Here is a 57,158-nt window from a genome sequence, read left to right on the forward strand (position 1 = left end):
GGTGCACAAGGTGCAGGACCCGCGAACGCCTGTGCTGATCGGCATTGCGCGGGAAGAAGGGCTGGAAGGCCCGCATCTGAAGCTCTTCCAAGCCATCGGGCGGGTGCACGAGCAAGTACTCGGTCGGCGGCTTCCCTTGAACGGTGCCGGGGTTTGTGGGGCAGCGCTGGCCGACCTGGGGCTGCCGGTGGAGCTGTTGCGCGGGTTCGCGCTGCTCGCTCGCGCGGCCGGTTTGCTCGGGCAGCTCGCCGAGGAGCGACGGCGTCCGATCGGCATGGACGCCTACCTGACGATCGATCGCAACGCCGAGTACGTCGAGCCCTAAGGAGCACCAGATGGCCACAGTCGCCGCGGTGATCGCCTCCACCCACCATCCGTTCTACTACCGCGCGAGCACCGCGACCGGCGCCGACCGGCCGCCGTTCGCGGACGAGTGGGTGGCGAAGATCGAGGCGTTCCGGGAGACCCTGACCAAGGCCCGCCCGGACATCCTGGTGATGGTCGGCAGCGACCACTTCCACCAGTTGTGGCTGGACAACATGCCCCAGTTCCTGGTCGGCAAAGCGCCGTACTTCGACGCCAACTGGTACAACGAGGAACGCGAGTTCGGCCTGCCGCGGATGCGCCTCGCCGGTGACGAGCAGCTCGCCTCGCATATCCTCCGCAACGGCCTGGACGCCGGCTTCGACCTTGCCTTCAGTAACGAACTGCGGATCGACCACAGCATCACCTGCCCGATCATCACCCTCCGGCCGGACGCGGACCTGCCGATCGTGCCGATCTACACGAACATCTTCGCCCCGCCGCTGCCGCGCCCCGGGCGGTTCGTCGAGCTCGGCCGGACGATCCGGCGACTGGTCGAGTCGTGGCCGATCGACAAACGGGTCGCGATCATCGGGACCGGCCATCTGTCCCTGGAGCTGGGCGGACCGCGGCAGTTCGGTGAGCACGGGCCGGACCCGGAGTTCGACCGCAAGGCCGTCGAGTGGATCGCGGGTGGGGACCTGGAGGGCTGCCTGTCCGAGGTGACCCTGGACAGCCTGCACCTGCCCGGGAACGCGACGCACGGGTTCATGGACTTCCTGCTGATGATGGGCGTCGCCGGAGCCGGCGCGAAGGCGGATCATGTCGACTCGCTGGACCTGTTCCACACCATGGAGGCGTACTTCACCTGGTACCCGAACGGGGTGCCGTCGTGAACGAGCGAAGCGAGTTCAGCAACAAGCAGAGCAGCATCTGCTCATCCGCGCCCGGAGCGAAGCGAGGACGCGGATGAGCAAGTACTTGCTGAACAAGTTCCTGTACACGGTCGATCGCGACCCGGAGCTCGTCGAGCGGTACCGGTCGGACGCGGCCGGGACGGTGGAGTGGTGGGAGCAGGAGCTGGCCAACCAGGTGCTGAACTGCGTGGTCGCGGAGCAGTCCACCTGGCTCGCGTTCACGGACGCGGAGCGGAAGGCGCTCCGCGAACACGACCACGTCGCGCTGTTCGAACTCGGGGCGCATCCGTTTCTCACGCTGACGCTGTTCATCGCGATGTTCGAGCGCGACCACGGCCCACTCGAATACCAAAAGGCCTACGGCCAAGCTCTGCAGCACCACTCGTTACCCTACCCGGACATCGCCACCTAAGGAGGCCGAGTGCGAGCCGCAGTACTGCACACCCACGGTGAACCGCCGGTGCACGCGGATCATCCGGATCCGGTGGCCGGTGAGGGGCGCTCGATCGTCCGGGTGACGGCCGCGCCGATCGTGCCGCTGGACCTGCTGTGTGCCTCCGGTACGTCGTACTTCGGTGCGCCCGCGCTGCCGTATGTGCCCGGTGTGCAAGGTGTCGGCGTGGTCGAGGTGTCCGTGACGGTCGCGCCCGGAACCAGGGTGTTCTTCGCGACGTCCGCCGGGATGGCTCCGGGCGACGGCAGCCTCGCCGAACGGGTCGCCGTACCGGATGGAGAGCTGGTTGTTCTCGAGGCGGGCGTGGCGGATACGTCGGTGGCGGCTATCGGGCTGTCCGGGGTAGCCGGGTGGATGGCGTTGACCTGGCGGGCGCGGTTGCAGCCGGGGGAGCGGGTGCTGGTGCTCGGCGGGGGTGGTGCGGTCGGGCAGGTGGCGATCGGGGCGGCGCGGGTGCTCGGGGCGTCGAGCGTGGTGGCCGCCGTACGGTCGGATGCTTCGCGGGAGCGTGCGGTGGCGGCCGGGGCCGACGAGGTGGTTGCCTTGAGCCCTGATATGGAGGAGTTGACGGCGCGGCTGGGTGGGCCGTACGACGTGGTGATCGACCCGGTGTTCGGCGTCGCCGCGACGGCTGCGGCGCGGGTGCTGGCGGATGGCGGTCGGCTGGTCAACCTCGGCGGGGCGTCGGGTGACGAGGCGGTGTTCTCGTCGTCCGTACTGCGGAGCAAGTCGGCGGGCGTGCTCGGCTACACGAACAACGCCCTGACCGCGGACCAGCGTCGCGACGCACTCACCGCCGTGCTGCAGCATGCCGCGGCCGGCGCGATCCGGGTCGCCCACGAGACGGTCGCACTCGCGGACGTCGCCTCGGCCTGGGAACGTCAGGCGACCGGCAGGACCTCCGGTCGCCTGGTGCTCACCTTCGGCTGAGTTACAGGAGGTCGCTGATCAGGCCGTAGGTTCGGGCTTCTTCGGCGGAGAGGACGCGGCCTGCGGTGAGGTCCTCGGCGACCTCGTCGGAGGTGCGGCCGGTTGCCTGGGTGATGAGATCGCGGAGGCGGGCGACCTCGCGTTCGTGCTGGGCGTCGAGGGCGGCGAGTTCGTCGGCGGTGCCGTTCGCGGTGAACGGCGGGACCGAGAACACGAACATCGTGTGCTTGTGGGCCCGGCGTTGCGCGGCGGCGGCGAGTACCGCGATCGCGGGGCCGCGAACGGTGCCGCGGGCAACGACGTGGACCGGGGCGCCGATCAGGTCGATCGCCGCGGCGACCGAGAGCGCGGCGTCCAGGCCGGAGTCCGCCGACGACAGGTGGATCGTGATCGGGTCGTTGCCACCGGCATCCAGTAGCAGCAGCTCCGCCGCGACGTGATTCGCCAGCCCGTCGTCGAGCCGCCCACCGACCAGGATCACCCGCTCCGCCAGTAACCGATCGGCCAGCTCCCGCTCCAACGAGACCGAGGTGGACTCGTACCAGCCGGGCAGGATCGGTCGTGGCGCCGGCTCCGGACTGGACGGCACCCCAGGCGCCCCCGGCCGCGGAACCTCCGGCCACGGCCGCCCGGGGTACGGCGGGGTGGTCGCCCGGGGCGCTCGGCCTAGGACCGACTGTGGGTGGTGTGCGGTGTGCATGGTCTTCTCTCCTTCGACATGCTCCAGCTTGGGGGAGCCGGGCCCGTGGAAGAAGGGTGTTCCGCTGTCAGCAGACGGAGAGCGCGGGAGATGGCGTCGAGGACCAGCGGGCGGTCGGCGCCGCGCGCGACGGGACGGACGTGATCCCGGGCAGCGACAGCACCCGGCGGGCGTTGAGCGTGCTTTTGTCGACGGTCTGGTTCCCGGCGACGGTCGTCACAGCGCGCAGTGAGACGGCGGGATCGGCGACCGCGAGCAGGATCGCCAGCGCGTCGTCGTGGCCGGGATCGCAGTCGAGGATCAAGGGCGTGACCATGCGTCAGGTACTTGTTGCTGGGTCGCGGCGGCCCGAGGTCCTATGTTGGCTTCATGAGCGAGAAGGAATCGCCGGCCGGAGCAGGCGCTGACCAGGCGTCCAAGCCGAACGGTGCGGACCAGAGCGGCGACCGGAAGGACGACAGGTCGCCGCGGCCGCCGCACAAGCCGTGGCGGACCGAGGGACTGCCGGTCGGGCACGGGGACGACGAGAAGCCGCGCCGGCCGCGCTGGTGGAAGTGGACGGCGTGGATCGTCGGCGGGTACCTGGTGCTGTTCCTGCTCACCACGATGCAGGACCAGTTGGCCGGCGGCGAGCAGACCATCGCGTACACGGACTTCGCCGCGCAGGTGCAGAAGCAGAACGTCGCCGAGGTCTTCGCTCAGGGCGATACGATCCAGGGACGGCTGAAGCAGGCCGCGGACGTCCCGGGCAAGAGCGGGTCGACGTACACGAAGTTCACCACCGAGCGGCCGACGTTCGCGAACGACAACCTGTACGGCGAGCTGCAGAAGGGCGGCGCCACGGTCCGGGCGACGCCGGTGGTCGCGCAGCGCGGTGTGCTGTGGAACCTGCTGATCTCGCTCGGCCCGTTCATCCTGATCGCGGCGTTCTACTTCTGGCTGTTCCGGCGGAGCCGGGCCGGCGGCGGTCTGGGTGGCGGTCTGGGCGGCCTGCTCGGCGGCGGCGGGCAGCAGAAGAAGCCGGTCGACCCGAGTACGGTGCGGGTCACGTTCGCCGACGTCGCAGGGATCGACGAGGTCGAGGCCGAGATCGAGGAGGTCGTCGACTACCTGAAGGATCCCGAGAAGTACCGGCGGCTGGGCGCGCGGGCACCGAAGGGCGTGCTGCTCGCGGGTGCGCCCGGTACCGGCAAGACGCTGCTCGCGCGGGCGACCGCGGGTGAGGCCGGCGTACCGTTCTTCTCCGCGAGCGCGTCGGAGTTCATCGAGATGATCGTGGGGGTCGGCGCCAGCCGGGTGCGGGAGCTGTTCGGCGAGGCGCGGAAGGTGGCGCCGGCGATCATCTTCATCGACGAGATCGACACCATCGGCCGGGCCCGGGGCGGCGCCCGCTCGGTCGGCGGGCACGACGAGGGCGAGCAGACGCTGAACCAGATCCTCACCGAGATGGACGGCTTCTCCGGGACCGAGGGTGTCGTGGTGCTGGCCGCCACGAACCGTGCCGACGTACTCGATCCGGCGCTGCTCCGGCCCGGGCGGTTCGACCGGACGATCACGGTGCACGCGCCGGACCAGCCGGGGCGGGAGGCGATCCTCAAGGTGCACGCTCGCGGCAAGCCGCTGGCGCCGGACGCGGACCTGGGCGCGCTGTCTCGGTCCACGCCGGGGATGACCGGCGCGGACCTGGCGAACCTGCTGAACGAGGCGGCGCTCGCGGCGGCCCGGCAGGGCGAGTCGCAGATCACCATGCGGGACCTGACCGACGCGCTGGAGAAGGTCCAGCTCGGTACGGCGCGGAATGTGGTGATGCCGGAGGACGAGCGCCGGCGGACGGCGTACCACGAAGGCGGTCACGCGTTGCTCGGGATGATCCAGAAGGGCGCCGACCCGGTGCGGAAGGTGTCGATCATCCCGCGCGGCCGGGCGCTCGGCGTGACGCTGTCGACGCCGGAGTCGGACCGGTACGGGTACGACGTGGACTACCTGCGCGGCCGGATCATCGGCGCGCTCGGCGGGATGGCCGCCGAGCAGGAGGTGCTCGGGGTCGTCACGACCGGCGCGGAGAGCGACCTGGAGACCGCGACCCGGATCGCCCGCTCGATGGTCGGCCGCTGGGGCATGTCCGAGGCGATCGGCCCGGTGTCGGTGCTGCCCGCCGAAGGCGACGCCCGGATGGCGGGAGTCTCGGACGCGCTGCTGAACACCGTCGACGAGGAGGTACGGCGGCTGATCGAGCAGTGCTACGCCGACGCCCGCCGGCTGCTCCGGGAGCACCGCCCGAAGCTGGACTCGATCGCCGACCAGCTCCTCGAACACGAAACCCTGGACGAGGCCGACGCCTACGCGGCGGCAGGCATCCCACGCCGTACCCGCCCCGAACCACCCGCCCTGCCGCAAGCTGCCGCGACGGCACCCTCGGAGCCACAGCCCGCTCCACGAAACGGCTCTTAGCCCTTTGTCCAAACGGTTGGGCACCTATCCGGTAGTCACCGTTTGCTGTAGGTCGTTGTAGCCGGTGGTCGGCTGCCAGGTCCCGTTGTTCGCAAATCGCAGCGCGTACACCGCGTTGTAGGTCTCGGCGGAACCTGGCAGTCGGCTCTGCGACTGCAGCTTCGGATCAGCGACATTGAGCAACACCCGGTACTTGCCTGGTGCCGGGGGAGCCTTCACCGTCCAGTTCAGGGAGGTCACGGCGCCCGCGCTCCAGCGTCGAGGATCGGCAGGTACGTCGACCTTGTACGTGTGCTTGCTGTTCTGGAAGATGAGCTGCACCTGGCGCGGGTTGTACGGTGCGGCCCACCCGTCGTTCCGGAGTTTCAGGTCGACCTTCACGGTCCCGTGCTGGGATGACACGGTGGACTGCGTCAGCGCGAACCGGTACCCGAGCTTCTGCTTCGCGATCTCGATGTTCGATCCCCAGCTGGCGAGCACGTCCGGGTGGTACTCGATGTTCAGGAACGAGAAGTGCAGCCGGGCCATCTCGGCGGCCGCCGACGGCCACTCCGAGCGCGGCGCGTCCAGCCCACAGGTCTCGCCGCCCTCCGGCACGTAATTGGTGTCCTGGGCAACGAAATCCTTGTCCAGCTCGATCGGGTCGCTCAGGTACGTGCCGAAGTCGTCGGGGCTCGCCAGGAAGCAGTCGTTGTGCTGCCCGATCCGCGCCACCGCCGACCCGTCGTACGCCTGCTTCGCGGTGAGACCACCCGCGGTCCCGGTCGGTACGCCGTACATCCGTTGCTTCATGTACGGCGTTCGCACCTGGACCATCCGGTCCTTCGGCAGGGCCCGGAGCAGCGCGTCGATCACGGCTTTCCGGTCGGCCCAGTTCTGGTCCGAGACCTGGCTCGGGTCCGCCGGGTTCGAGAAGTAGTCGGTGTAGTACCCCTCGCCCCAGAGCCCGACGAAGCCGGACTGGACGACCGCGATCAGGTCCGAGTTCGCCCGCAGGATCGGCGTGAGCTGCTTGATCTGCTTGACGACGCGGGACACCGGAGCGTCGCCGTACGGCGTGGGCGGCGGCCAGCCGTCGCCGGGCAGCGCGTAGGCGAAGCGGACGATCAGCTTGACGCCGGCGGCGCGTGCGGTGTCGAAGTCGGCCTGCATCAGGTCGAGGTAGTGCTTGTCGATCACGTCCTGCTTGGCGAACTTCTCCAGGTAGAACAACCGCAGGATCTGGGTGATGTGCTCCTGCGTGCGGAAGTTCCGCAGCTTCGTCACGTCGAGTGGGACGTAGCCGGAGTTGTCGGCGTAGTAGTGCGTCTCGGCGTGGTGGTAGAAGCCGCGCTCCTGGTTGGCGATCACCTCGTCGTTCGTCGTGTAGCTGACGGTCGTGCCGTTCGGTGCGTCATGTGCCATGGCTGCTTGGGCCGGTAGCAGCAGACCGGTGACTGCGAGGGCTGTGCCGAGCCGTCTCATGAGGATCTCCTAGCTGACAGGCGTGGCGATGGGATAATCATGGAGTCCAGGGAAATTATGTCAAGGTCTGAGGCCGTCGGTGATGGCCGTCTCCACCTCGTCCAGCGCCATCCGGACCGCCCCGAGCGCCACTCCTTCGTCGGCGAACGCCGAGACCCGGATCTCCGGCGTACGCAGACACCACCGCTCCAACTCCCGCCGCAACGGCTCCACCATCACGTCGGCCGACCGCGAGAAACCGCCCCCGATCACCACCAACTGCGGATCCAGCGTGAGTACCAGCGCCGACGCGCCGACCGCCAAATCCTTCACGTACTCCTCCACGGCCCGCTGCGCCCCCTGATCACCCGCTCGAGCAGCCACAAACACCCGCTCGAACCCATCCGGCCCTGTTGTCGGGTGCTTGCTCAACCAGTCGTGGAGGTGGGTGGGAGCTTGTTGCCAGCCCGCTGCCGGGAGGGCGCCGATCTCCCCGGACCAGTTGGCGAATCCCCGGTGGAGCTTGCCGTCGATGATCAGCCCGGCCCCGGTGCGCAGACCCGCCAGCAGGAACACGACATCCTTCGCATACCGGGCGACCCCTCGCCACGTCTCCGCAAGCGCCGCCAGCTTGCAGTCGTTCTCCACCCGCACCGCCCCCGGCACCAGGCGCCGCACCTGCCTCCCCAGATCCACCCCACTCCACTCCGGCAACGAGTCCGACAACATCACCTTCCCGGTCCCGTCCACCAGCCCGGTAGTAGCAACCCCAGTCGCCCAGATCGACGCACCACCACCCTCGCCGCCGGCGGCGGTGAGTGCCTTGGTTATGCATCGGTCGACGGCTGCCAGGCGTTCGCGGCGGCCGGCTTCGGCGGGGACTTCTACTCGGGCCTGGTGGAGGACTTCGCCATCGAGGTCGGTGACGAGGGCGAGGATCTTGTGGCCGCCGACGTCGACTCCCAGCAGCCGGCCGGCGCCGGAGTTGAAGCGGTAGCGGCGGGCGGGGCGGCCTACGGTGCCTGGGGTAGGTGCTACCTCGGCCAGCCAGCCGCGCCCCAGCAGGTCGCGGGCCACGTCCTCGGTGGAAGCGCGCGACAACCCTGTGCGTTTCGACAACTCGGTGAGCGTCAGCGGCTGAGTCCCGCGCGACTCCCGCAGTACGGCGACCGCGTTCAGCTGCCGCAGCCGTGAGAGATCCCCGCCCGCCGGCTCTTCGGGCATCGCGGTGCTCCTCCCACGTATTCCAGGACTCCTGGATAACTATAAGCACTCGGACTGCGCGCGGGTCTCAGCGTGTGAACGCCCCGGGAAGAACTCTGTTGCGGACTCCTGACAACGTTGTACCGTGATCAGCCGACGGTCGATCCGAAACGTTTCCGCAGGTTTCCACTGAGGAGGACCAGCGTGTCCAATCCACTGAAGATCGCGACGCTCAGCTTCTGGCACGTGCATGCCGGCGACTACTCGAGACAGGCCCAGGCGCACCCGGGGACGGACCTGGTGGCCGTCTGGGACGACGACGCCGATCGGGGCCGCGAAGGCGCCGAGCGGTTCGGTGCCGAGTACACCGGTGATCTCGACGCCCTGCTCGCGCGCGACGATCTCGACGGCGTGGTGATCACGACGCCGACCGACGTACACCGCGACATCATGGTGAAGGCGGCCCAGGCCGGCAAGCACATCTTCACCGAGAAGGTCCTGGCGCCGACGGTCGCCGAGGCCGAGGAGATCGTCGCCGCCACCGATGCGGCCGGCGTGAAGCTGGTCGTCTCGCTGCCGCGGCTGTACCACGGCTACACGACGGCGATCCGCGAAGTACTCGACAAGGGCACCCTCGGCACGCTGACGTACGGCCGGGTCCGCCTCTCGCACGACGGTGCGATCGGCCGCGACGGCAAGGAGGGCTGGCTGCCGCAACGGTTCTTCGAGCCGAAGGCCGCGATCGGCGGCGCGCTGACCGACCTCGGCTGCCATCCGGTGTACCTGACCCAGCTGTTCCTCGGCGCGCAGCCGGAAACCGTGAGCGCGACGTACCGCTCGGTGGCCGGTCGTGGGCTGGAGGACAACGCTGTCGTGGTGGCCGGGTACGGCGACCAGCGGATCGGCGTGATCGAGGCGGGGTTCGCGAGCAACAACCCGTTCACGATCGAGCTGTTCGGGACCGAGGGGACGCTGACGTACACGGACGCGGGCAACGTGCTGCTGGTGAACGGGGAGCAGGTCGACGTACCTGAGCACTCGCCGGACGCGTTCGCGCAGTGGGTCGACCACATCAACGACGGCACGCGTGCGGACGACAACATCGCGCGGGCGGTCGAGCTGACGCGACTGGTGGTCGCGGCGAACTCTGCGGCCGAGTCCAACCAAGTCATTTCCTACAGCTGAGAGGAAGTAGCCGATGATCAAGGTTGGATTGATCGGTGCCGGTGGGATCGCGTCGGCGCACATCAAGGGCTACCGGGCGCATGCCGAGAAGATCGGCGTGACCGCGGTTGCGGACGCTGTCGAGGAGACTGCGAAGAAGCGGGGCGAGGAGCTCGGCGCCGCGGTGTACACGGACTACCAGGAGATGCTCGCCAACGAGGAGCTGGACGCGGTCGACATCTGCCTGCCGCACCACCTCCACCGGGACGCGATCGTCGCGGCCGCCGAAGCCGGCAAGCACATCCTCTGCGAGAAGCCGCTGTGCCTGTCCGCCGAGGAGGCGGCCGACGTCCGCAAGGCGGTGACCGAGCACGGCGTGACGCTGATGTGCGCGCACAACCAGCTGTTCATGCCGGCCGTCGCGAAGGCGCGCGAGCTGTTGCAGGGCGGCACGATCGGCACCGTGTACGAAGTACGGACGACCGATAGCTTCTACAACGACTTCGACCCGAGCTCGATGGGCTGGCGGGCGAGCAGTAAGACGAGTGGCGGTGGCGAGCTCATCGACACCGGGTACCACCCCACCTATCTGATGCTGCACCTGGCCGGCGGCATGCCGGTCGAGGCGACCGCGATGCTCTCCACGCACAGGTTGAAGTTCATGGAGGGAGAGGACTCCGCGCAGGTGCTGATCCGGTTCGACAACGGCGTCGTCGGCCAGCTCGTGACCAGCTGGGCGTACCAGCCGGCCGAGTCCACCGAGCGCTTCTCCGCCGTCGGCGAACTCGGCTCCCTGACCAGCGACGGTACGACGCTCTCGTACCAGCTCCGCTCCGGCGAGACGGAGACGTTCGAGTTCGAACCGATCGACACGTTCGTCGCGGAGATCGGCCACTTCGCCGAGTCGCTGGCCGCCAAACAGCGCCCGCTGCACACCGAGGAGGAAGGCATCGCCGTCCTCGGCATCCTCCTGGCCGCGTACGAAGGCTCGAAGTCGAAGACCATCGCCCCGGTCCTGAAGGTCTAGACCTCCTTGAAGTAAAAGCCTTCCGCAAGGTCGGCGAGCAGGTTCGGGTGGGTGGGCTGCCAGTTGAGCAGCTCACTCGTCCGGGCCGCCGACGTCGGGTTGTCCATGACGGCGAACCGGCTCAGGAAGCCGACGTACTCCGCCGCTTCGTCGGGCGTGACCGAACGAGCGGGCACGCCGAGTCCCCGGCCGATGGCCTCGGCGATCGTGCGGAACTCGATGCCTTCGTCCTGTACGGCGTGCAGCCGGCTGCCGGCGGGCGCGGACTCCAGAGCGAGGCGGTACGCCCGCGCCGCGTCGAGCGTATGTACGGCGGGCCAGCGGTTCCGGCCGTCGCCGACGTACGCCGCGAAGCCGTTGCGGCGGGCGAACGAGATCAGCGACGGGGCGAACCCGTGCAGGTCGAGGCGGCTGTGCGTGATGGCCGGCAGGCGCAGGACGGACGTACGGACGCCCTTGCCGGCCAGGTCGACGACGTAGTTTTCGGCGTCGATGCGATAGCCGCCGTTCGGGTCGTGGTCGGACTCGGTCGCGACCCGGCCCTGGACGCTCTGCGCGAGCATGCCGGTGCCCGACGTACTGACGAGCGGCTTGTCGGTGCCGGCCAGGACGTCGCCGATCGCCTGCAGCGCGGCGAGATCGGACTCCGCCGCACCGGCCAGGTCCCCGGCCGCCATCGCGTCATGGCGGAACGCGAGGTGTACGACGCCGTCGGCAGCGGCGGCCGCCGCCCGCAGCCGGTCGAGGTCGTGCAGGTCGCCGCGAACGGCCTCGGCGCCCCAGTCGGTGAGCCGCTTCGCCGACTCGTCCGAGCGGGCCAGGCCGAGCACCTGATGACCGTTGTGCAGAAGCTCCGGCACCAGCGCCGACCCGACGTGACCGGATGCTCCGGTGATGAATACGCGCATGAAACGACCCTCTCCAGTGATGTCCTAGTGATGTCATTGACTGACATCGCCGATGCTACACCCTGATGTCACTCGATGACATCGGTTAGGATCGAATCCATGGGACGGTGGGAGCCGGACGCGGCCGGGCGGCTGCGAGAGGCCGCGATGGCGCTGTACGCCGAGCGCGGGTACGACGGCACGACCGTCGCCGAGATCGCCGACCGGGCCGGGGTCACCGCGCGGACGTTCTTCCGGCACTTCGCGGACAAACGCGAAGTACTGTTCGCCGGCTCCGAGCTGCTGCAGGAGCACATGGTCGCCGCGCTCGCGGCCGCGCCTTCGGACGCTACGCCGATGACGGCGATGACGACCGCGGTGCTCGCGTCGGCCGACTTCTTCGACGACATCCGCCGGGAGTACTCCCGCCGCCGGGCCGCGGTGATCACCTCGACGCCGGAGCTGCGGGAGCGCGAGCTGATCAAGATGGCGACGCTCACCACCGCGCTCACCGAGGGCCTGCTCGCCCGCGGCGTCCCCCCGGACATCGCCGCCCTGGCGGCCGAGACCGGCGTCGCGGTCTTCCGCGTCGCGTTCGAGCGCTGGATCAACGCCCCGGACGACGTACCGATCATCGACGTCCTCCAGACAACCCTGAAGAACCTCGCCGGGCTCACCTGACCGTGCTCGAGAGGCTGCTCACGACGGACGCGATCAGCTACTCGGACGGGAACGGCGCGCGGCAGGTGTCGAAGTTCCCGGTCTGCATCGTGACCGTCTCGCCCGACGGGATCAACGAGGTGATGTGGCAGCTGAACGGCGAGAAGCTCACCGCGGTCGCTTGAGTGGGAGGATCAGTGTGTTCAAGCGGAGCGAACATGCCGTTGTGCACCGGTTCGCGACGGCGTGCCGGGCCGGCAGCGCCGGCGCGGTGCGGAGCCTGCTGACCCAGAACGTGGTCGCGGTCAGCGACGGCGGCGGGCGGGTGATCACGGCGGGGCGGATCCACGGTCCTGGCGACGTCGCGCGATGCGTGACCGAGCTGGTCGGGCCGGGGGCCGACCTGGCCGTCGAGGCGGTGAACGGGCAGCCGGGCGTCGTACTGCGGGACGCCGGGCGGGTCGTCGCCGTGGTCAGCCTGCAGGTCGCGGGCGCGAAGGTGGCGGCGGTCTGGATCGTGCTGAACCCGGACAAGCTGCGGCACTGGGAATGAACCCCACCCGGTCTGGTGTTGACGTGTCAACCTAGACTTGTGGGGACTGGACAGGAGCGTGCAGACATGACCGAGGTCGCCTTCGGGCTCGACACCTTCGGGGATATTCCGGTGGACGACAGCGGCGCGCCGGTGAGCGCCGCGGCGGCGATCCGGCAGGTGGTGGACGAGGCGGTGCTGGCCGACGAGATCGGCGTGGACGCGATCGCGCTCGGGGAGCACCACCGGCCGGAGTTCTCGATCTCGACACCGGAGACGGTGCTCGCCGGGATCGCCACCAGGACGTCGAACATCAAGCTCGGGTCGGGCGTGACCGTGCTGAGCTCGGACGACCCGGTGCGGGTGTTCCAGCGGTTCTCGACCGTGGACGCGTTGTCGAACGGGCGTGCCGAGGTGATCCTGGGGCGCGGGTCGTTCACCGAGTCGTTCCCGTTGTTCGGGTACGACCTGGAGGACTACGACAAGCTGTTCGAGGAGAAGCTGCAGCTGTTCGTGCGGTTGCTCGACGAGAAGCCGGTGACCTGGGAAGGCACGGTGCGGGCGGCGCTGGACAACGTGGACGTCTACCCGAAGACCGAGTCCGGCCGGCTGACCACCTGGGTCGGCGTCGGTGGCTCGCCGCAGTCCGTGGTGCGGACGGCGTTCTACGGGTTGCCGTTGATGCTCGCGATCATCGGCGGTTCGCCGGAGCGGTTCGCGCCGTACGTCGACCTGTACAAGCGGGCCGCGGAGCAGTTCGGGACCGTGGCGCATCCGGTCGGGATGCATTCGCCGGGGTTCGTCGCGGACACCGACGAGGAGGCGAAGGAGATCTACTTCGCGCCGTACAAGGTGATGCGGGACCGGATCGGGGCGTTGCGCGGCTGGCCGCCGTTGAAGCGCGAGGAGTTCGAGTCCGAGGTGCTGCACGGGTCGATGTACGTCGGCTCGCCGGAGACGGTGGCGCGCCGGATCGCCGGGGCCGTGCCGGCGATCGGCGCCGAGCGGTTCGACCTGATCTACTCGGGCGGACCGCTGCCGACCAGCGCCCGGCTGAAGACGGTCGAGCTGTACGGGACGAAGGTGGTCCCGCTGGTGCGCGAGATCCTGGCGGAGTCGAAGTGATCGGGACGCGCGATGGTGCGGGCCGGGTGACGACGGTCGGGATCCTGGGCGCGGGCAAGGTGGGGACGGTGCTGGCGCGGCTCGCGGTCGCGGCCGGGTACCGGGTGCTGATCGCCGGATCGGGTGAGGTCTCGAAGATCGCGTTGATCGTGGAGGTCGTGACGCCGGGCGCGGTCGCGGTGACGGCCGAGGAAGCAGCGGCCGAGGCGGATGTGGTGATCCTGGCGCTGCCGCTGGGGAAGTACCGCACGATTCCGGTGCCCGAGCTGCGCGGCAAACTTGTCGTCGACGCGATGAACTACTGGTGGGAGGTCGACGGCATCCGCGACGACCTGACCGACCCGCGGACGTCCTCGTCGGAGATCGTGCAGGAGTTCCTGCCCGACTCCCGTGTCGTGAAGGCGTTCAACCACATGGGCTACCACGACCTCGACGAAGGCCCCCGACCCGCCGGCGCCGCCGACCGCAAGGCCATCGCGATCGCCGGCGCGACCGAGGACGCCGCCCAGGTGGCCAACCTCGTCGACGCCCTCGGCTTCGACCCGGTCCCGGTCGGCCCCCTCCCCGAAGGCAAACGCCTGGAGCCCGGCACCGAACCGTTCGGCGCCAACGTTGACGCCGAAACGCTGCAAGGTCTGCTGACCGAGGCCCGCGCTGCCTCGGCGTAGGACGCGTACCGAAGAACGGGTAGTCGTGGATGAATCGGCGGCTGGGCGAGCCGGCCCGCCGCTCACGGCATGCCGGTGGGGCCGACCACTACCCGTTCTTCGGTACCGGTCGCGTGTGCGGCGGCCGCCCGCTCGGCGCCGGCGCCGGCGGCGATGACGCAGGCAATGCCGACGGCTTGAAACAGGCTGGGGGACTGGCCGAGGAGTAGCCAGCCGATCAGCAGAGCCAACGCGGGCTCGAGGCTCATCAGCGTGCCGAAGACGCCCGCGTCCAGGCGACGAAGCGCCAGGTATTCCAGGCTGAAAGGAATCACCGGAAGCAGCAGCGCCAGACCGAACCCGATGATCACCAGCTGCCAGGTCAGGACCGGGATCGTGGCCGGACCGGCGACGACGGTCGCCACCACGGCCGCGACCGGGAGCGAGACGCCCATGCCCTGGAGACCGGTGACGTTGCTGCCGACGTGCTGGGTGAGGACGATGTACGCCGCCCAGCACACCGCCGCGCCGAGCGCGAACAGGACGCCGACGCCGTCGACCGCACCGTGCCAAGGCTGAGTCAGAATCAGTACGCCCGCGAACGCCAGCGCCGGCCAGATCAGCCGCCCGCGACTCCGCAGTACGGCGACCGTCAGCGGGCCCAGGAACTCCAGAGCGCTCGCCGTGCCGAGCGGGAGCCGCGCCACGGCGGCCATGAACAGCAAGGTCACGCCGCCGGTCGCGACACCGAGGCCGACTGCGGCCAGGAACGCGTTCCGATCGAACGCACTCGGCCGCGGGCGGAACAGCACCAGCACGATCACGCCGGCACAGGCCAACCGGAGCCAGGCGGCACCCTCCGGACCGACCCGGTCGAACAGCCCGACCGAGACGGCCAGCCCGAGCTGGACCATCGTCATCGACAGCACCGCGAACGCGATACCGGTCTTCCGTGTGCGCATGCCGTCCAGTGAAGCCCGGCGACGACGTTCGCGTCCACGTGAGAATCCTGCACAGATCGTTCATGATCAATGAATGGACGTACGTCGCCTGGAACTCCTGCTCGCGCTCTCCCGGCTGGGCTCGATGCACGCGGTGTCGGAGGTCCTCGGCGTGACGACGTCCACCGTCTCCCAGCAGATCGCGGCGCTGGCCAAGGACGTCGGTACGCCGCTGCTCGAGCCCGACGGCCGCCGCGTCCGGCTCACTCCGGCGGGGCGTCGGCTGGCCGGGCACGCGGTCGACATCCTGGCCGCGCACGAGGCCGCCCGCGCCGACCTCGACCCGTCCGCGGAGCCCTCCGGTACGGTCCGGATCGCCGCCTTCCACACCGCGATCCGGGACACCCTGCTGCCCGTCGTACCGCGCCTGCCGCCGGCGGTACGCCTGGAGATCCAGGAGCAGGAACCGCCCGACGCACTGTCGATGCTCGAACGCGACCAGGTCGACCTCGCCCTGACCTACGACTACAACCTCGCGCCCGCAAGACTCGGCCCGGCGCTCGAGGCGACGGTGCTCTGGGAGTCCGCCTGGAGCCTGGCCGTCCCGTCCCGATCCCGTCGTACGCCGGGTACCGCCGCGGAGGTGCTGGCCGCGTTCGCCGACAGCGACTGGATCGTGAACTCCCGGCACACCGCCGACGAGCAGGTCGTCCGTACGATCGCCGCACTGGCCGGCTTCGAACCCCGCATCACGCAGCGCGCCGACAGCCTGCAACTTGTCCAGGAGATGATCGGCGCGGGCCTCGGTGTCGCGCTTCTGCCCGCCTCGTACCCGAAGGCCACCGGAATCTCGCTCCGTCGCCTGCGGAACCCCCAGCCCCGCCTGCGAGCCCAGGCAGTCACCCGCCGGGACCGTGTCACCTGGCCGCCGTTGTCCCTTGTTGCCGGACTTCTCGACTAGCGTTTGGTGCAGCCGACGGACGGAGAGCTCAGGTGCGCAAGATCCTGGTGGTGGGCGGCGGGTACGCCGGGTTCTACACGGCGTGGCGGCTGGAGAAGAAGTTGCGCCGCGGCGAGGCCGAGGTGGTCATCGTGGACCCGCGGCCGTACATGACGTACCAGCCGTTCCTGCCCGAGGTGGTGGCCGGCTCGGTCGAGGCGCGTCATGCGGCGGTGTCACTGCGGCGGAACCTGCGCCACACGAAGGTCGTGGCCGGGACGGTCACCGGCATCTCGCACGCGGACAGGACCGTGACGATCCGGCCCGCGCTGGGCGATGACTACCCGATGACGTACGACGTGATCGCGGTGACCGCGGGCGCGGTGACGCGGACCTTCGACGTACCGGGGGTCGCCGAGCGTGCCATCGGGATGAAGCACGTCGAGGAGGCCGTGGCGATCCGGGACCGGTTGTTCACCGCGTTCGACGAGGCGGCCGGGCTGGAGCCGGGGACGCGGCGGCGGAAGCTGCTGACGATCACCTTCGTGGGCGGCGGATTCTCCGGGGTCGAGGGGATGGCCGAGCTGCTCTCGCTGGCGCGGGCACTGCTGAAGAAGTACCCGGAGCTGTCCGAGAGCGATCTGGCGTTCCACCTGGTCGAGGCCTCCGGGCGGATCCTGCCCGAGGTGAGCGACAAGCCGGGCGAGTGGGTCGTGAGGCTGTTCGAGAAGCGCGGCGCGGTGGTGCACCTGAACACCACGATGACGTCGGCCGACAACGGGCACGTCGTGCTGTCCGACGGTTCCGAGTTCGACTCGGAGCTGATCGTCTGGACGGCCGGCAACGCCGCGACCCGGCTGCTGCGCAACCACACGGACCTGCCGCACACCGAGCGCGGGCTGGTGCAGGTGCGCGCGGATCTGCGGATCGGTACGGCGGACGAGGCGATCCCGGACGCGTGGGCGGCCGGCGACGACGCGGCCGTGCCGGACCTCGCGTCGGGTTCCGGGTACACCGTGCCGAACGCGCAGAACGCCGTACGGCAGGGGAAGGTGCTGGCCAAGAACCTGCTGCGCTCCCTGCGCGGGCGGGAGCCGAAGAACTACGTGCACCACAGCCTCGGCGCGATCGCGACCCTCGGCCTCGGGACCGGGATCTTCCAGTACCGGCGGCTCGTCATCAAGGGCTTGCCCGCCTGGCTGATGCACCGCGGGTACCACGTCCTCGCGGTGCCGACCTGGGACCGCAAGGCCCGGGTGCTGGCGATCTGGCTGGCGTCGTTCTGCTACGGCCGCGACATCGTTTCCCTGGCCTCGGTCCAGAGCCCACGCGACGCGTTCCAGACCGAGGCCGGCACCTCGAGCCGGGTCGATCAGGTCAGCTGATCCGGGTGAGCCGGCCGTCGGCGGAGACGCGGACGGTGGTCTTGTGGGTGCCGACGGTGAGGTCGACGAAGAACATGCCGGCGGTGGTGCGGGTTGTGTAGGTGACTGTTTCGGTGGGGGCGGTGGGGACGATCGCGGAGAGGATCGTCGCCTCGTTGCCGGTGCGGTCGAACTTGACGACCGGGGCCGACTCGCGGTGGAAGATGTCGGGGTAGTACCAGCCCTGGACCGGGTCCTGCTGGCCCTCGACGACCGTGATCCCGTCCTTGGCGGGTTGTTGCTGGTACGGGATCTGGAGCAGGTAGGTCTTGGCGCCCGGGGCGGTGGCGACGGCCGTGGTGGGGGACTGGACGGTCACCTTCTGGCCGGGTGCGAGATGCCAGAGGGTTTCGTAGCGCTGGTTGTCCGTCGCCTGGCCGCGGTCGAGGGTGATGATCAGGTCTGGGTCCTTCAGCACCAGTACGTCGCGCTTTCGGGTCATGCCCGGGGCCGGTGAGTCGGCGAGCGAGTACGACTCCCAGGTCGGCGTGATCGAGGCGCGGACCAGTTGTGTGTCGACCGACGCGGTGTCCGCCGACGGGATCGTCATCACGTTGTGCGCGGCCTGGCTCTTCGACCAGGCCTGCCACTTGTCGAGCTGGTAGCCGGAGTGGCCCGGATCGATCAGTACATCGCGGCCGTGGGACGAGTACGTGATCGACATGTGGTCGTCGTGACCGTGCAGCGTGCGCGCCGCGCCGTACCGGATGCTGTACGTCGACTCCTGCGCGAACGGGCGCGTCTCGCCCCAGCCGGTCCGCCCGAACACGTACCCGGCGTCGTACGCCGCGACGCGCTTCGCCGGTCGTGTCCCGTGCTTCCCGAGCGAGGCGACGTAGTCCAGCGCCGTACCGGCCGCGCCCGTCGGTTTCTGCTTCACGGCGTCCCCGACCTGCTGGAGTTCGCCGGTGGACTTGGTCGCCAGGGCCAGCCATTCGGACAGTGCGGCGCGGCGCTGATCGATGACCGTGCCGGGATCGGAGCCGCAGCGTTGCAGCGCGGTCGTGGCGCGGCCCCAGAGCAGGTAGTTGAACATCGCGTACCCGACGGACTGCTCGTTCGTCGAGCCCTGCGGGTCGATCGCGGTGGTGATCGCCTGCGTCAGCCGGTCGACCGCGAGCTGCTTCAGCTCCGGCCGCTTGAGCGTGCAGCCGACGCCGAACAGCGCGACGCTCTCGTCGGTGCCGTGGTTGGACTGACCGCTCCAGTTCACGATCATGAACTGCGCATGGTCGACGAGCGACTTGTCCAGCCACGCGTACTGCGTCGGCAGTTTGCTGACGTGCAGCCCGCTGAGGACGGCCTGGCGCGCGCACAGCAGGACGTTGGTGCGGTGCATCGTCGCCTCCCAGGCGCCGACGTCGCCCTTCCAGCTGTACGGGTTGTCCTGGACCCAGTCGTGGATGATCGCCATCACATGGGTGAGCGCCGTACGGTCGCCGCTCCCGCCGGCCGCGATGCCCTTGCCGAGCCAGCGCAGCGAGTGCAACCACATGTACCAGCTGGGTTTCTTGTACGGGTCGGCGCGCCAGTTGATGTTGCCGGTGCCGTTGCCGACCTTGTACGGCGGGTCGTCGCCCCACTGGAACGTGTCGTTCAGCAGCATCGGGAGTGGGACGTTGGAGTCGATGCCGCTGTAGCCCGGGCACTCGTAGGTGCCCGTGTTCGCGACCGGGGTGGACGGCGGGGGAGAGGCCGGGGTGTCGACGCCCGGGAGCGGCTCGTCGGTGGAGTCCGGGAGGGTTGGGGTCGGCTGCGGGGGCTTGGGCGGAGTGCTGGGCGTGGGCGAGCCGCCGGCCGATGCCGTCGTACTGCGGTCGCGGACGCCCGGCATCAGCACGAACACGGCGCCGGCGAACGCGACGCCACAGACCAGCACGCAGGCAAGCGTCAGCGCGACGGTTCTCCCCACCCGCCTCGTCCGCTGCGCCACTCGCCTCCCTCTCCCACCCGAAAGCTACCTGATGGCCGGGCGAACGAGTACCGGCCTACGGCGACCGAGCGCGGTCACGCCCAACCCGGCGAGACTCGCCCCGGCCGCCACGATCGCGCACGTCACGAACCCGCTACCGAGATCGTGCGCCGTACCGAGCAGCGGCCCGAACGTCGCCACCCCGATCGCCCCGCCGATCTGCCGCGACGTGTTGAACGCCGCCGACGCCGCACCGTGCAAGGCCGGCTCGACCGCGGCGATCGACTGTGCCGTCATCGTCGGCACCAGCAGCCCCGAGCTGAACCCGATCGGCACCAGCGCCAGCACCATCGGCCACACCATCGACGAGGTACTCGCCCAGGCGAGCGCCAGCATCGCGACGGTGATCACCGCCTGCCCGATCGCGAGGACCGCGGGACGCCCGAGCCGCCGGGCGAGCGGCGCTGAGCCGATGTTCGCGATCGAGATCAGCCCGGTCAACGGCAGGAACAGCAACCCGGTGACCAACGCGCTGAGGTGCCGCCCTTGCTGGAGCAGCAGACTCATCGAGAAAAGCACGCCGTAGAAGGCGAAATTGAGCAGCAACCCCTGGATCGCGGCGGCCGCGAACCCGCGATCGGCGTACAGCCGCGGCGGCAGCAACGGCACCCGGACCGATCGCTCGACCACGACGAACCCCACCAGCCCGGCGACCGCCAGCACTGCCGCGACCAGGATCGCCGGATCGAGCCACCCCCGCGCCGGCGCCTCGATCAACGTGAACACCAGCCCACCGATGAACACCGTCGCCGTCCCCATCCCGGCCCAATCGAGCCGCCGAGATCGCCTGACGACGGCCGGCATCGTCCGCCAGGCCCAGATCGCCGCCGGGATGCCGATCGCCACGTTGACCGCGAACACCGCCCGCCAGTTCGCGAGCGCGACCAGGCCGCCGCCGAGCAGCGGACCGGCCGCCATCCCGGCGCCGCCCGCCGCGGCCCACCAGCTGACCAGCCGGTGCCGTGTGTGTTCGTCGGTCGCGGACGCCGTCGCGAGGACGAGCGCGCTCGGTAGCAACAGGGCCGATCCGGCGCCCTGCACGAGCCGCGCGAGATTCAGCATCAGCATCGAGCCGGCCACCGCGCAGACCGCCGACGACAGCGTGAAGACCAGCAGTCCGGTGAGGAACGCACGCTTCGCGCCGAGGGTGTCGGCGATCGCGCCGGCACCGAGCATCAGCGCGGCGAACGACAGCGTGTACGCGTTCAGCGACCACTCCAGCTCGGCGCGGGACGCGTTCAGGTGGGTGGCGAGTTCGGCGAGTGTGACGTTCACGATCGTGCTGTCGACGAAGACCATGAACGAGGCGATCAGCGCGAGCGCGACCACCGACCGGCGAGGTTGGGGCATGGCACCGAGCCTACGACATTGTTTGATGTACGTCGAACAATATCCCATCGGGTGGACCGTTGACCTCCGCCTGTGCGCTGGCTACGGTGTTCGAACCGTATCTCGGAAATCGATTTCTCCCGCCTCCGCCCGTCAAGGAGAACCCGAATGACCGCATCTGACGCCCCGGCCGGCTGTGCGAACCGGTCCTGTGCCGGCGACTGTCCCCGCGCCCAGCTGAGCCGCCGTACGTTCATCGCCCTCGGCGCCACCGCGGTCGGCGCGCTCGCCGTACCGGCGCAGGCCCTGGCGGCTCCGCCGAAGCCCGATCCGAAGGTGTTGTTCGACCGCGGTACGCCGACGTCGTACACAGGTGCCGCCCTGCAGCGGATCGGGATGCCGGTCGGCGGCGGAACGACCGGCCAGGTGTACCTGTCCGGTGACGGGCGGCTGTGGGCGTGGGACGTCTTCAACCCGACGTCGTTCCCGCTCGGCGGCGCGGACTTCTCCGGGCACCACTACGCGTTCCCGTTGTCCGCCGACGATCCGGGGGCGTCGCAGTTCGGCCAGGGGTTCGCGCTGCGGACGACGACCCGCGGCCGGACGACGAGCCGCACGGTGGACGCGGCCGGGTTCAAGGACGTCCGCTTCACCGGGTCGTACCCGATCGGCCGGGTCGCGTACGCCGACGCGGAGAGCCCGGTGAGCGTGCAGCTGGAGGCGTTCTCGCCGTTCGTCCCGCTGGCCACGCTGGACTCCACGCTGCCGACGACCATCATGTCGTTCACCTTGCGGAACACGTCCTCGGCGGCGGTTCGGGCGACTCTGCTCGGGTACGCCGAGAACCCGGTGTGCATCGACAGCCGGATGCGTCAGCCGACGACGCTGCAAGCGCGGGCGTTCAAGGGCGGCGTGCAGTTCGGCGCTGTCGACGATCTGGGCGCGGAGCAGGGCGACATCCTGTTCGAGGATTGGGAGAAGGACACGTTCGACGGCTGGACCGTGAGCGGCGACGCCTTCGGCGCGGGCCCGGTGCGGCCGCTCGACGTACCGGACCTGATGAAGCGGTTCGGCGATCTGAACGTGTCGGACACCCGGTTCGTCACGTCGTACGACTTCCGCGGCGGCAAGTACGACGGTGCGGTCGGCACGCTGACCAGCCGCGACTTCACGATCGAGCGCCGGTACGTCGCTGTCAGCCTGAGTGGTGGCCGGCACCCCGGGGAGACGTGCGTGAACGTGGTCGTCGACGGTCAGGTGGTGGCGACCGCGACCGGTGACGAGAGCGAGCCGCTGGTCGCGCAGATGCTGGACGTCGGGGCGTACGCCGGCCGGACTGCACACATTGAGATTGTTGACAATCACACGGGCGCCTGGGGTCACCTCAGCTGCGACGCGATCGTGTTCACGGACCGCCCGGACATCCTCTTCGAGACCTGGGACAAGCCGACGTACGACGGGTGGACGGTCGCCGGCGACGCCTTCGGTGCCGGCCCGGTGACCGCGGCCGAGACGCCTGACGGCTTCCGCCGCGCGTTCGGCGTCCGCACCGAGCTGAACGTGAGCGGGCGGTTCGTCACGTCGTACAACTTCCGCGGGACCGGCGATCCCGACCACTTCACGGGTTCACTGACCAGCCGCGAGTTCACGGTCGAGCGCCGGTTCGTGACCGCGTGGGTCGGCGGCGGCAGTCATCGGGGGGAGACCTGCCTGAACGTCGTGGTCGACGGCACGGTGGTGGCGTCCGCGACCGGGACCGACATCGAGCCGCTGACCGCGGTGTCGATGGACGTCGGGAAGTACGCCGGTAGGAATGCACACATTCAGATTGTCGACAACAACCCCGGCGGCTGGGGCCACGTGAACGTGGACCGGATCCTGTTCAGCGACCGCCCGATCCGCCGGCAGTCGGTGCCGGAGCGACCGGACGGCGGCACCTTCGCGTTGGCCGCGCTGACGCCGGGTGCTGTGGTCCGCCCGTCGATCGTCGACTGGTCGACGACCGACGCGCTGTTCGACTCGGCTGCCGGTCCCGCGGACTCGGACGGCCCGCAGGCCGGGACCGTCGCTGTCACGGTGACGCTGCCGCCGGGCGCTTCGCGGACCGTCCAGTTCGCGTACGGCTGGTTCTTCCCGAACCCGCAACGCGACTTGTTCGCCGAACTCGTTGGCGCATCGACCTTCCGCCGGCACTACGCCACCCGGTTCGGCTCGGCCCGCGACGTCGTCGAGTACGTCGGTCGCGAGGCCGCGCGGCTCGAGCGCGACACGAAGCTGTGGGTGCAGACCTGGTACGACGACTCGTCGCTGCCGCACTGGTTCCTGGAGCGGACACTGGCGACGGCGTCCACGATCGCGACCAGCACCTGTTACCGCTGGGACGACGGCCGCTTCTACGCGTGGGAGGGCACGTACTGCTGCGCGGGCACCTGCGAACACGTCTGGAACTACGCGCAGGCGATCGGCCGGCTGTTCCCCGATCTCGAACGCGACACCCGCGAACGCGTCGACCTCGGCATCGCGTTCCGGCCGACCGGCGAGATCGGCAACCGTGGTGAGTCCGGCGACGCGTCGAGCTCGTTCGCGGACGGCCAGACCGGCACGATCCTGCGCATCTATCGCGAACACCAGATGAGCAAGGACCTGTCGTTCCTGCAGCGCGTCTGGCCGCGGGTCCGGACCGCGGTCGAGTTCCTCGTCACGCACCGGGACGGCCCGGACGAGGACGGCATCTTCCGCGGCAGCCAGTGGAACACCCTCGACACCGAGTGGTTCGGCGAGGTGCCGTGGATCAGCGGCCTGTACGTCGCCGCGCTCCGGGCCGCCGCCGCGATGGCGACCGACGTCGGCGACACGGCCAACGCGACGCGCTACCGGACGATCGCCGATCGCGGGTCGGCGTACCTCGCCGGGCACCTGTGGAACGACCAGTACGGGTACTACGTGCAGAAGGTCGACCTCGCCCACCCGACGGCGGAGAACAGCAACCGCGGGCTGTTCGTCGACCAGATGTACGGCCAGACGTACGCATCGCAACTCGGCCTGCCGCGCGTGTTCCCGGAGGACCAGGCCCGGACCGCTCTGTCGAAGCTGTACGGGTCGAACTTCCGCGCCGCGCCCGGTACGTACCACCCGCCGGGGATCGGCGCCGGCCGGGTCTACACGACCGGCGACGAGAGCGGCGTACTGATGGCGACCTGGCCGCACGGCGGCTCGGACGAGACCCGCGGGCTGATGTACTTCAACGAGGTGTGGACCGGGCAGGAGTACCAGTTCGCCGCGCACCTGTTCGCCGAGGGTATGGCCGACGAGGGCCTGGCGGTCACGCGCGCCATGTACGACCGGTACTCCGCCACGAAACGCAACCCCTACAACGAGATCGAGGCCAGCGACCACTACGCCCGCGCGATGATGGGGTACGGCGTCTACCTCGCCGCCTGCGGTTACGAGTACCACGGTCCCCGCGGCCACCTCGGGTTCGCCCCACGCATCCACCCGGAGAACTTCCGTAGCGCCTTCACCACCGCCGAGGGCTGGGGCCTCTACACCCAACGCCGCACACAGAAGTCCCTCACCGCCACCATCGACGTCCGCTACGGCCGACTGAACGTCACCACCCTGTCCTTCGAGACCACCGCCCCGGCGCGCCAGGTCGAGGTCCACGCCGGTTCCCAGCGCCTCCGCGCGACCGTAGTTGCTAACGGCAACCGGTCCGTCGTGACGCTGGTCAAGCCGCAGCTGATCACCCCGGGATGCCACCTGGGCGTGGTCCTTGGTTGACCCCCACCCGCCGCCGGTACAGGGGAGTCGGCGGCGGGCAGGGGCCGGTCAGCTGCCGATGTCCGGCTCGGCGACGTGGCAGGCGGCTTGGTGGTTCTCGCCCAGGGTGCGAAGGACCGGGGTGACCGAGTGGCACTTGTCGATGGCGAGCGGGCAGCGCCAGCGGAAGCGGCAGCCCGGCGTGGGGTCGATGACCTTCGGCGGTTCGCCGGTGTCGCTTTCGAGGCCTGCGGCGAGCGGGGCCCGGGGGTCGGGGACCGCGCCCAGCAACAGGTCGGTGTACGGGTGCTTGGGGTTCTGCAGCACCGACTCCGCGGGACCGGACTCGACGATATGGCCGGCGTACATGATCATCAGCCGGTCGGCGACGTACCGGGCGCTGGCGATGTCGTGGGTGATGTAGAGGAACGAGACGCCTTGCGACTCACGCAGCTCGGCCATCAGGTTCAGCAGCCCGATCCGGATCGAGACGTCGAGCATCGACACCGGCTCGTCGGCGAGGATCAGTTTCGGCTTGTGCGCCAGCGCCTGGGCGAACCCGATCCGTTGCCGCTGGCCACCACTCAGCTCGTACGGGAACCGGTTCATGATGTCGCCGGCCGGTGTCAGCCCGACCGCCTCGATCACCCGCTCCGCCTCGGCGTACCGCTGCTGCCGGTCGAGCTCCGGCCGGTGCAGCTTCAGCGACCGCAGTACGCCGTGCGACACCCGGAAGGCAGGGTTCAGCGAGCTGAACGGGTCCTGGAACACCATCGGTACGTCGCCCCGGTAGGACAACTGGTCCTTCCGGGAGCGGAACGTCGACATCGCGCGGCCCTGGTACAAGACGTCCCCGCTGGTCGGCTTGTACACGCCCGCGAGCAGCCGCGCGATCGTACTCTTCCCGCTGCCGCTCTCCCCGGCGAGCGCGACGATCTCCTGCCGCCCGATCGAGAAGCTCACCTCGTCGACCGCGTGCAACAACTGCGGCGAGAACCCGCGCCCGACCCGGAAGTGCCGGGTCAGCTCCTTTGCCTCGAGCAACGGCGTCATGACACCTCCCGCTCGGACTGGACGGCCGGCGCGTGCAGCAGGCAGCGAGCCTGTACGGCGCCCACCTGGTACAGCTCGGGCTCGATCTTAGGGCAGTCCTCGAACGCCTTCGGGCAGCGCGGCTGGAACCGGCACCCACTGGGCGGGTTGGCCAGGTCCGGCGGCGCGCCCGGGATCCCGGTCAACGGTACCTTCGGCCCGCGGATCGACGGGAACGCGTCCAGCAGCCCTGCGCTGTAAGGATGTTCCGGATGGTCGAACACCGCGCGGGTGTCGCCGAACTCGACGACCTGCCCGGCGTACATCACCACCAGCTTGTCCGAGAAGTGACTCACCAGCGACATGTCGTGGGTGACGAAGATGACCGCGAACCCGAGCTTCTTCTGCAGCTCCTTGATCTGCACCATCAGCGACCGTTGCGCGACCACGTCCAGCGCGGACGTCGGCTCGTCCATGATGATCAGGTCCGGGGTGAACAGCAGCGCCATCGCGATCATCGCCCGCTGCCGCATCCCGCCGCTCAGCTGGTGCGGGTAGCTCTTCAGGTGGATCGGGTCGATGCCGACCAGCCGTAGCACCTCGGCCGGCCGGTCGTCGGCGACCGGCTCGTCGTGCGCCATGATCGTGTCCCGGAACTGCGCGCCGATGCTCAGCACCGGGTTCAGCGCGTTCATCGCGCTCTGCATCACCACCGAGAAGTCCCGCCAGCGCATCGCGGCCAGCTGCTTCTCGTGCATCGTGACCAGGTTCTGCCCGTTGAACCGCACGCTGCCGCCGGTGATCGCGGCCGGCGACGACAGCAGGTGCGCGATCGCGAACAGCAGCGTCGACTTGCCGCAGCCGGACTCGCCGACCACCCCGACGAACTCGCCGGCGTGCACGTCGAGGTCCACGTGGTCGACCGCGACCACCGGACGTGACCCGGTGTCGTACTCGACGGTGAGGTCGCGGACCTCAAGAAGCTGATCTGGCACGTCGCCTCCGAACCGGCCGCAGCGCGGGGTTGCTGATCTCGTCGAACGCGTAGTTGAGCAGGGCGAACGAGACCCCGAGCAGCGCGACCGCCAGACCCGGCGAGAGCGCCCACGCGGGCAGTCCGTTCACCAGGGCGCCCTGGTTCTGCGCCCAGTAGAGCATCGTGCCCCAGCTCAGCGAGTTGGGGTCGCCGAGCCCGAGGAACTGCAGGCCTGCGGCGGTCAGCACGGAGTACAGCGCCGCGCCGAGGAAGTTCGCGACGATCAGCGAGATCATCGTCGGCAGTACCTCGACCACGATGATGTACGACCGGCGCTCACCGCGGACCCGCGCCGATTCCAGGAAGTCCCGGTTCCGCAGCGACAGCGCCTGCGCCCGCAGTTGGCGGGCGCCGTACGACCAGCCGGTGAGGACCAGCACGATGATGATCACCGTCAGGTTGCCCTTGCCGGCGTACGTCGCCAGCACGATGATCAGCGGGAACGTCGGGAGCACGAGAAAGATGTCGGTCAGCATCGACAGACCGTCGTCGGCGAACCCGCCCAGATACGCCGCTGACACGCCGATGATGACCGACAGCACGGTGGCACCCAGGCCGGCGACCACGGCGATCACCAGGGACTCACGGGTGCTGTAGATGAGTTGTGCGTAGACGTCCTGCCCGAGTCCCGTCGTACCGAGCCAGTGGCTGCCCGAGGGGTGCTGCAGCGGCAGGTCGCCGATCGCCTGCGGATCGTGGTGCGCGCCCGGGACGAACAGCCCCGGGAACGCGGCGAGCAGCATGAAGAGGATCAGCAGCGCAGCCCCGACCACAGCCTTCCGGTTGTGCAGAATGGCCCGGAACAGCCCACCACGAGGGCGGCGACTGACCCCCGCCACAGGAGCAGACGCACCAGCAACGACAGCGCTCATCGACGTCCTCCGGACGATGAGCGCAGTGGAGCGCTGTACTTATTGGTGATCTCGCTTCGCTCGTTCACAGTGGTCTATCCCTTCGTCCGGGCGCGCGGGTCGAGCAGGAACACCGCGAAGTCGCAGAGCAGGACACAGATCAGCACCGCCAGCGTCACGAGTAGGAAGAGTGCCTGGAGCAACGGATAGTCGGTGCTCACCGTGGCGTTGTAGAACATGTAACCCAGGCCCGGGTAGTTGAACACGTACTCGACCAGGATCGTGCCGGAGATCACGAAGCCGAGCGACATCGCGAACCCGGACAGGTTCGGCAGGAACGCGTTCCGGCCGGCGTACCCGAACATGATCTTGCGGCCCGGGATGCCCTTCGCCCGCGCCATCCGGACGTAGTCCTCGGCGAGCGTGGTGACCATGTTGTTCCGCATGGTCAGGATCCAGCCGCCGACCGCGGTGACCAGAATCGTGGAGGCCGGCAGGATGCCGTGCTTGATCACGCTCCAGATGAACTCACCGGTGAACCCTGGCGTCAGGCCCTGGTCGTAGTTGAAGTCGTTCGGCAGCACCGGTTTGCTGCCGATCGCGAACAACGAGATCAGCAGCAGCGCCACCCAGAAGTACGGCAGCGCCGAGGTGACGATGAACACCGGCGGCACGATGCCGTCGATCAGGCCGCCGCGCCGCCAGCCGGCCACCGTGCCGATCAGCGTGCCGAGGACGAACGCCAGTACGGTCGCGATGCCGACCAGCCCGAGCGTCCACGGCAGCGCCTGGCTGATCAGCGACGTCACCGGTACGCCGAGGCTGCTGCCGATCGACACGCCCCAGTGCCCGCTGACCATCGACTTCAGGTACTCGACGTACTGCAGCAACAGGTTCTTGCCCGGGTCGAAGCCGAACTCGGCCAGCACCGTCCGCAGCTGCTCCGGTGTCACCACCGAACCGCCCTTGCTGAACCGCTCCCGGAGCGCCTGTTCCGGGCTGCCGGGCATCAGCCGCGGGATGAAGAAGTTCAGCGTCATCGCCGCCCATAACGTGAGCACGAAGAACCCGAGGCGTCGTATCAGGTATCGCACTCCCACCAGCTCCTCGTGCTCACGCGTTCAGCTTCCTTACTTCTGGGCGGACTTCGAGTACAGGTTGGTCAGCACCTGACCGACGTCCGGGATGTTGTACGGCGCCGGCTGCGCGTACGGGTTGTCCTGGGTCGGCCAGCCCTGCACGTCCTTGGTGTTGTACTGGTACCAGTCGACCGACTCGGTGGTCGGGATCACCGGCACGTCCTTGATCATGTACGACGATATCTGCTTGATCAGCTTGACCTGTGTGTCCGGGTCCGCGGCGGCGTACTGGTCGAACAGCGCGTCCACCTCGGGCTTGGAGTACCGCGAGTAGTTGCTGTTCGCCTGCTTGCCGACCGGCGCGGTGTTCTTCGAGTACAGGAGCTGCCGCAGCTCGTAGTACGGCGTCGGGCCGCCGGACTGGCTCGCGTAGGCGAGGTCGTAGTCGCCGGTGAACAGCTTCTGGTTGTACGACTGCTGCTGCAGGTCCTGGATGGTCAGGTCGATCCCGACCTTGGCGAGCTGCTGCTTCACGACCGCCAGCGACGCGTCCCAGTCGGTGTAGCCGGTGACCGTGATGATGCTGAGCTTGAGCTTGTTCGAGTCGGAGTACCCGGCGCTCTGCAGCAACTGCTTCGCCTTGTCCAGGTTCGGCTTGTCGTACCCGGCCGTGGTCACCGCGCTCTGGTCGAAGTACTTGTCGAACGTCGGCGTGACGACACCGGTCTGGTTCGCGGCCGGCTGGTAGCCGCTCTCGCCGATCTTCGAGATCTGCTCCCGGTCGAGCGCGTACGCGATCGCCTGCCGGACCGCCAGCTTGCTGGTCGCCGGGCGGGACGGGTCGTTGTTCGGGACGATCGCGACGTTCGCGGTCGGCGGGAACCAGTAGTTGTTGTCCGGCGACTTCGACTTGTAGAAGTTGTCGATGTTCGGGATGTACTGGCCGCCCCACTGGGCCTTGCCGCTGGCCAGGTCGAGGTTGGCCGGGTTGTTGTCCAGGTACGCCGGGTACTGGACCTTCTGGATGTACGGCTTGCCCGGCTGCCAGTACGACGGGTTCGCGGCGTACGAGATGTTGTTGCTGGTGCAGGACTCGACCGTGAACGGCCCGGTGCCGACCGGCTTCGGGTCCGCCCAGGTGGCGGGCTTGGACGCGGCCTCGCCGGTCGACCAGACGTGCTTCGGCACGATGCCGACCTGGCCGGCGAAGTTGAAGAAGTACGGCTCGGCGGCGGCCTTGAACTTCAGCGTGACCTTGTTGCCGGCCGCGGTGACGCTGGTCAGCCCGGCGCCGGTCCACAGCGAGTACAGGTCGAGGGCCGGCTGCTCCTTCATCCGGGTGAAGGTGTAGACGACGTCGTCGGCGGTGAACGGCTGCCCGTCGCTCCACTTCACGCCGTCGCGAATGGTGAAGACGATCGAGTCCTTCTTCGGCGACCAGGTGAACGCCGTCGCCAGCATCGGCGTGGTGCCGCCGGCCTTCAGCACGTTCACGAACGTCAGCGGCTCGTACACGAAGCCGTTGGCGGCCTGGTTGACCGACGGGTTGAACGGGTTGAACTGGCACGGCCAGGTCTGCCCGCCGACGTTCGCGATCGTGACCGTGCCGCCCTGCTTGTACTGCCCGCCTCCGCCGCTGCTCGTCGACGACGACGGGTTGGATGAACTCGCGCTCCCGATCGGCTTGTCGCCGCTGCCGCAGGCCGCGGTCAGCGCGCCGACCGCAATCGCGGCAACGGCGATGCGTGTGATGCTGCCCCTCATCGACTTCTGCCTTTCGCTACTGGAAATCCTGGTCATGCGAATGCTTCCGCACCGAGGGCGGCCCCCGCCGCCTCGACGCCGAGGGCGAGCGCTCCGATCAGCGGTGCCTCCGAAGGGAACCGGGCCACCGACAGCTTCGGCGGAAACGGGACGGCCGCGTCGAGGGCGCGCCGCAGGCCGGGTTCGAGCTGGTCCCAGGAGCGCACCAGGCCGCCGCCGACGACGATCCGGTCCGGATCGATCGCGATGGCCAGGTTGGCGAGATGCATCGCCAGCTCCCGGACGAACTCGTCGGTGAGGACGGCGGCGTCCGGTTGGGTCCGCGCCATCGTGAAGACGTCGGCGGCCGTGACCGGGCGGCCGAGCCGGGCGGACCCGGTGGTCTCGAGCGCCTGACCGCTGACGACGTGTTCGAGGATCGTGCGTTCCCCGGCGTCGACGTACACGTCGGCGGGGGAGCGCAGCTGGTACCCGATCTCGCCGGAGGCACCGTGCGCCCCGGTGACAACGGTGCCTCCGGCAACGATCGCGATCGCGAGACCGGTGCCGAGATTGAGGTAGAGCCCCGGGTCGGAGCCGGCCAGCGCGCCCCAGCGCAGCTCGGCCTCGGCCGCCGCTTTCACGTCGGTTGCCAGCCGCACCGGTACGCCGGGGAACCCGTCGCGGATCAGCCGCCCGAAGGGCAGCTCGCCCCAGCCCGGGAAGGTCGGGGCCAGTTCGACGTGGTCGTCGTACGGGATGCCCAGCGTGGCCGCACCGACACCGGCGAGCTGGTGGTCCGGCGCGACCTCGGCGAGCAGCTCTCGGGCAGCGGCGAGGCCGCGGGCCATCGCCTCGGCGGCGCCGCCGGACTCGACCTGGCTGTCGACGGTCGTCGAACCCAGGCGGCGACCGGACAGGTCGCCGACGGCCACGGCGATCTTCGTACCGCCGAAGTCGAGCCCGAGGACGACCGGTGTCGAAACCACGGGGTGGCACCTCCTCGCGCCGACCAATAGAATCGATTGGAAACTAACTTAACAATCACCGGGACCACAAGGGATCAGTGAAACTTGGTGGCCGAGTTGTTAGAGAGCGAGGGGGGGCGACCGTGACGGTTACTGCCGGAGGAGCGCGTCCGCAACTGATCCGGGAGATCAACGAGCAGGTACTGCTCGACCATATCCGGCGATCGGGCCCGATCTCGCGGACGGAGCTCGCCGGGCTCACCGGACTGTCGAAGCCGACGGTCTCCGCGGCACTGAGCTCCCTGGAGCGGACCGGCCTCGTCTACGTGACCGGCCAGCGCACCGGCGTACCGGGGCCGGCGGCGAGCCTGTACGAGGTACGGCCGGAGGCCGGGTTCGTCCTCGGGCTGGACGTCGGGCGGGAGTACCTGCGCGGTGCGATCGCGGATCTCGCGGGGACTGTCCGGTCCCGGTTGAGTGTGCGGACCAAGGCCGGTGACGCGATGGCGCGGATCCAGGAGCTGGTCGACCTGACGGCGACGCTGGCCGACGAGGCCGGGATCGAAACCACGCACCTCACTCAGACCGTGCTCGGTAGTCCCGGCGTGTACGACCCGCGGCTGGACGCGTTGACGTTGACCGGGCGGCTGTCCGGGTGGGACTCGCCCGCGACGCTGGCCGCGCTGCGGGACCGGTTCGGGCCGACGCTGATGATCGAGAACGACGTGGACGCCGCCGCGATCGCGGAGCGGGTGCACGGGCACGGCCGGGACGTCGACAGCTTCGCGTTCGTCAGCGTCGGTACCGGCATCGGCATGGGGCTGGTGCTGGACGGCAAGCTGCGGCACGGATCGCACGGCGTCGCGGGCGAGATCGGGTACCTGCCGTTCACCGAGGGCTCCGGCAGCGATCCGCGGGACGCCCGCAAGCGTGGCGGTTTCGACGCGTCCGCGTCCGCGGCAGCCGTCGTACGGGCGGCTCGCCGGGCGGGTGTCCGCGGCGCGCAGACGGCCGAGAAGGTGTTCGCGGCCGCGGCCCGTGGGGACGCGTTGGCCGCCGCGGTCGTCGCGGAGGAGGCGCTGCTGGTGGCGAAGGCGGTGTGCACGGTGATCACCGTCGTCGACCCGGACCTGGTGGTTCTGGGTGGCGGTATCGGCCAGGCGCCCGGCTTCCTCGAGGCGGTGAGCAAGCAGTTGCGTCAGCTCGCGCCGGTGATGCCCGACGTGAAGGCGAGCGTGCTCGGCTCCGAGACCGTGGTGGCCGGCTGTATCGCGGCCGGACTCGATCGGGCCTGGCAGACCCTGGTCGGAAATTCTGCGTAGAACCGGACGCAAACCGTCCGCAACCGGCACTAGGGTGCGGGTCATGACTATCGCGATGTACCCGAGTTTCGTGCTGGACTGCCCGGACGCGGCCGTCCTCGGAAAGTTCTACGGCGAGCTGCTGGGCTGGACGGTGAAGACCGACGACGGGTGGGCCGAGATCCGCCCCGAGGACGGCAGCAACTGCATCTGCTTCCAGCAGGTCGAGAACTACAAGGCACCGACCTGGCCGACCCAGGACGTGCCGCAGCAACTCCACCTCGACGTGATGGTGCGCAGCCTCGACGAGGCCGAGCCCGAGGTACTGGCGATCGGCGCCACCAAGCCAGACCACCAGCCCGGTACGTCGTTCCGCGTGTTCCTCGACCCGGCCGGACACCCGTTCTGCCTCTGCGTTAGCTGACCGTAGGGTTGGGGGGTGACGAGCTGGCGCGACGAACGACGGCAGGCGGCGGCGGAGCATGCGGCCGCGCTGGACCGGAAGAAGGCTGCCGAGACCGCGCAGGCGCGGGAGTTGCTGCGCGAGTTCATCGAGCAGTTGCGGGCGCGGGCCGTCGAGCCGGAGCCGTTGCGTGCGCAGGTCGTCGGGTCGAACACCAGCTACCGGACCACGCTGACCGGGTGGTACCTGCGCCGCAACCGCTCGCTCGCCGTGGACGTCGACGGCAACTTCTACATCCTCGGCGTTCCGGCCAGCCTGAAGTCGCGCGTCGCCGGTGTGCAGCTGCAGCCGTCCGACCCGCCGCTCGTCGTCGGGCGAGGCGCCCGCGACGGCGAGTCGATGCCGCTCGCCGAACTACTGCGCCTGCGGCTCGAGTCCTAGCACGCTCGCGATCAGCGCCGTACCGGGAGCGGTCCGGCCGCCGGGTCCCGGCGACGGTACGACGTCCTGGGTCGCGAGTGCCTCGCCGCACTCGGAGCAGCCCACCGTGGGCGTGGTGACCTTGCCGCACGTCTTGTGCGTGAAGCGGATCGGCTGGCCGGCCGGGGGAGTGGCCCAGCGGTCGCCCCAGGCGGTGAGCGCCATCAGGATCGGTACGAGTTCCTGCCCCGCCTCGGTCAGCTCATACCTGTGGCGGACCGGGTTCTGCTGGTACGGCGTCCGCTGGACCAGCCCGCCGTCCACGAGCGTGGCCAGCCGATCGGTGAGCAGGTTGCGGGAGATCCCGAGGTCGGTGACGAACTGGTCGAAGCGGTTCAGTCCCAGGTAGAGGTCGCGCAGTACCAGCGGTGTCCACCAGTCGCCGATCAGCTCCAGAGACTGGGCGAGCGAGCAGTGCATCGAGGCGAAGCTGGTGTTCCGCATGGCCGCATCATCTCCCTCTTCGACTTTCCTTCCTTCACCGGAGTGAGTGTAGTCAGTTGCAGCATTGAACTCACTACGCCTAGGCTGCCGGGTATGGGCATTTACCACCGGATCGTGGCGCGGCAGGTGCGGACGGCGTTCGCGCGGATCAGCGCGGGGAACTGGGAGGCGATGGTGGCCGGGATGGCGCCGTCGTTCACGTACCGGTTCTACGGGGAGCACGCGCTCGGCGGTGAGCGGCGTACGCACGAGGCCTTGCGGCGCTGGTGGGAGCGGTGCTTCCGGCTGCTGCCGAACACGCGGTTCGACGTGCTGGATGTGCTTGTCGACGGCTGGCCGTGGAACACCCGGGTCGCCACAGCCGTCACCGTCCACGTGGGCGTCGTGGACGGTTCGACGTACGACAACGTCGTTCATCAGTTCCTGCGGATCCGGTGGGGCAAGATCACCGAGGTCCGGACGCTCGAGGACACCGCCGTACTGGAGAAGACCCTCGACCGGCTGGCCGCCGCCGGCTACGCGGAGGCCCACGCGGCGCCGATCACCGGTTGAGCTCGTCCGGCTTGAGGCCCTTGACGGTCATGTAGATGCCGATCGACAACTCCCAGAGGGCGACCGGAGCGGTGGCGACCCCGGACAACCCGGACAGTTGGGCGTTGTGGCCGAGGACGGTCAGGATGTTGGCGGTGAGCAGCAGCGGAGCGCCGACGAGGCCCATGATCGGCATGAACCGCGGGACCCGGCGAGACCGGTACATCAGGATTCCGAGCAGGATGGCGCTGATGGCGGGCATCGTGCCGGCGCCGAAGAGGAAGGTCCAGTTGCGAACCTCGACGAGGGCGCGGCCGACGGTGGCGAGCGCGTTCGGGTCGGCGGTCCCCGCGAGATCCTGTCGCAGTGTCACGACGGCGACGAGGCTGACGACACCGATCATGATCACGGCGGCCTCGAGTGTCCGCGAGATGACGACGCCGAGGGCCAGGGACTCCTTGTACCGCCGCATCACCGGGAACAGGGCGACGGCGCTGCCGATGCCGGCCAGGGCGTTGACGAAGTCGAGAAGACAGCCGACCAGCACGCGGGTGTCCTGTCCGGCGCCGAGGACGTAGCTGTGATCGTGGAGCACCGGTCCGATCAGGAACAGAGCCGTGAACGAGGCGGCGAAGGTCACGAGGTAGAAGATGCCGGCTGCGCGGATGGTAGCGCGGTCCGGATCGGTGGAGCGGCGGGTCGCGGTCGTGCTCGGTGCGGTGATGGTCATGTCATTCTCCTGGGTTCTGGGATTGCCGGTCGACTGAGAGCAACGGCAGACCGAGGTCCCGGAGTCGCTGCAGCAGGCCGTGCAGGGCTGCTTGATCGGCCACGTGGCCGTGGATGACGGTGGTGCCGTCGGCGTGGGTGCTGATCGTCATTCCGTCGAACCACTCGGTCCACCGGGGATCGAGCCGCCCCTGGAGGCGGATTTCGTACCAGGCTGATTCGTGGTCCATAGCCGCAAGTTAGGAGCGGGGCTGGTGACCGCGCATCACATCATGTGGTGATCCTCAGCGGGTGAGCAGGCCGAGCTGATGACCTCTCCGGATCGCGGCGCGCCGGTTGTTGACGCCGAGCTTGGTGTAGATGTGTTTGGTGTGCGTCCGCACGGTGTTGAGCGACACCACGAGTTCCCGCGCGATCGAAGGGCCGTCGAGTTCGCTGGTGAGCAGCCGGAGTACGTCGAGTTCGCGATCGCTGAGCGGGTCCAGGAGGTTCTGCGGGGCGGCCGGCCTGCTGACGCGAGCCGGCCGGCGGGCCGCGGCCAGGAGCGTTCGGAGGTACGCCGAGCCTCGCCGATGCTGCTGCAGTCTCGCCAGCAATGTCAGTAGCGGGGCGCCCTCGGCGATGAAGACCCGGACGTACCCCTCGGGTTCGGCGAGGGTCAACGCTCGTTCCAGCACCGCTGGATCACGGCCGGCAAGGGCCTGCAGGACGAGGATCTCGATGAGGCTGCCGGTTCGGCGACCCGCCTCGGCGGCGGCCCGCAACCTCTCGAGGAGCGGTGCGGCGTCTCCGCGCTGGGCCATCACGAGCCTGGCCAACGTCACGTGTTCGTATTCGTGGAGATAGGACTCGTCTTCGGGCACGCTCTCGGCCCACTCCTGCGCCGCGGACAGGTCTCCCCGGACGATCAGCAGTCGCGCTCGAACGGCGGTCAGCGGGCGGACATTCGGTGAGAAGTCGCCGACGTACACCGTGATCGCCGCGGCCACGAGGTCGAGTGCGCTGTCGAGATCGCCTTCGGTCTCGCGGATCCGGGCCATCGCGAGCCGCCAGCGGTACGGGTTCTGCGGGAGGTCGGACACCACGCCCAGTTCCTCGGCGCGGCGCAGGTAGTCGGCGGCGGCGTCGAGATCGTTCCGCTCCCAGGCGATCCGGCTCAGTCCGACGTACATGTCGGATGTTCCACGCACGCCGTGGCCGACTTCGAGCGCTCGTTCGAGTGTGGCCTGCGCCTGCCGGAGCCGGCCTTGGGTGATCTCGAGATCGGCCAGTGTGACCGAGCAGCCGAGGACGTCGGAGAGGTGGCCGATCCGTTCCAGGCCGGCGGCGGCGCCGGCGTACCCGCGATGCGCGGACACGAGATCCCCGCCGGCCCAGGAGGCAAGACCGGACAGTGCAGAGGCCGCCGAGATCGTCAGGTCGTCGCCGGGGATGGCCAGGCGGAGGGCGTGCGCGGCATGCTCGATCGTGCCGGCTGGATGGCCGGCGACGAGGTCGAGCGCGGCCCGGTACGTCTCGATCGCGCTCGGCAGGTGCTCGAGCTCCCCGGGATCGACGACCACGAGCGCGTCGTCCGGCCCGGACAGTTGCCGTTCGATGTCCTGGAGCCGCTGCTCGACGCCCGGGAACTCGTTGCCGGCCATCAAGGCTCCGACGAATCCGATCGCCAGGACCGGCCGGCGCTGGACAACCTCCTCGGGTATGTCGTCCAGCCAGCGCCGGATCGTGGCCTCCTGCCGTTCCCGCCGCAAGCCGGGGACCGCCAGTTCGATCAGCTCGGCGGCATGGTCGACGTCTCCGGCGGCGAGCGCGTGATGAACGGCTGCCACCAGATCGCCGGCATCGCCGTACCACTGGGCGGCGCGTCGGTGCGGCTCTGCGATGTCGCCGCGCTCGGCGAGCAGCCGCGCCCGCAGTACGTCGGCGAAGAGGTGGTGGTACCGGTACCACTGCCGCCGGTCGTCCAGCGGTACGACGAACAGGTTCTGGCGCTCGAGTGATTCGAGCATCGCGGTACCACCGGGCTGACCGGTCACGACGTCACAGAGTGGGCCGGTCAACCGATCGACGACGCTGGTCTCGAGCAGGAACCGGCGTACATCGTCGGGCTGCCGGTCGAGGACCTCGTCGACGAGGTAGTCGACGACGTACCGGTCGTCGCCTGCGAAGTCGTCGATGAACCCGGTGGTGTCGCTGCGGCCCCGCAACGACAGCGCCGCCAGTCGGAGCGCGGCGATCCAGCCTTCGGTGCGTTCTTCGAGGGTCGCGATCGCCTCGGCGTCGAGCCCCAGCCCGGCCACCGTGTTGAGGAAGCTGTCCACCTCGTCGACAGTGAAGCGCAGGTCGGCGGCGCGTACCTCGACGAGTTCGCCGCGAGTCCGCAGGCGTGCCAGTGGGAGTGCGGGGTCGGCCCTGGTGCTGATCAGCAGGTGCAGCTGGGGCGGCTGATGGTCCGGCAGGTAGGTCATGCCCCGGCTGATCTCCAGGCCGTCGGCGAGGTGATAGTCGTCGAGGACGAGGTCGATGTCGTCAGGCAGAACGCTGAGGTCGTTGAGAACTCCGGCGAGGATCGTCTCGATCGGCGTGGGACCGGACCGCAGCAGCACCAGGGCGCCTTCGGCGATGCCCGGTGTGACGCGGTTCAGGGCGGTAAGGACGTACGTCCAGAAGGTGGTGGGGTCCTGGTCGCTCTCCTCCAGCGAGACCCAGGCCGCGCTCTCGGCCGCCCAGGCCGAAACCAGCGTCGTCTTGCCGAAGCCTGCCGGCGCGGATACCAAGGTCAGCCCGACGCCGTCCGTGCGCAGCAGACGCTGGTCGAGCCGGGGCCGGTCCACCAGACCCTGCCGGTTCCGTGGGCGGTAGAGCTTGGTTTCGACGACAGGCCCGGTCACCACGCCCCCTCCGGTTCGGCGTCGTTGTCACGAGAGTAAGCCCCGTACCGGCGACCGAACTCGAGCGACCGATATCCGGGGAGGGGTCGAGGTCTGGGGAAGATCACGGTAAGGTAACGCGCCAGGCAGGGACGGGCGAACCCGCGACGAGCGGGCCACTCGTGATCGGCCGCCGCGGATCGCGGGCTGTCGGCTGGGGCGCAGTACGGAGACCGGTGGTGACCTGCCGGCCGGGCGGCTCCCTGCCGTCCGGGACTCCTTCGCGCCCCGAGAGGCCGCCGTATGCCCGCCATCCCCACCCACCTGTCCCGCACCAAGATCGCCCTCGGCGCCGGTCTGTTCGGCCTCGTCGCCAGTTTCGTCGTCGCCGTCACCGGCACGTCCGGGGGAGCGCGGGCGGACGCCCAGAGCCCGGCGCCGGCCCGGCACTTCATCGCGAACCTCAAAGGCGCGACCACGCCGTTCGCGCTCGGCTACAACCTGGCCGACAAGTCCTCGGTCTCCAGCCTTAGCCTGCTGCCGGCCGCGGTGCAGTCGGTGTTCTGGCTGGGGCAGAAGTGCCCGAAGCCGGCCGACAGCACGTTCAAGGCCACGGTCGACGCGCTGGCCTCGAACCCGAAGGTCTTCGCCTACTACCTGTCCGACGAGCCGCACATCGGGGACTGCCCGGGCGGCCCGGCGGCTCTGCGGTCGCGTGCGGATTACATCCGTGCGGCGAGCCATGGCCGGCAGAAGTCGTTCGTCGTGCTCAGCAAGGTCACCGACTACAAGCCGTTCGCACCGGCCAGCAGCCATGTCGACCTGGTCGGGCTCGATCCGTACCCCTGCTCGACCGCGCATCCGCAGTGCGACCTCGGCAAGATCGGCGAGAAGGTCAGCGCAGCTCGCTCCGCGGGTGTGCCGCCGGCCGCGATCGTGCCGGTGTACCAGGCTTTCGGTCAGGAGCGGACGACGAGCCACTACTACAACCAGCCGACGGCGAGCCAGGAGCACGCGATGCTGATGGAGTGGAAGCGGCTCGTGCCGGCCCCGGTCATGGACTACACCTACGGCTGGAGCAACCAGAGCAGCGCGGCTCCGACCCTGGTCGACTCGCCCGCCCTGCAGAAGGTCTTCGCGACCTTCTTCGCCACCGGTAACTGACGGCCGGATTGCGGTCACGTCCGGAAACTCGGATGCAATCTGTCGGTGGCTCGCACTACGGTCGGTCGAGTGCTGACTCTCCTGCGGTACGGCGTTCGGGTTGCACCTGGAAGCACCCTTCTGACGATGGGTCTGGCTGTCTTCGGCTCGCTGCTGGGGATGGCGGTCACGTTGCTGACCGGCCGGGTCGTCGGGGCGGTTCCCGGTGTGGTCGATCGTGCACACGACGGGAGCCCGGGGGCGATGCCGATCGGCGAGTTCAGCTGGTTGCTGGGCGGGCTGCTGGTGGTGTTCGTCGTCGACAGCCTGAAACCCGCGGTGCAGCAGGTCGCGTCGATGGTGATGGACGCCGGCCTGGTCCGCGCGATCGGCACCGGCATCACCGGACCGCTGCTCGCGCCGCGCCGGATCCAGCACCTCGAGGACGCCGAGGTGCTGGACGTGCAGGAGCGTGCGAAGGGCAAGGGCGGGTTCCATCTTGCGCAAGGCCTCGGCAACCTGCCGTGGCTGCTCGCGAGCCGGGTGACGCTGGTCGGCTCGGCGGTCATCGTCGGCTCGATGTTCGCGTGGTGGGTGGCCGCCATGCTGGTCGCGGTGACGTTCCTGCTGGAGTGGTACGGCGGCCGGCTGATCGAGCGCGAGATCGACGTCTGGTGGGGGAACACCGAGGAGCAGCGGCGCTCGCACTACCTCTTCGACCTCGGCATGCGCGACGCCCCGAAGGAGCTGCGCGTCTTCGGCCTGCACACCTGGCTCGTCGACCGGTACGTCCGTGAGTGGACGGCAGGGTACCGCCCGGTCTGGGCGCGCCGGCGGACGAACGCGAAGTGGTCGCTGCTGATCGGCGGCATCCACCTGATCGCCAACGGGATCGCGATCCTGGCGGTCGGCCGCGCGGCGTACGACGGCTCGCTGCCGCTCACCCAGGTTGCGACCGCCTTGCCCGCGATCCTCGCGATCGGCCAGTCCAGCAACGGATTCGGGGTGGTGCAGGTCCGTCGCGGGCTCTCGGCGTACCGGGCGATGCGGGACCTGCCGGGCACGATCGCGGCCCGGCATCCGGAGCCGGTGGTGACCACGAAGCATCGGGTCGAGACGATGCCGGCCCGGGAGATCCGGTTCGAGAAGGTCAGCTTCCACTACCCGGGCTCCGGCAAGGCGGTGCTGCGGGACCTCGACCTCACGATCAACGCGCGCGAGGCCCTCGCGCTGGTGGGGATCAACGGTGCCGGGAAGTCCACGCTGGTGAAGCTGCTAGGCGGCGCGTACCAGCCGACCAGCGGGCGGATCCTGGTCGACGGCGTCGATCTCGCCGAGCTCGACCTGGCGGCCTGGCAGCGCCGGGTCGCGGCGATCGTGCAGGACTTCGTGCGGTTCCCGCTGACCGTGACCGACAACGTCGTGTTCGGAGCGGTCGAGCGCGCGGGGGACGAGCTGACGCTGGCCCGGGTCGCGCGCGAGTCCGGGATCGACGACGTCGTACGGCGGCTGCCGAAGGGCTGGGACACGATCCTGGACAAGACGTTCGACGGCGGCGTCGACCTGTCCGGCGGTGAATGGCAGCGGGTCGCGCTGGCGCGGGCGTTGTTCGCGGTCCACGCGGGCGCGAGCGTGCTGGTGCTGGACGAGCCGGCGGCGGCGCTCGACGTCCGGGCGGAGTCGGAGCTCGTCGAGCGGTACCTGGAGCTCACGTCGGGGGTGGCGTCGCTGATCATCTCGCACCGGTTCTCGGTGGTCCGGAACGCGGACCGGATCTGCGTGCTGTCCGACGGCCGGATCGTCGAGGACGGCACCCACGAGGAGCTGCTGGCGATCGACGGCGAGTACGCCGGGATGTTCCGGCTGCAGGCGGAGCGGTACGTGACCGGACCGGAGGCCGTCGATGCCTAGGTCGCTGCGGATCCTGTGGCTGTGGATCACCACGTCGTTCCGGGCGGCGCCGTGGCTGATGACGATCTCGACGGTACTCGTCGCGGCTCGGGCGATCACCGCTCCGGCGCAGACGTACGGCGTCAGCCGGCTGGTGGACGGGCTCGCGTCGGGGCGGTCGGGCACGGTCACGCTCGGCGTCGCGATCATCGTCGGCGGCCTCGCGGTGTCGTTCCTCGCCGACGGTCTCGGTGCGCCGCTGCAGGACACCGCCCAGGAGCGGATGGCGGGCCGGGTGCACGCCGACCTGCTGGACGTGACGACCGGCATCCCGGGGCTGTCGCACCACGAGCGACCGGATGTGGCCGACCGGCTCGAGCTGGTGCGTGAGCGGGCGTGGCGGATGGGCGTCGGCGCCGAGGTGCTGCTGTGGGCGTTCGCGACCGTGACCAACACGGTGACCGTGCTGACGCTGCTCGGCTCGGTGCATCCGGTGCTGCTCGTGCTGCCGTTGCTCGGCGGCGTGCGGATCTGGTCGGCGTACCTGAGCAGCACGCGACAGCAGAAGGCGTGGGAGGACTCGATGCCGCAGGAGCGGCTCGTCGAGCGGCTGATCGAGGTCGCGAAGGACCCGCGGACCGGCCTGGAGGTGCGCTTGTTCGGGCTCGGGAAGGTGCTGCTGGACAGGATCTTCACGTTGCAGACCGAGCGTTTCGACCGCCGGGTGGCGGCCGCGCGCTGGGGCGGGAAGGTGGACGGAGCGGTCCGGCTGGTGTTCGGGCTGGCGTACTCCGCCGCGATCATCTGGGTCGTCGCCCGGGCACGGAACGGGCACGCGTCCGCGGGTGACGTCGTACTGGTGCTGCTGCTCGCGCCACAGGTCGACCAGATGACGGGCGGTATCGCGCAGAACGTGTACTGGGTCGGCGAGGTGGTCAGGAGCTTCAGCCGGTACGACTGGCTGCGCGAGTACGCGAAGCAGAACGCCTGGCGGTCGAGCCGGACGCCGGCGCCCGCGCGGATCACCGAGGGGATCGAGCTGCGGGACGTGGGATTCTCCTACCCTGGTTCGGATTCCGCGGTGCTGAGCGGTATCGACCTGACGATCCCGGCCGGGTCGGCGGTCGCGCTGGTGGGGGAGAACGGTGCGGGCAAGACCACGTTGGTGAAGTTGCTGGCGCGGATGTACGACCCGACGTCCGGCCGGATCCTGGTCGACGGCGAGGACCTGGCGACGATTCAGCCGGACGCGTGGCGGTCGCAGCTGTCGGCGGGCTTCCAGGACTTCGTGAAGTTCGAGTTCACCGTCCGCGAGGTGGTCGGGATCGGCGACCTCGAACGCGCCGACGACGAGGACGCGGTCCGGGCCGCCGTCGTACGCGGTGACGCCGAGTCGGTGGTCGCGGGGCTGCCGCGGGGGCTGGATTCCCAACTGGGCAAAAAGTTCACCGACGGGGTCGAGCTGTCCGGCGGGCAGTGGCAGCGGCTCGCGCTGGCTCGTGCCTTCATGCGCGAGCGCCCGCTGCTCCTGCTGCTCGACGAGCCGACGGCGGCGCTCGACCCGGAGGCGGAGCACCGGCTCTACGAGCAGTACGCCGACGCCGCGAGGATCGCCGCCACCGAGACCGGCGGCATCACCGTCCTGGTCTCCCACCGGTTCTCCACGGTCCGGATGGCCGACCTGATCGTGGTCATGCACCGCGGCCGCGTCGAGGAGTTCGGCACCCACGAGGACCTCCTCGCCGCCGGCGGCCGCTACACCGAACTCTTCGAACTCCAGGCCCGCGCCTACCGCTAGCGGAAACTACGCCGGGAAATGAGACGGAACTGAGAAGTGACTGAGAGGTTGGCTGCAATCAGTTGCTGCCAGTTCGCCACTAGTTAACCTTCGGTCTTCACGCGGCCGTACATCTCTTTCTAATGTATTCACCATGGACACACCGCCCGCTGTCCGTGCCCGCGGAATCACCAAGTACTTCGGTGAGGTCGTGGCGCTCGATGGCGTCGACCTCGACGTCGCACCAGGTCAGCTGCACGGCCTGGTGGGACCCAACGGAGCCGGCAAGACCACTTTGCTCGGCCTGCTGCTCGGCCTCGCCGTTGCCGACAAGGGCAACCTGGAGATCCTCGGTACGCCGGTCGGCCGCGCCCTCGCCGTACCCGACGGGGTCGCCGGTTTCGTCGACGGACCCGGCCTGTACCCGTCGATGACCGCCCGGCAGAACCTGTCCGCACTCGCCGCGCTGCGCGGGGACGGGGCGCAGCAGATCGACGAGTACCTCGAGCAGGTCGGCCTGACCGACGTGGCCGACGACCGCGTCCGCGGCTTCTCGCTCGGCATGCGCCAGCGGCTCGGTCTGGCCGCCGCGTTGCTCACCAAGCCCCGGCTGCTGATCCTCGACGAGCCGTCGAACGGCCTCGACCCGGCCGGCAAGAAGCACGTGTACGGCGTCCTGACCAAGCTGGCGGCGGACGGTACCGCGGTGATCCTGTCGAGCCACCGGATGGACGACGTCGAGGCGCTCTGCTCCGAGGTGACGATCCTGGCGACCGGCCGGGTGGCGTTCACCGGCCCGATCAGCAAGCTGGCGTCCGAGGACAGCGAGCTCGACTACCGGGTGCTCACGTCGAACCCGGTCGTCGCACGACGCGTCGCCCGGGAGACGGCGGGCGTCCGGCTGCAGGAGACCGACAACCCACAGGACGACGCCGAGCTGCTGATCATCTCCGCGCCGGTGCCCGCGCTGGACGAGTTCGTGAAGGCGCTCGTCCGGCAGGACGTCGCCGTACGGGAACTCGCGCCGGTCGTCTCGCCGCTCGAAGCCGCCTTCCTGACCCTGACTGAACAGGCCGCCCTCACCGAGCAGCAGGAGACCGACTGATGACAGCCACCGTGGCTGCCCCCGACAGCCCTGTCGTACGCCGGGTCCCGATCACCCGCGGGTACCGCTTCGAGCTCGTCAAGCTGCTGTCGCAATGGCGGGTCCGGGTCCTGATCATCGCGTGCTGGCTCGCGCCCGCGGTGTTCGTGACGGTGATCAGTCAGCAGGCGTCGCTGCCGGTCGACACGCTGTTCGGCCGGATGATGCACGCGACCGGATGGGCCGGCCCCCTTGTGCTGCTGGGTTTCTCGGGCTCGTGGGCGCTGCCGCTGCTGACCTCGCTGGTCGCCGGTGACGTGTTCGCGTCCGAGGACCGGCTCGGCACCTGGCGGCACCTGCTGGTCGCGGTCCGGTCGCCGCGCCGGATCTTCGTGTCGAAGGCGCTCTCCAGCCTGACCGTGATCGTCGTACTGGTGATCGGCCTGGTCGTGTCGAGTACGGTCAGCGGTCTGCTCGTCGTCGGCAACCGCCAGCTGATCGGCCTGGACGGACATCTGCTCTCGCCAGGCGATGCGGCCGGCAGGGTCCTGCTCGCCTGGCTGTGCGCGCTCGCACCGACGCTGGCGCTGGCCGCGATCGGCCTGCTCGGCTCGGTCGCGATGGGCCGCTCGCCGATGGGGTTGCTGCTGCCCGCGGTCGTCGCGCTCGCGATGCAGATCGTGCAACAGCTGCCGATTCCGGTCGCGCTCCGGCTCGCGCTGCCCGGCTACGCGTTCATCAGCTGGAACGGTCTCTTCACCGAGCCTGTCCAGCGCGGACCGCTGCTGATCGGCGTCATCGTCAGCCTCGCGTGGGCGGTCATCGCGACGGGCCTGGCCTACTTCCTGTTCGTACGCCGCGACTTCACCAACCCGACGCACGACGGCTCGGGCCGCCGGGCGTTGACCGCCGGGCTGGTACCGCTCGTCCTGCTGCTCGGTGTCAGCACCGCGGCGCTGGCCCCGATCACGGGCTTCGGTTCGGGGATCGACCAGGACAAGGTGCAGCGCGCGGTCGCGGTCGAGTTCGCCCATCTGTACCGCCTGCAGACCAAGCAGCTGAACCGGGCCGATGTCACCGAGGCTCAGCTGCAGACCGCTGCCGAGTGCACGAAGGGCGGCGACCAGGTCGCCGCCCGCGGGCCCGGCAACGACTGGCGGTGCGTGGTCAGCTGGCACCTCCCTGGGGTGGACGCAGCCGGCTCCGCGATCTACCAACTCGACATCAACCCACTCGGTCGGTACGTGTCCGACGGGGACGGACCGAAAGAAGTGAACGGCTTCTTCCTGGTCCGCACCCCGACCGGGGACGAACCGAACCCACTGTGGCAGTTCGACGGCAACATCGAACTGCTACCCGTGAAGTAGTGCCAACCGAAGGGATCACTCCCATGCAGGTAACACGCCGCCGCAGGCGTGACGAAACGGGCCCGTCCAGCCCCTTCCGGCGCAGGGTTCCACTGGTGACGGCGGGTGCCACGGCGGTCGCCGTGACGCTCGCCGGCACCGCAGTCGCCTCGACGACGGGCTTCGGACACGACCAGGTCGGGCAGGTCACCGACAAGGGTCAGGTCATTTCGTCCGACCAGTACATCAAGCCGATCGGCGACCGTCTCGTCCTCCAGAAGGGCAAGATCATGTCGTCCTCGGTCAGCCCGGACGGCACGCACCTGGCCGCCTCGGTGACCGACGGCGGGATGGCGCTGGCCATCGTCGACCTGAAGAACTGGAAGGTCCAGCAGTACGTCGGCAACAACGCTGCCGCGGATCTCAAGATCCCCGGCAACGACGTCGGCCAGGAAGGCCCGACGTACTCGCCGGACGGTAAGCAGGTCTGGCTGGGGCAGACCGACGGCTACCGGAAGTTCGACGTGAACGCCGACGGCTCGCTCGCGAACCCGGCGTTCGTGGCGATCCCGGCCGACGGTGCGAAGCACTCGCTCGCGGCCGAGGCCGTGTTCTCGGCGGACAGCTCGACCGTGTACTCGGCGGTCAACGGGCAGAACCGGGTGATCGCGATCGACACCGCGACCGGCGCCATCAAGCAGAGCTGGGCCACCGGCAACGCGCCGCGCGACCTGGTGATGGTCGGCAACAAGCTGTACGTGAGCAACGAGGGCGGCCGCCCGGCGAAGGCCGGCGACACCACGATCAACTCGTACGGTACCGACGTCGTCGCCAACCAGAACGCGGTGACCACCACCGGTACTGTCAGCGTGATCGACCTGTCGAACCCGTCGGCCGCGCCGGCCAGCATCGACGTCGGGCTGCACCCGACCGCGGTCTACGCCAAGAACGGCGTCGTGTTCGTCACCAACACCGCCACCAACTCGGTGTCGGTGATCGACACCAGGCGCGGCAAGGTCACCCAGACCATCGCCACCCAGCCGTGGCCGGAGGCCTCGGTCGGGTACGAGCCGGACGGCGTCACGCTCACCGACGACGGCCACCTGCTGGTCTCGCTCGGTCGCGCGAACGCGGTCGCGGTCTACAAGTTCAGGAACCCGCTGGAGCCGGTCAGCTACGTGGGTCTGCTGCCGACCGACTACTTCCCGGCCGAGCTCGCTCAGGTCGGCAAGGACATCGTGGTGTCGAACACCCGTGGTGTCGACGCCCGCCGGGACACCACGGCTGCCGGTCACAGCACGCACGACACCACGTCGAGCCTGACCAAGTTCCAGTTGCCGGACGACCAGGCGATCAGGAAGTACACCAAGACCGTCTTCGACCAGAACGGCTGGACCAAGGGCTCGGCGCAGGTCGCCACGGACAAGGGCCACCGCAATCCGGTGCCGGTCCCGGCGAAGCTTGGTGCCCCGTCGACGATCAAGCACGTGTTCCTGATCGTCAAGGAGAACCGCACCTACGACCAGGTGTACGGCGACATCCCGGCGGGCAACGGCAATCCGGCGCTCACGCAGTACGGCGAGAACGTCACGCCGAACCAGCACGCGCTGGCCAAGCAGTTCGGGTTGTACGACAACACCTACGACATCGGCACGAACTCCGCCGAGGGTCACAACTGGCTGATGCAGGCCGACAACCCCGAGTACACCGAGTCCTCGGCCGGTGAGTACCTGCGCAGCTACGACACCGAGAACGATGCCCTCGGCCACCAGAAGAGCGGCTTCATCTGGACCGGTGCGCAGGCGGCCGGCAAGTCCGTGAAGGACTTCGGCGAGTTCCAGTCGATCGAGCAGAAGCCGGCCGGGGCGACCTGGCAGAACCTGTACTGCGACACCAAGACGATGCAGTCCACCGGTGCGGCGACGCAGTACCCGATCACGGTCGGTTCGGCGATCCCGTCGCTGAACGCCGTGTCGGTCCAGGGCTTCCCGCAGTTCGACCTGAACGTCCCGGACATCTACAAGGCCGAGATCTGGAAGAAGGACTTCCAGAAGAACGGCCCGGCGAACTTCAACATGTTCTGGCTGTCCAACGACCACACCGGCGGCCCGAACAGCGGCCCGGCCGGCGTGGCGGACAACGACCTGGCCGTCGGCCGGATCGTCGACCAGATCACGCACAGCAAGTACTGGAAGGACTCGGCGATCTTCATCGCCGAGGACGACTCCCAGGCCGGGCTCGACCACATCGACGGGCACCGGGCGCCGATCCAGATCATCAGCCCGTACGCCCAGCACGGCGCGGTGGACAGCCACTACTACACCCAGATCACGATGATCCGCACGATCGAGCAGATCCTCGGGATCAAGCCGATGAACCAGAAGGACACCGCGGCCACCCCGATGTTCGGCGCGTTCACGAGCAAGCCGGACTTCACGCCGTTCTCGGCGGTGCCGAACCGGACCTCGCTGACCGCGGGCCTGAAGACGCCGCCGCCCTGTGGCAACGACGTCCCGGCGACGCAGAACCCGGCCGCCGCTCCGGTGCCCTCGGCAACGGTCCCGGCGGACCAGCAGGCGGTCGCTTCCACGTGGGACACGTGGAAGTCGCGGCAGCTCTTCAACGCCCCGACCGCGAAGCCGGACACGGCAAGCCCGGTACTGATGAACCACTTCGACTGGTACCAGGCGCACAACTGGTCCCTGCCGTACCCGGGCGAGGCCAAGATCTTCGCGCCGAACGACGTCCCCGGCGCGGTGATCCCCGGCTCCGAGAACGACGGCTGACACTTTGCGGTAACCACAAGTTAAGAACCGGCCTGTAGAAACACTGCATGCCACAGCGCACGCGGGCGTCGGCCCGGATCGAGCAACCCGCCGATCCGGCCGATGTCCGCGTCGTCGGTTACGGCCCGGACAAGCCGCCGGCAGTGCCGGACAAGTACGCCGACCTGCCGGTGCACCAGGAGAAGTCCGGCCACGGCGACGACTGGAACCCGCAGCTGATGGACCCGGAGCCGACGTCGGTGTACGTCGTCGACGACCGCTACCTGTACGTCACCGACGAGCACGGCCGGGTGACACACGCCGAGGGCTGGCTCGGGCGGCTGGACTCGAAGGACAACGAGGACCGCCGCAACCTGGACGCGCAGCGCGACGCCGGCAAGCCCGATCGGCAGCGCACCGACGACGGCGGACATCTCTTCGGTACGGCGTTCGACGGGCCGGGCGAGTCGATCAACATCACCGCGCAGTCGCGGTCGCAGAACCAGGCGGTGAAGGGCGTTACCGACAACTGGCGGGCGATGGAGGAGAGCTGGCAGGCGATGCGCGCCGCCGGCGTCCAGGTGCACGCCGCGATCGACGTGAAGCATCCGAACGGTGCGACGCTGCGTCCGTCCAGCCGTACTGTCGTGTCGCGGCACGAGGGGAAGCGGTCACCCCGGAGTATCTTCAGGGAGACCAAACCTCTGGCCAAGGGAACCGAATGAGCGAGCGAACAAAAAGCAGAGCCGAGATTCTCGCTCAGACCGGAGCCGAGCGGAGCGAGGTGGAGGCTTGAGCGAGATCGGCGTCATCGACACGATCGCCCGCGGGCTGGTCGCGGAGCTGCCGGCCGGGTGGCGCGAGGTGACCGCGGTCTACCGCGCGACGTCGTCGTACGCCGAACTGGACGCGGACGTGGACGGCGCGCAGGTGGAGGTGCTGCCGGAGGGGCTCGAGGACCACTTCGAGGAGCTGCGGCGGGAGATGTACCGCCCGGGCAAGGGCACGTGGCTGACGGCTCAGCTGACCATCACCTCCACCGGCCACTTCTCCACCGACTTCGACTACGACGGCAGGCCGAACTGGTCGATCCCGGTGGACGAAGGCATCTACGCGGCGGACCTGTCGGTCTTTCCCCGGGACGACGAGAACGTGCCGGACTGGATGCGCCGTTAATTAGGTGGCGAGGGCAGGCGGGCGCTGGTAGCGTCGCGGACCTGTCTTTTTCGGGATCGAATCGAACCGGATGGATCTGCTCCGGGGCGGGACCCAGCTTACGATTCGAGGCTCTTCTCCGATGGCCGAACCTGAGTTAGCGACCGAACGCGCCTACCTGTCCGCCGCCCGCACCGCACTGCGCTCGATGTACGCCGAGGTCGTGGACCGTGAGGTCCAGACCATCGGCGGCGAGGACAACGACGAGCGTTTCACCAACGAGGCCAACCAGCGGGCCAAGCAGATGCGTACGCACGCGCTGCTGGACCTGCCCGACGTACCGCTGTTCTTCGGCCGGCTCGACTACGAGCGCGGCACCATCGAAGGGCACGACCAGATCTACATCGGCCGCCGGCACGTCCACGACGGCACCGGCGTACCGCTGGTGATCGACTGGCGCGCACCCGTGTCGGTGCCGTTCTACCGTGCGACCACGGGCGATCGGCAACAAGTGCTGATGCGCCGCCGGTACGGGTTCTCGGACACACGATCAGGCACAGCTGACCTGACCGGTTTCGAGGACGAGTCGCTGACGGCGGTCGTGGAGACCGACCAGGCGGACGCGTTCCTGCGCGCCGAGATCGAGCGCCCGCGGACCGGCCCGATGCGTGACATCGTCGCCACCATCCAGCCCGAGCAGGACGACCTGGTCCGCGCGCCGCTGCACCCGAGCGTCTGCGTGCAGGGAGCGCCCGGCACCGGGAAGCCCCGCCCCGGAGCAACACACACTACCCGCCGTCGCCCGGCTTGGCGACCCAGTGTGGACGTTTCCGCAGGTCAGACGCCAGAAGGACCCCTCAGCCGTGCAAGCTGAGGGGTCCTTCTGGGGAGCGCGTCAGGGGGCAAGTAGAGCCTTGACGAGGAAGTACGCCGACATGCCGCCGATGATCACCAGGCAGGCCCAGAACGCGAACACGAGGCGGGGCGACTCGCGACCGGCCGCCTTTGCCTCGCTGGCGTCGCGGTATTCGTCCATCTGCGCGCGGGTGATCGCCTCCCCGATATCTAGCGCTTTCCCTTGTGTCCTTGGGGTTCCAGCCGGGGTGATGATCCGGCTAGGTGGCTTGGTCGGCTGGCCCATGGTGAGCCCAAACGACAGGGTGCGCGCAGCGTCGCTCATCACCGGCTTGTCTTCCTTGCGTGCCATGTGTTGCCCTCCGTTTGGAACGTGCTTACGACCGCAACCGTCGCGCGACGCGAACGGCTAGCAGACCAATGGTACCGATGACCACGATGGGTACGGGGGCGGCCACCATGCAGGACGACGTTTTGCGGTGGTCGGTGTTTCCTTTGTGGTTCTTACCGGCTGCCTTGTCTTTGTATTCCTTGTATTCGCTCATTAGAACCTCTGTCTACTGGGTGTTATCCGATTCACCAACTGGGGTTTGCCAAGTGATATACGAAGATTGTGCGTCTGTCACGCCGCCGTGAGCGGCTGCAAGTTCATTCACCATTCGGACCGGAACGGCGAGGTACCAACCGTCCGCGCCCAAGTAGGGTTGCCAGCTTTCGGGAAGGTCACCAACGGTTGATACCTCCGAGATATCAACCGTCATTGAGTCGGGATTGAACAATCCCTCAGGCGTGAGGCGCTGAAGCCATGCGAAACCATCGTCGCAGAATATCCAGCCTTGCTGTAATGCTGTCATCGTGCTCGTAGCGCTTCCGCGAGTTCTTGGACGGCATCACGCTTGCGCTCTTTCGGGGGGACGGCTTGATACACACGCTGCGCCAAGCCGTGCACGACTCTGCTCGTCTCAGTGGCCAGCAATTGGCGAGCTTGGATGACGCCGGTTTCTATATCTTTGCTCTGCACGGCACCCCATGCGCGGTGCATATCCAGTTGGGCGCGCCACCGCTTAGCAGCGTCGGGAAGTTTCTCGGCTTCTTTCTGGATTGCTTCGGCTTTCGCGACTTCACCGAGAGCCGTATAGGTCCAGCTAGCGGCGATAGCCAGACGCCAACCAGGCATGGAGAAAATCGAGCTTGAGTCTTGTTCCTGCGCAAGTTCTAGCGATCTATAGGCGGAACCTAATGCCCGATTTGCTGATTGCGCATCGCCTCGACTGGCGAAAACGTGAGCCTGTGCCGCGTGAGCTTCTATCACAGCAGCCGACGACCCTCCGAACGCTATAGGTAGCTCGGTGGAATGCAGCACTTCAGTACCCTCGCCCCCTTCGTAGAAAATCCGGTAAGCGAGTCGTGCGCGACTCCAAGCGCGTAGGTCCTTATCCCCGGAGTGATCGGCCAATTTGACCGCTGTCTGATACCAGCGTTTCGCCGTGACGACATCTCCGAGACTCGCGACTGATGATCCGTAAACCATTGCAAGGCGAACCCCATGCCTCCCGCGTAACTGTGGATTTGCGGAAAGCACCATTAGGTCCCCTACGGCACGCGATGACAATTCGGACAGCGGCTCCGTCATAAACCCTCTGCCGTACGCGGTGACGATACCTTCCCACTCATCGGCGTCCGGCGAAAGGCTAGCCGCACGGTCAAGCGAATGACGGAGGGTTTCAGCGACCACATTGGGAGCGATCGCACCAACGCTAGTAAGTGTTCCAAGCGCCTTTATCAAAGTGCGGCGGTACACCTCGTCATCATCTCCTAAGCGTTCCAGCTCCGCGAACAAGCCCGCTGTTTTGAGAGCCTTATCGACTGCTTGGGCGAACGCTGCCGTGGGCTTTCGCACCCCGGTTTCTACGTGCCCAATGAAGGCACGCGAAAGGTAGGTAAGACTCGACAGTTGCCTAATGCTCAACTGTTGCGAGTTGCGTACCGACCTCAGCGCTTCACCGAAGCTCGCATTCATGTACCCATCATCCCTTGCTTGTACGGCCAATGCACACACTGCCGGTGATTTGTAGACAAGCTGTAGACGCCTGAGTACTGGTCAGGAAGGCATCCCACCTACCAGGCTACTCACTCACCGGATACATCGTCGACACAGTCAGTGACGAACCAGGCCGTGACCAGCGCGGACCCGGTCGAGACAGGGGAGGCCACGAACCATGACAGGCGGCGCAGCAAGGCTGAGACAGTGCCACCGCTCTAGGCGTGGAGTCGAGTGGAAATGATCACCGGCAGAAGGCGGGTCCGCGTGTGGTTTGGGACGAATTCGATTGCCGACCACGTCGCATGTTCGGATTTGGCCGCCACGTATGAGAGGGCAATGCGTCGGCGTTTCCCGTCATTGCGGGTAACGAATGAGCCACTTCCGGACCTGCCAGACCCCAGCACCCTGCTACCGCTGCCGTGAGCCATGGGTTTGCAGACATTCTCAATCAAGTAGCTGTGTTTCTGGCCTTCTGCGGAACAGGCTTTGTTCTAGCCGCCGCATGGGTGCTGCACAAACGCAGTCGATCATGAACCAAACTCACGGGGCCTCAAAATGAATGACGAACTGAAACCGATAGTAGTCGGCTACGTGCAGCATCGGCCGATGATATCTCCTACAGAAATGTTTGAGATTCAGGGCAAAATTATTAGGCATGCACTATCCAAAGGGTTGGAAGTCGGGGCGCTTTTCATCGAGAGGGAAGCGATGAGTCAGAGCGCATTCGACTCCGCTTTTGCAAAGCTGGACACCTACGGACCGCGCTACCTGATCATTCCCGGTATTGACCATCTCGACCATATCGGCGGGAGTGAACCACTAGCGGTGGTCGCCGACCTGACCGCCCGTGGAATTGAGGTGCTCATTGTTGCCTGAAATGTTCGCGACCTACACCCGACCCGACGGCGGGACCACGTCAGACAACAAGTCACCTAAAGCGTTCGTCGCAATCTACTTGCAAGAGCAGAAGGAAACGACGCCGAAGGAAATGGAGTTGATCGTCCAGCGCATGGAGAGGTTCGCGGAATCACACGCACTAGCTGTAACCGAGACATTTATCGAGCCGTTAAATACCCGCCCACATGCTGTAGCACACAGGGCGATGGTGACGAGTCTTCGGGGACGCCGGAAAAGGTACCTGATCATTCCAGGCGTCCACCATTTCGCGAACCTTGGCAAGAATCCCCTTGCCGTACTGGGGGACCTAAAAGCTTTCGACGTAGAGGTGTTGATTGCCGGACACGTCGAATAGACCCGTCAGGGTGATTGGTGAGCAATGGGAGGGGGCGAGCCTTCCAGTTGCCCGATTACACCTGACGTCGGCGGGGCGCGCGTGGTGTGACCATTCCGCCCATACGGAAAAGAGAACCACGCCCGCCCCGCCGTATCCAAGCCACAATTTCCCCGCTCGCGGTCAACCCTAGTTACGACCCCTCACAGCGAGCGGGGGAATTGTGAAAACCCGGCGTTCCCCGTGTGCCCGAGCACACAGGGAACGCCGGACCTAACAACTGAATAGCTTTCATGTATAGCGCGATTCCGTGGCCGCAACCCACTGGGACATACCGTAATCATTCGGACACTCCCAGTAGGCGGCCGGTCGGAGTCGCGCTTTTTCGATTAACGATTAACCCCGTTGCCGTTGGCAACCGCACGCGCGAATGCACGTGCACTTGCCGGTGCATCCGCGTGAGCGGTGAGCGTGAAAACGGGTTATCCACAAGGGTTCTGACGCTGTCGGCCGGTCTGTGCTGCACTGGTTGCCAGTGGCCCATAAGTCCTTGACACAAGCGTGTATGGCCTTTTGCAGCTTGATGCAACGGCAAACGCTTGATTGCCAGGGTTGCCGGGGGCAATGATGGTTGGTCCCGCGAGACGATTGGAGGTGGTTGGTTGAGAAACGGTCAGCATGTGCGGTTCGCGACTCGTTGCGCGTGTGGTGCGCAGAAAGAGCGTGGCCGGACTAGCTGCAAGAAATGCGCTCGCCGTGTTCGGTTCTGGCGTGCGGAAGATTGTCGGTAAGCCTCACTCCGGCAATCAACGGGGTCGCCCTCTCTCTCACCCAAGGAGATCGAGAGGGGGTGATGAACACTGCAAATATCATTGTCGCTGGTTTTGGCGTTCGGGATCATGGTTGTCCTGCTGATCCGTTTCGGTGGCCTTAGGGTCCTCCACGCGATTATCTGCACGCTGTTCGGGTTTCTGCTTGCAGCAACCTGGCTTGCGCCGCAGATTCAGCAGTTCCTGACGAACCTGCCGGGCGCTGGTAAGTAGCTGACAATAGGTCGGGTCCGGTCTTTCGGGGTGGAGTATTTCTATTCCCGGACCCGGCCACCCCGGCAGGGCAAAAAAGTTTTTCTTATGCCCCAGGCCGGCTGACGACAACCATTTTCATTAAGCGATTAGAAGGGAGTACCGCATGAACCCAATTATCCGTGTTTAACACATTGGTGGTGACCTGTTTTTTGAACGTCCCTTCTGTACCTCGTATGACGCTTTATGACATTGACGAGGCCCGCGCCCGATTTGAGGCGACCCTTCGCGTGGGCCCGATTGACGACCTTTTCCGTGCGGCGGTTCTGTCGTCGTGCGACGTTCCCGATCTCGTGAATGAGGTCTACCGGCTTCGGGCCAAGTGGCAGATTCTGCAGGCTGCCTGCCTTGCCGGTTTGGGTATGGCGGTTGAGAACGACCCTCGACCGCTCGACATGTGGTTTGCGGATTCCCCGTGGGTATTCGTGACAGATGCGCTGCCGATGCCTCCGGGTTTTCACCCGCTGGCACAGGTCATTCCTGCGCGGCGGTGGGGTGGTCAGTCCCTTTGATGCGCAGACGGAATTACCGTGGCGCGGCCTCTCCCTATGGGAGGGGCCGCCCCGGCCGCCATGGCCGGAGAGACGAAATGTGGATCGTTCCCGTCCGTCAAGGCGGAGACGTGTTCTATGTGGGCGACGAATTCTTTCGCGCTCTCTGGCGTTACCGCGCCGAGCTCGCGCCCGTGTATTGGCTCATCGGGTGCATGGTCGGCGGTGCATGGCTGCACGCGTCCGGGCCGAATTGGTGGCCTTTCCCTGTAGTGGCCGGACTCACTGGATTGGTGTTACTCACCTTCCGGCCTGCCGCATTGGTCAGCCGTTATCCGTTGCTCACTCGGTGGCGGGTCCGGCTATGGGGAACCGGATTCATTCTGTCCGTTTCCGTGTGGCTGACCATTGCAACCATCATCGGCCCGACAGCCGGGAAAATGGAACTGATTGCCTTGCTGGCAACGGCGGGATTCGCGGTGCCGTGGATTTGGCGGGAGGACCGGCGACGCCTGACAAAGGTGCGCATTCTGCGGGACCGGTTCCCCGATACCGCCGACGCTGCCGGACTCACCGGCGCAAAGATGCTGTCCGCGATTCTCGACAAATGGGGCTGGACCGCGAGAATCAAGCTCCGACGCGGCCAGCACTGGACCGACGCAATCAACGCACTACCCAAACTGGAATCGGCATTCGGCGCAAGGAACGGATCATTGCGCGTCGAGCCCGTCAATGACGATGCCGGATCGCTCACCCTGCGCATGGTCGAGATTGACCCCCACTCGCAACCAATCGAATGGGCACCCCGACCGGGGAAACGCAACCAGTCGATCACGCAACCGCTCACGGTCGGCGTTTTCGAAGACGGTTCCGATATCTCGGTGTCGTTCCTGCGCAAACACGTTCTGATCGGTGGCGCAACCGATTCGGGCAAGTCTGGCCTGTTGAATGTGATCCTTGCCCGCCTCGCGGAATGCGGCGACGTCGCGTTGTGGGGAATCGACCTGAAAGAAGGGATGGAACTCGCGCCCTGGTCGAGAGTCCTCGATCGGCCAGTGGCAACCAGTAATGACACTGCGGAAGAATTGCTGGCCGCGGGAGTCGAGGAATTGGAAAAGCGCGCGAATTTTTTAATGGCCTCCGGCCGGCGTGAGTGGGATCCGAAATTCGACGCGCCCGCGCTATTCATTATCATTGACGAATACGCGGAACTCTCAAAGAAGGCACAGAAGCTCGCGGATTCGATCGCACGGCGTGGCCGCGCGCTGTGTGTGAACCTGATTATTGCGACCCAGCGGCCGACTCAGAAAGCGATGGGTGAAGGTTCGGCGCTACGGTCGCAAATGAATATCCGGTTCTGTCTCCGGGTGAACGAGCGTCCCGACGTGGATTTGATTCTCGGCGCGGGGAAACTCACGGCCGGTTGGGACACAACAATGTTCGACGGACCGGGGAAATTCCTCGTGTCCGGACCGGGGTTGGACACTCCCCGGCGCGGTCGCGCCTACCGGATCACGGACGGCGAAGTCAGGGTGACGGCCGACCAGCACGCCCGCCATGCCGACACAGGACCGGCCGGAGGCTCTGAGAGCCGTTCTGACGGCCGTTCAGGGGGTCAGGGGTCCAACGGGTCACCCGCAGGTGTCTCAGGCCCGGAAATGGCGCTCTGGGCAGCGTTGAACGACGCTCCGGCCGAAGGCGTCTCCGTGGCCGATCTCCGTGCCGTGACCGGGCACGGCAAGACCCAGCTCTACCGGCGTTTGAACGCACTCAAGGCACAGCAGCAGGCCGAACAGGTCGGGCGCGGTCTGTGGCGCTCTGCCCGCGCCGACACGGCCACTCAGGGCCAGCAGGAAGGCGACCCCGAATCTCACCCTGAGTGATCGTTCCACGGTAGTTCCAAAGTTCCAGAATCTCGCGCGCGCCCGCACGTTGAGGCACACGTTCGGAACTTTGGAACTACCCGTGCACACTCCCTGCACGACCACGCACGGTGACGACCACCGGAGGCAGTGGCGGG

The 57,158-nt window shown here is 68.1% G+C and carries 53 protein-coding genes (1 of these 53 cut by a window edge); 33 read left to right on the plus strand and 20 right to left on the minus strand.

Features of this window, described 5'->3' with window-relative positions; genetic code table 11:
* The 4 genes from JOF29_RS17135 to JOF29_RS45350 all read left to right on the plus strand — a co-directional run.
* Positions 1–325, plus strand: partial view of a citryl-CoA lyase gene (locus JOF29_RS17135; protein WP_209695177.1) — the end only. It extends 446 nt beyond the left edge of the window; 325 of the gene's 771 nt are visible here — the last part of the coding sequence; its start codon lies off the left edge, out of view; it ends in the stop codon at positions 323–325.
* Positions 326–335: 10 nt separating this feature from the next.
* Entirely contained in the window at positions 336–1,199 is an 864-nt protein-coding gene (locus tag JOF29_RS17140) for a DODA-type extradiol aromatic ring-opening family dioxygenase (protein ID WP_209695178.1), read from the plus strand.
* A 73-nt stretch (positions 1,200–1,272) separates the two neighbouring features.
* Positions 1,273–1,632 (plus strand): hypothetical protein, encoded by a 360-nt coding sequence (locus JOF29_RS17145; RefSeq protein ID WP_209695179.1) that lies wholly within the window; start codon positions 1,273–1,275, stop codon positions 1,630–1,632.
* A gap of 9 nt (positions 1,633–1,641) precedes the next feature.
* The gene (locus JOF29_RS45350) at positions 1,642–2,604 is read left to right on the plus strand and encodes a quinone oxidoreductase family protein (RefSeq protein WP_209695180.1); all 963 of its coding nucleotides are present in this window, start codon (positions 1,642–1,644) and stop codon (positions 2,602–2,604) included.
* 1 nt (position 2,605) lies between these two features.
* Here the strand turns inward: JOF29_RS45350 and JOF29_RS17155 are convergent, their stop codons facing one another.
* A complete protein-coding gene (locus JOF29_RS17155; RefSeq protein WP_209695181.1) occupies positions 2,606–3,304 on the minus strand; it encodes an ATP-dependent Clp protease proteolytic subunit in 699 nt (232 codons plus the stop codon).
* Positions 3,305–3,371: 67 nt separating this feature from the next.
* The gene (locus JOF29_RS17160) at positions 3,372–3,620 is read right to left on the minus strand and encodes a nucleoside hydrolase (RefSeq protein ID WP_209695182.1); all 249 of its coding nucleotides are present in this window, start codon (positions 3,618–3,620) and stop codon (positions 3,372–3,374) included.
* Positions 3,621–3,673: 53 nt separating this feature from the next.
* Here JOF29_RS17160 and ftsH point away from each other — a divergent pair, with 53 nt between their 5' ends.
* A complete protein-coding gene (ftsH, locus tag JOF29_RS17165) occupies positions 3,674–5,755 on the plus strand; it encodes an ATP-dependent zinc metalloprotease FtsH (protein ID WP_209695183.1) in 2,082 nt (693 codons plus the stop codon).
* 24 nt (positions 5,756–5,779) lie between these two features.
* On the opposite strand, the gene JOF29_RS17170 is transcribed toward ftsH, so the two are convergent.
* Both JOF29_RS17170 and JOF29_RS17175 read right to left on the minus strand, forming a co-directional pair.
* The gene (locus JOF29_RS17170; RefSeq protein ID WP_209695184.1) at positions 5,780–7,219 is read right to left on the minus strand and encodes a DUF4832 domain-containing protein; all 1,440 of its coding nucleotides are present in this window, start codon (positions 7,217–7,219) and stop codon (positions 5,780–5,782) included.
* A 60-nt stretch (positions 7,220–7,279) separates the two neighbouring features.
* Positions 7,280–8,422, minus strand: a complete 1,143-nt coding sequence (locus JOF29_RS17175) for an ROK family protein (protein ID WP_209695185.1) — start codon at positions 8,420–8,422, stop codon at positions 7,280–7,282.
* Positions 8,423–8,605: 183 nt separating this feature from the next.
* Here JOF29_RS17175 and JOF29_RS17180 point away from each other — a divergent pair, with 183 nt between their 5' ends.
* Positions 8,606–9,586 carry a Gfo/Idh/MocA family protein gene (locus tag JOF29_RS17180; protein ID WP_209695186.1) on the plus strand — a complete coding sequence of 327 codons (981 nt, stop codon included), beginning with the start codon at positions 8,606–8,608 and terminating at the stop codon, positions 9,584–9,586.
* Between the two features lie 13 nt (positions 9,587–9,599).
* The gene (locus tag JOF29_RS17185; RefSeq protein WP_209695187.1) at positions 9,600–10,592 is read left to right on the plus strand and encodes a Gfo/Idh/MocA family protein; all 993 of its coding nucleotides are present in this window, start codon (positions 9,600–9,602) and stop codon (positions 10,590–10,592) included.
* On the opposite strand, the gene JOF29_RS17190 is transcribed toward JOF29_RS17185, so the two are convergent.
* Positions 10,589–11,500, minus strand: coding sequence for an SDR family oxidoreductase (locus JOF29_RS17190; protein ID WP_209695188.1), 912 nt, complete (start codon positions 11,498–11,500; stop codon positions 10,589–10,591). The genes JOF29_RS17185 and JOF29_RS17190 overlap by 4 nt on opposite strands.
* A gap of 99 nt (positions 11,501–11,599) precedes the next feature.
* Between JOF29_RS17190 and JOF29_RS17195 the strand changes: the two genes are divergently transcribed.
* The 5 genes from JOF29_RS17195 (at position 11,600) to JOF29_RS17215 (ending at position 14,464) form a co-directional block, all read left to right on the plus strand.
* Positions 11,600–12,160 (plus strand): TetR/AcrR family transcriptional regulator, encoded by a 561-nt coding sequence (locus tag JOF29_RS17195; protein WP_209695189.1) that lies wholly within the window; start codon positions 11,600–11,602, stop codon positions 12,158–12,160.
* A gap of 2 nt (positions 12,161–12,162) precedes the next feature.
* Positions 12,163–12,324, plus strand: coding sequence for a hypothetical protein (locus tag JOF29_RS17200; RefSeq protein ID WP_209695190.1), 162 nt, complete (start codon positions 12,163–12,165; stop codon positions 12,322–12,324).
* Between the two features lie 41 nt (positions 12,325–12,365).
* Entirely contained in the window at positions 12,366–12,692 is a 327-nt protein-coding gene (locus tag JOF29_RS17205) for a sigma-70 family RNA polymerase sigma factor family protein (protein WP_209695191.1), read from the plus strand.
* A gap of 66 nt (positions 12,693–12,758) precedes the next feature.
* Positions 12,759–13,796: an LLM class flavin-dependent oxidoreductase gene (locus JOF29_RS17210; RefSeq protein ID WP_209695192.1), complete on the plus strand. Its 1,038-nt coding sequence runs from the start codon at positions 12,759–12,761 to the stop codon at positions 13,794–13,796.
* Positions 13,793–14,464 carry an NADPH-dependent F420 reductase gene (locus JOF29_RS17215; RefSeq protein WP_307863414.1) on the plus strand — a complete coding sequence of 224 codons (672 nt, stop codon included), beginning with the start codon at positions 13,793–13,795 and terminating at the stop codon, positions 14,462–14,464. Before JOF29_RS17210 ends, JOF29_RS17215 begins: the two co-directional genes overlap by 4 nt.
* 62 nt (positions 14,465–14,526) lie before the next feature.
* On the opposite strand, the gene JOF29_RS17220 is transcribed toward JOF29_RS17215, so the two are convergent.
* Positions 14,527–15,405 (minus strand): EamA family transporter, encoded by an 879-nt coding sequence (locus JOF29_RS17220; RefSeq protein WP_209695193.1) that lies wholly within the window; start codon positions 15,403–15,405, stop codon positions 14,527–14,529.
* A gap of 73 nt (positions 15,406–15,478) precedes the next feature.
* Between JOF29_RS17220 and JOF29_RS17225 the strand changes: the two genes are divergently transcribed.
* Together JOF29_RS17225 and JOF29_RS17230 are read left to right on the plus strand one after the other, a co-directional pair.
* Entirely contained in the window at positions 15,479–16,345 is an 867-nt protein-coding gene (locus JOF29_RS17225) for a LysR family transcriptional regulator (protein ID WP_209695194.1), read from the plus strand.
* Positions 16,346–16,377: 32 nt separating this feature from the next.
* Positions 16,378–17,709 carry an NAD(P)/FAD-dependent oxidoreductase gene (locus JOF29_RS17230; protein ID WP_209695195.1) on the plus strand — a complete coding sequence of 444 codons (1,332 nt, stop codon included), beginning with the start codon at positions 16,378–16,380 and terminating at the stop codon, positions 17,707–17,709.
* Here JOF29_RS17230 and JOF29_RS17235 read toward each other — a convergent pair.
* Both JOF29_RS17235 and JOF29_RS17240 read right to left on the minus strand, forming a co-directional pair.
* Positions 17,702–19,660, minus strand: a complete 1,959-nt coding sequence (locus JOF29_RS17235) for a heparinase II/III domain-containing protein (protein WP_307863415.1) — start codon at positions 19,658–19,660, stop codon at positions 17,702–17,704. The two genes, JOF29_RS17230 and JOF29_RS17235, sit on opposite strands and share 8 nt — an antisense overlap.
* 45 nt (positions 19,661–19,705) lie before the next feature.
* Positions 19,706–21,070: an MFS transporter gene (locus tag JOF29_RS17240; RefSeq protein WP_209695196.1), complete on the minus strand. Its 1,365-nt coding sequence runs from the start codon at positions 21,068–21,070 to the stop codon at positions 19,706–19,708.
* A gap of 147 nt (positions 21,071–21,217) precedes the next feature.
* On the opposite strand from JOF29_RS17240, the gene JOF29_RS17245 reads away from it, so the two are divergent.
* Positions 21,218–24,829, plus strand: coding sequence for a GH116 family glycosyl hydrolase (locus JOF29_RS17245; protein ID WP_209695197.1), 3,612 nt, complete (start codon positions 21,218–21,220; stop codon positions 24,827–24,829).
* A gap of 48 nt (positions 24,830–24,877) precedes the next feature.
* Here JOF29_RS17245 and JOF29_RS17250 read toward each other — a convergent pair whose 3' ends face one another.
* The 6 genes from JOF29_RS17250 to JOF29_RS17275 all read right to left on the minus strand — a co-directional run bounded on the left by JOF29_RS17250 (position 24,878) and on the right by JOF29_RS17275 (position 31,538).
* Positions 24,878–25,861 carry an ABC transporter ATP-binding protein gene (locus tag JOF29_RS17250; RefSeq protein WP_245357637.1) on the minus strand — a complete coding sequence of 328 codons (984 nt, stop codon included), beginning with the start codon at positions 25,859–25,861 and terminating at the stop codon, positions 24,878–24,880.
* On the minus strand, positions 25,858–26,835 hold the full coding sequence (locus tag JOF29_RS45355; RefSeq protein WP_209695198.1) for an ABC transporter ATP-binding protein: 978 nt from the start codon (positions 26,833–26,835) through the stop codon (positions 25,858–25,860). The genes JOF29_RS17250 and JOF29_RS45355 overlap by 4 nt, the downstream gene beginning before the upstream one ends.
* A complete protein-coding gene (locus JOF29_RS17260; protein WP_209695199.1) occupies positions 26,816–27,748 on the minus strand; it encodes an ABC transporter permease in 933 nt (310 codons plus the stop codon). The genes JOF29_RS45355 and JOF29_RS17260 overlap by 20 nt, the downstream gene beginning before the upstream one ends.
* Positions 27,749–27,822: 74 nt before the next feature.
* The gene (locus JOF29_RS17265; protein WP_307863416.1) at positions 27,823–28,827 is read right to left on the minus strand and encodes an ABC transporter permease; all 1,005 of its coding nucleotides are present in this window, start codon (positions 28,825–28,827) and stop codon (positions 27,823–27,825) included.
* A 30-nt stretch (positions 28,828–28,857) separates the two neighbouring features.
* Entirely contained in the window at positions 28,858–30,570 is a 1,713-nt protein-coding gene (locus JOF29_RS17270; RefSeq protein ID WP_209695200.1) for an ABC transporter substrate-binding protein, read from the minus strand.
* A 32-nt stretch (positions 30,571–30,602) separates the two neighbouring features.
* Positions 30,603–31,538, minus strand: a complete 936-nt coding sequence (locus tag JOF29_RS17275) for an ROK family protein (protein WP_209695201.1) — start codon at positions 31,536–31,538, stop codon at positions 30,603–30,605.
* Between the two features lie 122 nt (positions 31,539–31,660).
* Between JOF29_RS17275 and JOF29_RS17280 the strand changes: the two genes are divergently transcribed.
* Genes JOF29_RS17280 through JOF29_RS17290 form a run of 3 tightly spaced genes read left to right on the plus strand, consistent with a single transcriptional unit; the run spans position 31,661 to position 33,662 of the window.
* Positions 31,661–32,839 carry an ROK family transcriptional regulator gene (locus JOF29_RS17280; protein WP_209695202.1) on the plus strand — a complete coding sequence of 393 codons (1,179 nt, stop codon included), beginning with the start codon at positions 31,661–31,663 and terminating at the stop codon, positions 32,837–32,839.
* A gap of 43 nt (positions 32,840–32,882) precedes the next feature.
* Positions 32,883–33,242 carry a VOC family protein gene (locus JOF29_RS17285; protein WP_209695203.1) on the plus strand — a complete coding sequence of 120 codons (360 nt, stop codon included), beginning with the start codon at positions 32,883–32,885 and terminating at the stop codon, positions 33,240–33,242.
* 15 nt (positions 33,243–33,257) lie between these two features.
* Entirely contained in the window at positions 33,258–33,662 is a 405-nt protein-coding gene (locus JOF29_RS17290; protein ID WP_209695204.1) for a hypothetical protein, read from the plus strand.
* On the opposite strand, the gene JOF29_RS17295 is transcribed toward JOF29_RS17290, so the two are convergent.
* Positions 33,636–34,145 carry a winged helix-turn-helix transcriptional regulator gene (locus tag JOF29_RS17295; RefSeq protein ID WP_209695205.1) on the minus strand — a complete coding sequence of 170 codons (510 nt, stop codon included), beginning with the start codon at positions 34,143–34,145 and terminating at the stop codon, positions 33,636–33,638. The genes JOF29_RS17290 and JOF29_RS17295 overlap by 27 nt on opposite strands.
* Before the next feature lie 93 nt (positions 34,146–34,238).
* On the opposite strand from JOF29_RS17295, the gene JOF29_RS17300 reads away from it, so the two are divergent.
* Positions 34,239–34,697 (plus strand): nuclear transport factor 2 family protein, encoded by a 459-nt coding sequence (locus JOF29_RS17300; RefSeq protein WP_245357639.1) that lies wholly within the window; start codon positions 34,239–34,241, stop codon positions 34,695–34,697.
* On the opposite strand, the gene JOF29_RS17305 is transcribed toward JOF29_RS17300, so the two are convergent.
* Genes JOF29_RS17305 through JOF29_RS45360 form a run of 3 tightly spaced genes read right to left on the minus strand, consistent with a single transcriptional unit; the run spans position 34,687 to position 38,299 of the window.
* The gene (locus tag JOF29_RS17305; protein ID WP_209695206.1) at positions 34,687–35,406 is read right to left on the minus strand and encodes a DUF4386 domain-containing protein; all 720 of its coding nucleotides are present in this window, start codon (positions 35,404–35,406) and stop codon (positions 34,687–34,689) included. The two genes, JOF29_RS17300 and JOF29_RS17305, sit on opposite strands and share 11 nt — an antisense overlap.
* Position 35,407: 1 nt before the next feature.
* Positions 35,408–35,635, minus strand: a complete 228-nt coding sequence (locus JOF29_RS17310) for a DUF8691 family protein (protein WP_209695207.1) — start codon at positions 35,633–35,635, stop codon at positions 35,408–35,410.
* A 54-nt stretch (positions 35,636–35,689) separates the two neighbouring features.
* The gene (locus JOF29_RS45360) at positions 35,690–38,299 is read right to left on the minus strand and encodes a winged helix-turn-helix domain-containing protein (protein WP_372446300.1); all 2,610 of its coding nucleotides are present in this window, start codon (positions 38,297–38,299) and stop codon (positions 35,690–35,692) included.
* Between the two features lie 279 nt (positions 38,300–38,578).
* Here JOF29_RS45360 and JOF29_RS17320 point away from each other — a divergent pair, with 279 nt between their 5' ends.
* The 9 genes from JOF29_RS17320 to JOF29_RS17360 all read left to right on the plus strand — a co-directional run bounded on the left by JOF29_RS17320 (position 38,579) and on the right by JOF29_RS17360 (position 50,309).
* Complete coding sequence (locus JOF29_RS17320; RefSeq protein WP_209695208.1) at positions 38,579–39,439, plus strand: hypothetical protein; 861 nt, start codon at positions 38,579–38,581, stop codon at positions 39,437–39,439.
* Positions 39,440–39,565: 126 nt separating this feature from the next.
* Complete coding sequence (locus JOF29_RS17325) at positions 39,566–41,329, plus strand: ABC transporter ATP-binding protein (protein ID WP_209695209.1); 1,764 nt, start codon at positions 39,566–39,568, stop codon at positions 41,327–41,329.
* Positions 41,322–43,106, plus strand: a complete 1,785-nt coding sequence (locus JOF29_RS17330) for an ABC transporter ATP-binding protein (protein WP_209695210.1) — start codon at positions 41,322–41,324, stop codon at positions 43,104–43,106. The genes JOF29_RS17325 and JOF29_RS17330 overlap by 8 nt, the downstream gene beginning before the upstream one ends.
* A gap of 133 nt (positions 43,107–43,239) precedes the next feature.
* Positions 43,240–44,190, plus strand: a complete 951-nt coding sequence (locus tag JOF29_RS17335; protein ID WP_209695211.1) for an ABC transporter ATP-binding protein — start codon at positions 43,240–43,242, stop codon at positions 44,188–44,190.
* Positions 44,190–45,536 carry an ABC-2 transporter permease family protein gene (locus JOF29_RS17340; RefSeq protein ID WP_209695212.1) on the plus strand — a complete coding sequence of 449 codons (1,347 nt, stop codon included), beginning with the start codon at positions 44,190–44,192 and terminating at the stop codon, positions 45,534–45,536. The genes JOF29_RS17335 and JOF29_RS17340 overlap by 1 nt, the downstream gene beginning before the upstream one ends.
* Positions 45,537–45,631: 95 nt before the next feature.
* Positions 45,632–48,301, plus strand: a complete 2,670-nt coding sequence (locus JOF29_RS17345; protein WP_307863417.1) for an alkaline phosphatase family protein — start codon at positions 45,632–45,634, stop codon at positions 48,299–48,301.
* Between the two features lie 47 nt (positions 48,302–48,348).
* Positions 48,349–49,005 carry a DNA/RNA non-specific endonuclease gene (locus JOF29_RS17350; RefSeq protein ID WP_209695214.1) on the plus strand — a complete coding sequence of 219 codons (657 nt, stop codon included), beginning with the start codon at positions 48,349–48,351 and terminating at the stop codon, positions 49,003–49,005.
* Between the two features lie 67 nt (positions 49,006–49,072).
* A complete protein-coding gene (locus JOF29_RS17355; RefSeq protein WP_209695215.1) occupies positions 49,073–49,456 on the plus strand; it encodes an antitoxin YezG family protein in 384 nt (127 codons plus the stop codon).
* A 121-nt stretch (positions 49,457–49,577) separates the two neighbouring features.
* The gene (locus JOF29_RS17360) at positions 49,578–50,309 is read left to right on the plus strand and encodes a helicase domain-containing protein (RefSeq protein ID WP_245357640.1); all 732 of its coding nucleotides are present in this window, start codon (positions 49,578–49,580) and stop codon (positions 50,307–50,309) included.
* A 21-nt stretch (positions 50,310–50,330) separates the two neighbouring features.
* Here the strand turns inward: JOF29_RS17360 and JOF29_RS17365 are convergent, their stop codons facing one another.
* Both JOF29_RS17365 and JOF29_RS17370 read right to left on the minus strand, forming a co-directional pair.
* Positions 50,331–50,642, minus strand: a complete 312-nt coding sequence (locus JOF29_RS17365) for a hypothetical protein (protein ID WP_209695216.1) — start codon at positions 50,640–50,642, stop codon at positions 50,331–50,333.
* A gap of 498 nt (positions 50,643–51,140) precedes the next feature.
* Positions 51,141–52,310, minus strand: coding sequence for a helix-turn-helix domain-containing protein (locus JOF29_RS17370; protein WP_209695217.1), 1,170 nt, complete (start codon positions 52,308–52,310; stop codon positions 51,141–51,143).
* Between the two features lie 579 nt (positions 52,311–52,889).
* On the opposite strand from JOF29_RS17370, the gene JOF29_RS17375 reads away from it, so the two are divergent.
* The 5 genes from JOF29_RS17375 to JOF29_RS17395 all read left to right on the plus strand — a co-directional run bounded on the left by JOF29_RS17375 (position 52,890) and on the right by JOF29_RS17395 (position 57,021).
* The gene (locus tag JOF29_RS17375) at positions 52,890–53,210 is read left to right on the plus strand and encodes a hypothetical protein (protein ID WP_209695218.1); all 321 of its coding nucleotides are present in this window, start codon (positions 52,890–52,892) and stop codon (positions 53,208–53,210) included.
* Complete coding sequence (locus JOF29_RS17380; RefSeq protein ID WP_209695219.1) at positions 53,203–53,586, plus strand: hypothetical protein; 384 nt, start codon at positions 53,203–53,205, stop codon at positions 53,584–53,586. Before JOF29_RS17375 ends, JOF29_RS17380 begins: the two co-directional genes overlap by 8 nt.
* Positions 53,587–54,464: 878 nt before the next feature.
* Positions 54,465–54,608, plus strand: coding sequence for a hypothetical protein (locus JOF29_RS17385; RefSeq protein WP_245357641.1), 144 nt, complete (start codon positions 54,465–54,467; stop codon positions 54,606–54,608).
* 215 nt (positions 54,609–54,823) lie between these two features.
* Complete coding sequence (locus JOF29_RS17390) at positions 54,824–55,159, plus strand: hypothetical protein (protein ID WP_209695220.1); 336 nt, start codon at positions 54,824–54,826, stop codon at positions 55,157–55,159.
* 77 nt (positions 55,160–55,236) lie between these two features.
* Positions 55,237–57,021: an FtsK/SpoIIIE domain-containing protein gene (locus JOF29_RS17395; RefSeq protein WP_209695221.1), complete on the plus strand. Its 1,785-nt coding sequence runs from the start codon at positions 55,237–55,239 to the stop codon at positions 57,019–57,021.
* The last annotated feature ends 137 nt before the right edge of the window (positions 57,022–57,158 follow it).

The organism is Kribbella aluminosa, assembly GCF_017876295.1.
Lineage (GTDB): Bacteria > Actinomycetota > Actinomycetes > Propionibacteriales > Kribbellaceae > Kribbella > Kribbella aluminosa.

Coding starts and splice junctions, on each gene's coding strand:
- JOF29_RS17370 (WP_209695217.1), bottom strand. CDS start 52,310: ATGAATGCGAGCTTCGGTGAAGCGCTGAGGTCGGTACGCAACTCGCAA.
- JOF29_RS17220 (WP_209695193.1), bottom strand. CDS start 15,405: ATGCGCACACGGAAGACCGGTATCGCGTTCGCGGTGCTGTCGATGACG.
- JOF29_RS17145 (WP_209695179.1), top strand. CDS start 1,273: ATGAGCAAGTACTTGCTGAACAAGTTCCTGTACACGGTCGATCGCGAC.
- JOF29_RS17365 (WP_209695216.1), bottom strand. CDS start 50,642: ATGGCACGCAAGGAAGACAAGCCGGTGATGAGCGACGCTGCGCGCACC.
- JOF29_RS17325 (WP_209695209.1), top strand. CDS start 39,566: ATGGGTCTGGCTGTCTTCGGCTCGCTGCTGGGGATGGCGGTCACGTTG.
- JOF29_RS17335 (WP_209695211.1), top strand. CDS start 43,240: ATGGACACACCGCCCGCTGTCCGTGCCCGCGGAATCACCAAGTACTTC.
- JOF29_RS17250 (WP_245357637.1), bottom strand. CDS start 25,861: ATGACGCCGTTGCTCGAGGCAAAGGAGCTGACCCGGCACTTCCGGGTC.
- JOF29_RS17260 (WP_209695199.1), bottom strand. CDS start 27,748: ATGAGCGCTGTCGTTGCTGGTGCGTCTGCTCCTGTGGCGGGGGTCAGT.
- JOF29_RS17305 (WP_209695206.1), bottom strand. CDS start 35,406: ATGACCATCACCGCACCGAGCACGACCGCGACCCGCCGCTCCACCGAT.
- JOF29_RS17320 (WP_209695208.1), top strand. CDS start 38,579: ATGCCCGCCATCCCCACCCACCTGTCCCGCACCAAGATCGCCCTCGGC.
- JOF29_RS17395 (WP_209695221.1), top strand. CDS start 55,237: ATGTGGATCGTTCCCGTCCGTCAAGGCGGAGACGTGTTCTATGTGGGC.
- JOF29_RS17310 (WP_209695207.1), bottom strand. CDS start 35,635: ATGGACCACGAATCAGCCTGGTACGAAATCCGCCTCCAGGGGCGGCTC.
- JOF29_RS17375 (WP_209695218.1), top strand. CDS start 52,890: ATGAATGACGAACTGAAACCGATAGTAGTCGGCTACGTGCAGCATCGG.
- JOF29_RS17225 (WP_209695194.1), top strand. CDS start 15,479: ATGGACGTACGTCGCCTGGAACTCCTGCTCGCGCTCTCCCGGCTGGGC.
- JOF29_RS17210 (WP_209695192.1), top strand. CDS start 12,759: ATGACCGAGGTCGCCTTCGGGCTCGACACCTTCGGGGATATTCCGGTG.
- JOF29_RS17155 (WP_209695181.1), bottom strand. CDS start 3,304: ATGCACACCGCACACCACCCACAGTCGGTCCTAGGCCGAGCGCCCCGG.
- JOF29_RS17300 (WP_245357639.1), top strand. CDS start 34,239: ATGGGCATTTACCACCGGATCGTGGCGCGGCAGGTGCGGACGGCGTTC.
- JOF29_RS17160 (WP_209695182.1), bottom strand. CDS start 3,620: ATGGTCACGCCCTTGATCCTCGACTGCGATCCCGGCCACGACGACGCG.
- JOF29_RS17350 (WP_209695214.1), top strand. CDS start 48,349: ATGCCACAGCGCACGCGGGCGTCGGCCCGGATCGAGCAACCCGCCGAT.
- JOF29_RS17140 (WP_209695178.1), top strand. CDS start 336: ATGGCCACAGTCGCCGCGGTGATCGCCTCCACCCACCATCCGTTCTAC.
- JOF29_RS17360 (WP_245357640.1), top strand. CDS start 49,578: ATGGCCGAACCTGAGTTAGCGACCGAACGCGCCTACCTGTCCGCCGCC.
- JOF29_RS17240 (WP_209695196.1), bottom strand. CDS start 21,070: ATGCCCCAACCTCGCCGGTCGGTGGTCGCGCTCGCGCTGATCGCCTCG.
- JOF29_RS17285 (WP_209695203.1), top strand. CDS start 32,883: ATGACTATCGCGATGTACCCGAGTTTCGTGCTGGACTGCCCGGACGCG.
- JOF29_RS17295 (WP_209695205.1), bottom strand. CDS start 34,145: ATGCGGAACACCAGCTTCGCCTCGATGCACTGCTCGCTCGCCCAGTCT.
- JOF29_RS17340 (WP_209695212.1), top strand. CDS start 44,190: ATGACAGCCACCGTGGCTGCCCCCGACAGCCCTGTCGTACGCCGGGTC.
- JOF29_RS17385 (WP_245357641.1), top strand. CDS start 54,465: ATGGTTGTCCTGCTGATCCGTTTCGGTGGCCTTAGGGTCCTCCACGCG.
- JOF29_RS17175 (WP_209695185.1), bottom strand. CDS start 8,422: ATGCCCGAAGAGCCGGCGGGCGGGGATCTCTCACGGCTGCGGCAGCTG.
- JOF29_RS17270 (WP_209695200.1), bottom strand. CDS start 30,570: ATGAGGGGCAGCATCACACGCATCGCCGTTGCCGCGATTGCGGTCGGC.
- JOF29_RS17190 (WP_209695188.1), bottom strand. CDS start 11,500: ATGCGCGTATTCATCACCGGAGCATCCGGTCACGTCGGGTCGGCGCTG.
- ftsH (WP_209695183.1), top strand. CDS start 3,674: ATGAGCGAGAAGGAATCGCCGGCCGGAGCAGGCGCTGACCAGGCGTCC.
- JOF29_RS17330 (WP_209695210.1), top strand. CDS start 41,322: ATGCCTAGGTCGCTGCGGATCCTGTGGCTGTGGATCACCACGTCGTTC.
- JOF29_RS17245 (WP_209695197.1), top strand. CDS start 21,218: ATGACCGCATCTGACGCCCCGGCCGGCTGTGCGAACCGGTCCTGTGCC.
- JOF29_RS17195 (WP_209695189.1), top strand. CDS start 11,600: ATGGGACGGTGGGAGCCGGACGCGGCCGGGCGGCTGCGAGAGGCCGCG.
- JOF29_RS17390 (WP_209695220.1), top strand. CDS start 54,824: ATGACGCTTTATGACATTGACGAGGCCCGCGCCCGATTTGAGGCGACC.
- JOF29_RS17170 (WP_209695184.1), bottom strand. CDS start 7,219: ATGAGACGGCTCGGCACAGCCCTCGCAGTCACCGGTCTGCTGCTACCG.
- JOF29_RS17185 (WP_209695187.1), top strand. CDS start 9,600: ATGATCAAGGTTGGATTGATCGGTGCCGGTGGGATCGCGTCGGCGCAC.